63 protein-coding genes and 2 pseudogenes (2 of these 65 only partly in view) are annotated in these 52,772 nt (G+C 70.9%); 33 read left to right on the top strand and 32 right to left on the bottom strand.

The window, feature by feature from the left end; genetic code table 11:
- On the top strand, positions 1-252 hold the 3' portion of the coding sequence (locus AC2W7E_RS05120) for an avidin-fold protein (protein ID WP_231729533.1). The gene continues 108 nt to the left of window position 1, outside the view; 252 of the gene's 360 nt are visible here — the last part of the coding sequence; its start codon lies off the left edge, out of view; it ends in the stop codon at positions 250-252.
- Position 253: 1 nt separating this feature from the next.
- On the opposite strand, the gene AC2W7E_RS05115 is transcribed toward AC2W7E_RS05120, so the two are convergent.
- Entirely contained in the window at positions 254-841 is a 588-nt protein-coding gene (locus AC2W7E_RS05115; RefSeq protein ID WP_234024180.1) for an Lrp/AsnC family transcriptional regulator, read from the bottom strand.
- A 124-nt stretch (positions 842-965) separates the two neighbouring features.
- Here AC2W7E_RS05115 and AC2W7E_RS05110 point away from each other — a divergent pair.
- The 6 genes and pseudogenes from AC2W7E_RS05110 to AC2W7E_RS05085 form a co-directional block, all read left to right on the top strand.
- Positions 966-1,463: pseudogene (locus AC2W7E_RS05110) on the top strand (ABC transporter substrate-binding protein); the annotation flags it as partial.
- A gap of 152 nt (positions 1,464-1,615) precedes the next feature.
- Positions 1,616-2,575, top strand: coding sequence for an ABC transporter substrate-binding protein (locus AC2W7E_RS05105; RefSeq protein ID WP_485988673.1), 960 nt, complete (start codon positions 1,616-1,618; stop codon positions 2,573-2,575).
- 10 nt (positions 2,576-2,585) lie between these two features.
- Positions 2,586-3,647, top strand: a complete 1,062-nt coding sequence (locus AC2W7E_RS05100) for an ABC transporter permease (protein ID WP_025102820.1) — start codon at positions 2,586-2,588, stop codon at positions 3,645-3,647.
- Positions 3,644-4,555, top strand: a complete 912-nt coding sequence (locus AC2W7E_RS05095; RefSeq protein ID WP_062765822.1) for an ABC transporter permease — start codon at positions 3,644-3,646, stop codon at positions 4,553-4,555. The genes AC2W7E_RS05100 and AC2W7E_RS05095 overlap by 4 nt, the downstream gene beginning before the upstream one ends.
- Positions 4,552-5,367, top strand: coding sequence for an ABC transporter ATP-binding protein (locus AC2W7E_RS05090; RefSeq protein ID WP_062765819.1), 816 nt, complete (start codon positions 4,552-4,554; stop codon positions 5,365-5,367). The genes AC2W7E_RS05095 and AC2W7E_RS05090 overlap by 4 nt, the downstream gene beginning before the upstream one ends.
- Positions 5,360-6,199, top strand: coding sequence for an ABC transporter ATP-binding protein (locus AC2W7E_RS05085; protein WP_025102817.1), 840 nt, complete (start codon positions 5,360-5,362; stop codon positions 6,197-6,199). Before AC2W7E_RS05090 ends, AC2W7E_RS05085 begins: the two co-directional genes overlap by 8 nt.
- Positions 6,200-6,258: 59 nt before the next feature.
- Here AC2W7E_RS05085 and AC2W7E_RS05080 read toward each other — a convergent pair whose 3' ends face one another.
- Entirely contained in the window at positions 6,259-6,963 is a 705-nt protein-coding gene (locus tag AC2W7E_RS05080; protein ID WP_085605367.1) for a hypothetical protein, read from the bottom strand.
- A gap of 224 nt (positions 6,964-7,187) precedes the next feature.
- Between AC2W7E_RS05080 and rpsF the strand changes: the two genes are divergently transcribed.
- From rpsF to AC2W7E_RS05050, 6 genes are all read left to right on the top strand, one after another.
- Positions 7,188-7,556, top strand: a complete 369-nt coding sequence (rpsF, locus tag AC2W7E_RS05075; RefSeq protein ID WP_021201450.1) for a 30S ribosomal protein S6 — start codon at positions 7,188-7,190, stop codon at positions 7,554-7,556.
- Between the two features lie 5 nt (positions 7,557-7,561).
- Entirely contained in the window at positions 7,562-8,062 is a 501-nt protein-coding gene (locus AC2W7E_RS05070) for a single-stranded DNA-binding protein (protein WP_062637790.1), read from the top strand.
- Positions 8,063-8,133: 71 nt separating this feature from the next.
- Positions 8,134-8,388 (top strand): 30S ribosomal protein S18, encoded by a 255-nt coding sequence (gene rpsR / locus AC2W7E_RS05065; protein WP_017203799.1) that lies wholly within the window; start codon positions 8,134-8,136, stop codon positions 8,386-8,388.
- 11 nt (positions 8,389-8,399) lie between these two features.
- Positions 8,400-8,852, top strand: a complete 453-nt coding sequence (gene rplI / locus AC2W7E_RS05060) for a 50S ribosomal protein L9 (protein ID WP_025102814.1) — start codon at positions 8,400-8,402, stop codon at positions 8,850-8,852.
- Between the two features lie 141 nt (positions 8,853-8,993).
- The gene (locus tag AC2W7E_RS05055) at positions 8,994-11,129 is read left to right on the top strand and encodes a CapA family protein (protein ID WP_485988672.1); all 2,136 of its coding nucleotides are present in this window, start codon (positions 8,994-8,996) and stop codon (positions 11,127-11,129) included.
- A gap of 16 nt (positions 11,130-11,145) precedes the next feature.
- Positions 11,146-11,511, top strand: coding sequence for a cupin domain-containing protein (locus tag AC2W7E_RS05050; protein WP_485988671.1), 366 nt, complete (start codon positions 11,146-11,148; stop codon positions 11,509-11,511).
- A 206-nt stretch (positions 11,512-11,717) separates the two neighbouring features.
- Here AC2W7E_RS05050 and AC2W7E_RS05045 read toward each other — a convergent pair whose 3' ends face one another.
- Positions 11,718-13,421: a hypothetical protein gene (locus tag AC2W7E_RS05045; RefSeq protein ID WP_485988670.1), complete on the bottom strand. Its 1,704-nt coding sequence runs from the start codon at positions 13,419-13,421 to the stop codon at positions 11,718-11,720.
- Between the two features lie 102 nt (positions 13,422-13,523).
- Positions 13,524-14,588: a hypothetical protein gene (locus AC2W7E_RS05040; RefSeq protein ID WP_485988669.1), complete on the bottom strand. Its 1,065-nt coding sequence runs from the start codon at positions 14,586-14,588 to the stop codon at positions 13,524-13,526.
- A gap of 516 nt (positions 14,589-15,104) precedes the next feature.
- Here AC2W7E_RS05040 and dnaB point away from each other — a divergent pair.
- Positions 15,105-16,478: a replicative DNA helicase gene (gene dnaB / locus AC2W7E_RS05035; protein WP_025102810.1), complete on the top strand. Its 1,374-nt coding sequence runs from the start codon at positions 15,105-15,107 to the stop codon at positions 16,476-16,478.
- A 9-nt stretch (positions 16,479-16,487) separates the two neighbouring features.
- On the opposite strand, the gene AC2W7E_RS05030 is transcribed toward dnaB, so the two are convergent.
- Complete coding sequence (locus AC2W7E_RS05030) at positions 16,488-17,120, bottom strand: winged helix-turn-helix transcriptional regulator (RefSeq protein ID WP_062765801.1); 633 nt, start codon at positions 17,118-17,120, stop codon at positions 16,488-16,490.
- Positions 17,121-17,211: 91 nt separating this feature from the next.
- Between AC2W7E_RS05030 and AC2W7E_RS05025 the strand changes: the two genes are divergently transcribed.
- Positions 17,212-17,688, top strand: coding sequence for a hypothetical protein (locus tag AC2W7E_RS05025; RefSeq protein ID WP_485988668.1), 477 nt, complete (start codon positions 17,212-17,214; stop codon positions 17,686-17,688).
- On the opposite strand, the gene AC2W7E_RS05020 is transcribed toward AC2W7E_RS05025, so the two are convergent.
- Positions 17,685-18,290: a TetR/AcrR family transcriptional regulator gene (locus AC2W7E_RS05020; protein ID WP_378868694.1), complete on the bottom strand. Its 606-nt coding sequence runs from the start codon at positions 18,288-18,290 to the stop codon at positions 17,685-17,687. The genes AC2W7E_RS05025 and AC2W7E_RS05020 overlap by 4 nt on opposite strands.
- A gap of 32 nt (positions 18,291-18,322) precedes the next feature.
- Here AC2W7E_RS05020 and AC2W7E_RS05015 point away from each other — a divergent pair, with 32 nt between their 5' ends.
- Complete coding sequence (locus AC2W7E_RS05015; protein ID WP_485988667.1) at positions 18,323-19,315, top strand: DMT family transporter; 993 nt, start codon at positions 18,323-18,325, stop codon at positions 19,313-19,315.
- Here AC2W7E_RS05015 and AC2W7E_RS05010 read toward each other — a convergent pair.
- The 7 genes from AC2W7E_RS05010 to AC2W7E_RS04980 all read right to left on the bottom strand — a co-directional run bounded on the left by AC2W7E_RS05010 (position 19,255) and on the right by AC2W7E_RS04980 (position 23,675).
- Entirely contained in the window at positions 19,255-19,482 is a 228-nt protein-coding gene (locus AC2W7E_RS05010) for an RNA-binding S4 domain-containing protein (protein ID WP_025102805.1), read from the bottom strand. The two genes, AC2W7E_RS05015 and AC2W7E_RS05010, sit on opposite strands and share 61 nt — an antisense overlap.
- A gap of 28 nt (positions 19,483-19,510) precedes the next feature.
- Entirely contained in the window at positions 19,511-20,086 is a 576-nt protein-coding gene (locus AC2W7E_RS05005) for a hypothetical protein (RefSeq protein WP_485988666.1), read from the bottom strand.
- Between the two features lie 50 nt (positions 20,087-20,136).
- Positions 20,137-20,400 carry a hypothetical protein gene (locus tag AC2W7E_RS05000; RefSeq protein WP_485988665.1) on the bottom strand — a complete coding sequence of 88 codons (264 nt, stop codon included), beginning with the start codon at positions 20,398-20,400 and terminating at the stop codon, positions 20,137-20,139.
- A gap of 169 nt (positions 20,401-20,569) precedes the next feature.
- Positions 20,570-21,895 (bottom strand): sensor histidine kinase, encoded by a 1,326-nt coding sequence (locus tag AC2W7E_RS04995; RefSeq protein WP_485988664.1) that lies wholly within the window; start codon positions 21,893-21,895, stop codon positions 20,570-20,572.
- On the bottom strand, positions 21,888-22,565 hold the full coding sequence (locus AC2W7E_RS04990) for a response regulator transcription factor (RefSeq protein WP_025102802.1): 678 nt from the start codon (positions 22,563-22,565) through the stop codon (positions 21,888-21,890). Before AC2W7E_RS04990 ends, AC2W7E_RS04995 begins: the two co-directional genes overlap by 8 nt.
- Positions 22,566-22,683: 118 nt before the next feature.
- Positions 22,684-23,217, bottom strand: a complete 534-nt coding sequence (locus tag AC2W7E_RS04985) for a putative immunity protein (protein ID WP_485988663.1) — start codon at positions 23,215-23,217, stop codon at positions 22,684-22,686.
- A 5-nt stretch (positions 23,218-23,222) separates the two neighbouring features.
- A complete protein-coding gene (locus tag AC2W7E_RS04980; RefSeq protein ID WP_485988662.1) occupies positions 23,223-23,675 on the bottom strand; it encodes a DUF6194 family protein in 453 nt (150 codons plus the stop codon).
- 67 nt (positions 23,676-23,742) lie between these two features.
- On the opposite strand from AC2W7E_RS04980, the gene AC2W7E_RS04975 reads away from it, so the two are divergent.
- Positions 23,743-24,543 (top strand): MerR family transcriptional regulator, encoded by an 801-nt coding sequence (locus tag AC2W7E_RS04975; RefSeq protein WP_485988661.1) that lies wholly within the window; start codon positions 23,743-23,745, stop codon positions 24,541-24,543.
- Here AC2W7E_RS04975 and AC2W7E_RS04970 read toward each other — a convergent pair.
- Positions 24,476-25,225 (bottom strand): DeoR/GlpR family DNA-binding transcription regulator, encoded by a 750-nt coding sequence (locus AC2W7E_RS04970; RefSeq protein WP_085605240.1) that lies wholly within the window; start codon positions 25,223-25,225, stop codon positions 24,476-24,478. The two genes, AC2W7E_RS04975 and AC2W7E_RS04970, sit on opposite strands and share 68 nt — an antisense overlap.
- Before the next feature lie 54 nt (positions 25,226-25,279).
- Here AC2W7E_RS04970 and AC2W7E_RS04965 point away from each other — a divergent pair, with 54 nt between their 5' ends.
- On the top strand, positions 25,280-25,645 hold the full coding sequence (locus AC2W7E_RS04965) for a DUF4406 domain-containing protein (RefSeq protein ID WP_485988660.1): 366 nt from the start codon (positions 25,280-25,282) through the stop codon (positions 25,643-25,645).
- Positions 25,646-25,654: 9 nt separating this feature from the next.
- On the top strand, positions 25,655-25,831 hold the full coding sequence (locus tag AC2W7E_RS04960; RefSeq protein ID WP_025102796.1) for a hypothetical protein: 177 nt from the start codon (positions 25,655-25,657) through the stop codon (positions 25,829-25,831).
- Between the two features lie 70 nt (positions 25,832-25,901).
- On the opposite strand, the gene AC2W7E_RS04955 is transcribed toward AC2W7E_RS04960, so the two are convergent.
- From AC2W7E_RS04955 to AC2W7E_RS04935, 5 genes are all read right to left on the bottom strand, one after another.
- Positions 25,902-27,266, bottom strand: coding sequence for an LLM class flavin-dependent oxidoreductase (locus AC2W7E_RS04955; protein WP_485988659.1), 1,365 nt, complete (start codon positions 27,264-27,266; stop codon positions 25,902-25,904).
- A gap of 74 nt (positions 27,267-27,340) precedes the next feature.
- Complete coding sequence (gene pnuC / locus AC2W7E_RS04950) at positions 27,341-28,048, bottom strand: nicotinamide riboside transporter PnuC (protein WP_485988658.1); 708 nt, start codon at positions 28,046-28,048, stop codon at positions 27,341-27,343.
- A 2-nt stretch (positions 28,049-28,050) separates the two neighbouring features.
- Positions 28,051-28,578, bottom strand: coding sequence for a GNAT family N-acetyltransferase (locus AC2W7E_RS04945; RefSeq protein WP_366215761.1), 528 nt, complete (start codon positions 28,576-28,578; stop codon positions 28,051-28,053).
- 2 nt (positions 28,579-28,580) lie between these two features.
- Positions 28,581-29,498 carry a DUF808 domain-containing protein gene (locus tag AC2W7E_RS04940; RefSeq protein ID WP_062765786.1) on the bottom strand — a complete coding sequence of 306 codons (918 nt, stop codon included), beginning with the start codon at positions 29,496-29,498 and terminating at the stop codon, positions 28,581-28,583.
- Between the two features lie 48 nt (positions 29,499-29,546).
- Entirely contained in the window at positions 29,547-30,209 is a 663-nt protein-coding gene (locus tag AC2W7E_RS04935; protein WP_485988657.1) for a FadR/GntR family transcriptional regulator, read from the bottom strand.
- Here AC2W7E_RS04935 and AC2W7E_RS04930 point away from each other — a divergent pair.
- The 4 genes and pseudogenes from AC2W7E_RS04930 to msrA all read left to right on the top strand — a co-directional run bounded on the left by AC2W7E_RS04930 (position 30,189) and on the right by msrA (position 31,807).
- Complete coding sequence (locus AC2W7E_RS04930) at positions 30,189-30,458, top strand: ABC transporter ATP-binding protein (RefSeq protein ID WP_485988656.1); 270 nt, start codon at positions 30,189-30,191, stop codon at positions 30,456-30,458. The two genes, AC2W7E_RS04935 and AC2W7E_RS04930, sit on opposite strands and share 21 nt — an antisense overlap.
- Positions 30,455-30,685, top strand: a pseudogene (locus AC2W7E_RS04925) (ATP-binding cassette domain-containing protein); the annotation flags it as partial. The gene AC2W7E_RS04930 and the pseudogene AC2W7E_RS04925, both read left to right, overlap by 4 nt.
- A gap of 115 nt (positions 30,686-30,800) precedes the next feature.
- On the top strand, positions 30,801-31,268 hold the full coding sequence (gene msrB, locus AC2W7E_RS04920; protein WP_062637836.1) for a peptide-methionine (R)-S-oxide reductase MsrB: 468 nt from the start codon (positions 30,801-30,803) through the stop codon (positions 31,266-31,268).
- Positions 31,265-31,807: a peptide-methionine (S)-S-oxide reductase MsrA gene (gene msrA / locus AC2W7E_RS04915; protein WP_025102782.1), complete on the top strand. Its 543-nt coding sequence runs from the start codon at positions 31,265-31,267 to the stop codon at positions 31,805-31,807. Before msrB ends, msrA begins: the two co-directional genes overlap by 4 nt.
- 87 nt (positions 31,808-31,894) lie before the next feature.
- Here msrA and AC2W7E_RS04910 read toward each other — a convergent pair whose 3' ends face one another.
- From AC2W7E_RS04910 to AC2W7E_RS04890, 5 genes are all read right to left on the bottom strand, one after another.
- A complete protein-coding gene (locus AC2W7E_RS04910; protein WP_485988655.1) occupies positions 31,895-32,695 on the bottom strand; it encodes an alpha/beta fold hydrolase in 801 nt (266 codons plus the stop codon).
- Between the two features lie 117 nt (positions 32,696-32,812).
- Positions 32,813-34,282, bottom strand: a complete 1,470-nt coding sequence (locus AC2W7E_RS04905; protein WP_025102780.1) for a catalase — start codon at positions 34,280-34,282, stop codon at positions 32,813-32,815.
- A 64-nt stretch (positions 34,283-34,346) separates the two neighbouring features.
- A complete protein-coding gene (locus AC2W7E_RS04900; RefSeq protein ID WP_025102779.1) occupies positions 34,347-34,766 on the bottom strand; it encodes a Fur family transcriptional regulator in 420 nt (139 codons plus the stop codon).
- Between the two features lie 69 nt (positions 34,767-34,835).
- On the bottom strand, positions 34,836-35,753 hold the full coding sequence (locus tag AC2W7E_RS04895) for a J domain-containing protein (protein WP_025102778.1): 918 nt from the start codon (positions 35,751-35,753) through the stop codon (positions 34,836-34,838).
- Positions 35,754-35,818: 65 nt separating this feature from the next.
- Entirely contained in the window at positions 35,819-36,472 is a 654-nt protein-coding gene (locus tag AC2W7E_RS04890; RefSeq protein WP_249521182.1) for an IMPACT family protein, read from the bottom strand.
- Between the two features lie 133 nt (positions 36,473-36,605).
- Between AC2W7E_RS04890 and AC2W7E_RS04885 the strand changes: the two genes are divergently transcribed.
- From AC2W7E_RS04885 to AC2W7E_RS04875, 3 genes are all read left to right on the top strand, one after another.
- Positions 36,606-37,847 (top strand): sensor histidine kinase, encoded by a 1,242-nt coding sequence (locus AC2W7E_RS04885; protein ID WP_485988654.1) that lies wholly within the window; start codon positions 36,606-36,608, stop codon positions 37,845-37,847.
- A complete protein-coding gene (locus AC2W7E_RS04880) occupies positions 37,844-38,467 on the top strand; it encodes a response regulator (RefSeq protein ID WP_025102775.1) in 624 nt (207 codons plus the stop codon). The genes AC2W7E_RS04885 and AC2W7E_RS04880 overlap by 4 nt, the downstream gene beginning before the upstream one ends.
- Positions 38,468-38,545: 78 nt before the next feature.
- Positions 38,546-38,998, top strand: coding sequence for a DUF2871 domain-containing protein (locus AC2W7E_RS04875; RefSeq protein WP_025102774.1), 453 nt, complete (start codon positions 38,546-38,548; stop codon positions 38,996-38,998).
- A 3-nt stretch (positions 38,999-39,001) separates the two neighbouring features.
- On the opposite strand, the gene cycA is transcribed toward AC2W7E_RS04875, so the two are convergent.
- Positions 39,002-40,471: a D-serine/D-alanine/glycine transporter gene (gene cycA / locus AC2W7E_RS04870; RefSeq protein WP_051582169.1), complete on the bottom strand. Its 1,470-nt coding sequence runs from the start codon at positions 40,469-40,471 to the stop codon at positions 39,002-39,004.
- A 170-nt stretch (positions 40,472-40,641) separates the two neighbouring features.
- On the opposite strand from cycA, the gene AC2W7E_RS04865 reads away from it, so the two are divergent.
- Together AC2W7E_RS04865 and AC2W7E_RS04860 are read left to right on the top strand one after the other, a co-directional pair.
- Complete coding sequence (locus tag AC2W7E_RS04865) at positions 40,642-42,114, top strand: MATE family efflux transporter (RefSeq protein ID WP_025102772.1); 1,473 nt, start codon at positions 40,642-40,644, stop codon at positions 42,112-42,114.
- Positions 42,115-42,227: 113 nt separating this feature from the next.
- Positions 42,228-42,629, top strand: a complete 402-nt coding sequence (locus tag AC2W7E_RS04860) for a hypothetical protein (protein WP_485988653.1) — start codon at positions 42,228-42,230, stop codon at positions 42,627-42,629.
- Positions 42,630-42,632: 3 nt separating this feature from the next.
- Here the strand turns inward: AC2W7E_RS04860 and AC2W7E_RS04855 are convergent, their stop codons facing one another.
- Together AC2W7E_RS04855 and AC2W7E_RS04850 are read right to left on the bottom strand one after the other, a co-directional pair.
- Positions 42,633-44,342: an AMP-binding protein gene (locus AC2W7E_RS04855; RefSeq protein WP_485988652.1), complete on the bottom strand. Its 1,710-nt coding sequence runs from the start codon at positions 44,340-44,342 to the stop codon at positions 42,633-42,635.
- A gap of 42 nt (positions 44,343-44,384) precedes the next feature.
- Entirely contained in the window at positions 44,385-44,852 is a 468-nt protein-coding gene (locus AC2W7E_RS04850) for an Lrp/AsnC family transcriptional regulator (protein ID WP_025102769.1), read from the bottom strand.
- Between the two features lie 112 nt (positions 44,853-44,964).
- Here AC2W7E_RS04850 and AC2W7E_RS04845 point away from each other — a divergent pair, with 112 nt between their 5' ends.
- Entirely contained in the window at positions 44,965-46,203 is a 1,239-nt protein-coding gene (locus tag AC2W7E_RS04845) for a trans-sulfuration enzyme family protein (RefSeq protein ID WP_338566961.1), read from the top strand.
- A gap of 150 nt (positions 46,204-46,353) precedes the next feature.
- Entirely contained in the window at positions 46,354-47,760 is a 1,407-nt protein-coding gene (locus AC2W7E_RS04840; RefSeq protein ID WP_062765747.1) for a hypothetical protein, read from the top strand.
- A 94-nt stretch (positions 47,761-47,854) separates the two neighbouring features.
- Here the strand turns inward: AC2W7E_RS04840 and AC2W7E_RS04835 are convergent, their stop codons facing one another.
- Complete coding sequence (locus AC2W7E_RS04835) at positions 47,855-48,325, bottom strand: acyl-CoA thioesterase (RefSeq protein WP_081811533.1); 471 nt, start codon at positions 48,323-48,325, stop codon at positions 47,855-47,857.
- A 136-nt stretch (positions 48,326-48,461) separates the two neighbouring features.
- Here AC2W7E_RS04835 and AC2W7E_RS04830 point away from each other — a divergent pair, with 136 nt between their 5' ends.
- Together AC2W7E_RS04830 and AC2W7E_RS04825 are read left to right on the top strand one after the other, a co-directional pair.
- Positions 48,462-49,076: a ClpP family protease gene (locus tag AC2W7E_RS04830; RefSeq protein WP_485988651.1), complete on the top strand. Its 615-nt coding sequence runs from the start codon at positions 48,462-48,464 to the stop codon at positions 49,074-49,076.
- Positions 49,073-49,675, top strand: coding sequence for a ClpP family protease (locus AC2W7E_RS04825; protein WP_485988650.1), 603 nt, complete (start codon positions 49,073-49,075; stop codon positions 49,673-49,675). The genes AC2W7E_RS04830 and AC2W7E_RS04825 overlap by 4 nt, the downstream gene beginning before the upstream one ends.
- Before the next feature lie 70 nt (positions 49,676-49,745).
- Here the strand turns inward: AC2W7E_RS04825 and AC2W7E_RS04820 are convergent, their stop codons facing one another.
- From AC2W7E_RS04820 to AC2W7E_RS04810, 3 genes are all read right to left on the bottom strand, one after another.
- Complete coding sequence (locus AC2W7E_RS04820) at positions 49,746-50,096, bottom strand: helix-turn-helix domain-containing protein (protein WP_062637860.1); 351 nt, start codon at positions 50,094-50,096, stop codon at positions 49,746-49,748.
- A 62-nt stretch (positions 50,097-50,158) separates the two neighbouring features.
- Positions 50,159-50,629, bottom strand: coding sequence for a MarR family winged helix-turn-helix transcriptional regulator (locus AC2W7E_RS04815; RefSeq protein WP_062767021.1), 471 nt, complete (start codon positions 50,627-50,629; stop codon positions 50,159-50,161).
- Between the two features lie 17 nt (positions 50,630-50,646).
- The gene (locus AC2W7E_RS04810) at positions 50,647-51,297 is read right to left on the bottom strand and encodes a GTP cyclohydrolase II (RefSeq protein WP_025102761.1); all 651 of its coding nucleotides are present in this window, start codon (positions 51,295-51,297) and stop codon (positions 50,647-50,649) included.
- A 106-nt stretch (positions 51,298-51,403) separates the two neighbouring features.
- On the opposite strand from AC2W7E_RS04810, the gene AC2W7E_RS04805 reads away from it, so the two are divergent.
- Positions 51,404-52,243, top strand: coding sequence for a sulfurtransferase (locus AC2W7E_RS04805; RefSeq protein WP_315107919.1), 840 nt, complete (start codon positions 51,404-51,406; stop codon positions 52,241-52,243).
- Here the strand turns inward: AC2W7E_RS04805 and AC2W7E_RS04800 are convergent.
- Positions 52,231-52,772, bottom strand: partial view of a hypothetical protein gene (locus tag AC2W7E_RS04800; RefSeq protein ID WP_025102759.1) — the 3' portion only. Its footprint extends 385 nt past the window's final position; 542 of the gene's 927 nt are visible here — the last part of the coding sequence; its start codon lies off the right edge, out of view — the gene reads right to left on this strand; the stop codon is at positions 52,231-52,233. The two genes, AC2W7E_RS04805 and AC2W7E_RS04800, sit on opposite strands and share 13 nt — an antisense overlap.

Raw genomic sequence — 52,772 nt, 5'->3', positions numbered from 1 at the left:
GAACGCGACGGCGCGATCTGGGGCGGCTACGAGGGCGACACGGTCACCTTCGGGAAGTTCGTCGGCACGCGCACCGGCGACACGATCTGGGTCTCGTTCGTCCATGTGCTCAAGGCCGACGGCACCGTGGTCACCGGCGATGGCGAGAGCGAGCTGGAGCTCACCGACGACGGCCGCATCCGTCTGGTGGAGCACTACGAGATGCACGGCCTCCCGCAGCTCAGTGTCGTCGAGGAGATCCCCGCCGCCTGACTCAGCGCGGCGGGAGCGCATCCCGCCCGGGCGAGGCGGGCGTCCATCGCGTCATCCCGAGCGGAACCTCCGTCTGCCGCTCCGGCAGGTCTCCGGGAAGCAGGTAGGGCCGCCGGATGACCTCGTCGAGCACGACGACACTGACCACCGTCCGCACCTCGGGAAGCTGCGCGATGACTCCCGTCGAGAACTCGTGCACACCGCTCACGTCGACCGCGCGGATGAGCAGCATCGCGTCGTGCTCCCCGGTCGTGATCGCGCACCACTCCACGTCCGGCATCTCGATGATCCGCTCCCGGAACGAGGCCCAGGCCTGCGGCATCACGGTCACGAAGACGAGGGCTCCGATCGACAGCCCGGCCTTTGCCTGATCCACGCGGGCGCTGAATCCGGTGATGACGCCGTCGTGCACGAGCGACTCGACCCGCGTGTACGCGCTGGCCCGCGAGATGCCCACCTTCTCGGCCAGCGCGGCGATCGAGACGCGACCGTTATCGCGCAGCACATCGAGGATTCTGTACGCCGTCTCATCCAAAGGGGCGGCACTTCGTCCAGATTGCTTCGACGGATCCGCGTCCTTGCTGGACATATTGCTCCTCACATCCGAGGTTCTCGACAATGCGTGCCTGTGTGACGCGCACTTGCTGGACACATCGTCGCATATGATGCGAATCTGATCCCCGGTCGTCCACATCGGTGGCGACCGGACCCGAATGTACTCCTCGCCCTTGGAGGCCCTGATGTCGTCACGCCGTATCACGCCGGTCATCGCGCTCGGAGCCGTCGCGCTCCTGGCGCTCGCAGGTTGCTCGGGAGGGAACTCGGCGAACACCTCCGAGTCGTCCCAGGGCTCCGACTCCCTCGTCATCGACACCGCGTTCTCGATCGAGACGGCCGACCCGGGTCACACGTACGACCCGACCGGCAACATGATCGCGAAGGCGCTGTACGAGACCCTCGTCGACTTCGAGGGCTCCGACGTCTCCACTCCGGTCCCGGGCCTCGCGTCGTGGGAGCAGAACGACGAGGCGACCGAGTTCACGTTCACGCTCGAGGGCGACCGCGTGTTCTCCGACGGCTCGCCCATCGAGGCGAAGGACGTCGTGTTCTCGCTGCAGCGCATCCAGGGCATGGAAGACGCCAAGCCGAACTTCCTGCTCGGCGGCCTCACGATCGAGGAGGTCGACGACAAGACCATCCGGTTCACCTCGGAGACCCCGCTGCTGCAGCTCCCCGCGATCCTCGCGAACCCGGCGCTCGGCATCGTCAACGCCGACGTCGTGATGGAGAACGGCGGAAGCACCGACGGCTCCGACAGCGCCCAGGGCTTCCTCGACGGCGAGTCCGCGGATCCGGCCCGTTCGTGCTGGACACGCTCGACCTCAGCTCGCAGGTCGTGCTCACGCGCAACGACGAGTACAACGGCGACGAGGAGTCGGCCTACAGCCGCGTCGTCGTGCGCAACGTCTCGGAGAGCGCGACGCAGCTCGCCAACCTCAAGGGCGGCGACTCGATGGTCGCGATGGATCTCAACGGCGACCAGGTCGCCGGTCTCGGCGACGACATCAGCGTCGACTCGGTCCCGTCCGGCCAGACCATCTTCCTGCTGCTCAACCAGGGCGAAGCCGGCGGTGACCTCGCGAACGTGAAGATCGCGGAGGCCATCCGCTACGCGCTCGACTACGACGCGCTGCTCGAGCTCGCCGGCGCCGGTGCCGTCCAGGCGACCGGCGTCATCCCGCCCGGGTTCGAGGGTGCCCTCGACAGCGGCGTGAAGCAGGACCTCGACAAGGCGAAGGCCGCGCTGGAGGAGGCCGGGTACACCGGTCAGACCCTCAAGCTCCAGTTCCCGAACGACTACCCGGTCGGCGGCGTGGAGTTCACCCCGCTCGCGGAGCGCATCCAGGCGCAGCTCGAGGACGCCGGCATCGCCGTAGACCTGGCTCCGGCACCGTTCGCGACCGAGCTCGACGCGTACGTCAACGGCACCGAGGGCTTCGGTCTGTGGTTCTGGGGTCCGGACTACGCCGACTCGGCGAACTTCCTCCCCTTCGCCCCGGGTCTGAAGGTCGGCCTCCGCGCCGGCTGGGCGGCCGAGGCCAACCCGGAGATCGCGGGCATCGCCGCCGGTGCGGCCGCCGCGACCGACGCCGAGCAGCGCACCGAGGCCTTCACCGAGTTCGCCGAGGCCATGCAGGCCGAGGGCCCGTTCGTGCCGCTGATCGTCCCCGGTCGCAACATCTCCTCCGCCTCCAGCGTGTCCGGCGCCGTGTACAACTCCGTGTGGGAGATGGACATCGCCGAGATCCAGCCGGCCGGCTGAGCGGATCGCCATGACGACAGTGGCCGTGCAGAGGCAGGCGCAGCGGCGCCGCTCGCCTCTCGTCGGATACCTGCTGCGGCGGGCCGGGACCTCTCTGCTCCTGTTGGTGGGCGTGACGATCGTCACGTTCGCGCTCACCAACCTGGTGCCGGGAGACCCGGTCTCGGCCGCGCTCGGTGAGGGCGCGTCGCAGAACCCCGCGACGCGCGAGGCGTTCATCAAGGCGAACGGACTCGACCAGCCACTGTTCGTGCAGTACTTCATCTATATGGGGAACCTGCTCCGCGGGGACCTCGGCACGTCGCTGGTGACCGGACGCCCGGTCACCAGCGACCTCGCCACCGCCGTGCCCGCGACCATCGAGATCGCGATCGGCGCGATCATCGTCAGCCTCGCGGTCAGCATCGTGCTCGGCACCCTGGCCGCCTACCGCCGCGGCCTCGTCACCGACCAGGTCATCCGCGTCGTCACGCTCGTCGGGCTCAGCGTCCCGACCTTCTGGCTCGCTCTGGTCAGCTTCTACGTGTTCTTCCTGGAGCTGCGGATCGCCCCGGGTTCCGGACGCATCTCGCCGTCGATCACCCCGCCGCCGCGCGTGACCGGGCTCTACACGGTCGACTACCTGCTCAACGGCGACGCGGTGGGCTTCTTCGACGCCCTCGCGCACCTCGCGCTTCCGGTCATGGTGCTCTCGCTCGTGACCATCGGACTGCTCACCCGCTTCATCCGCACGTCGGTGCTCGAGGTCCTCGGCAGCGACTACGTGCGCGCGGCCCGGGCCAAGGGCCTGCCGGCGATGCGCGTCATCATCGACTATGTGCTCCGGGGCGCCTCGCTGCCGATCCTCACCGTGGTGGGTGTCGCGTTCGGGGCCCTGCTCTCCGGAACCGTGCTCGTCGAGTCGGTGTTCGCCTGGCCGGGGCTGGGCACCTACGCCTACAACTCCGCCGCCAACCTCGACCTGCCCGGCATCATGGGCGTCGGTCTCGTGGTCGGCGTCATCTACCTCCTCATCAACTTCATCGTGGACCTGCTCTACGGCGTGCTCGACCCGAGAGTGAGGATCGCATGAGCCGCATCGCCGCAGCGACCCCCGCCGGACGCTTCCGCTTCCGCTGGCCGCGTGCCTGGCGCACTCCGCTCGGCATCATCGGCACCGTCATCGCCGGTGCGTGGATCATCGTCGCCTTCACCGCGCAGTGGTGGGTGCCCTACCCGCCGAACGCGCAGGTGCTGCCGCGCCTGCAGCCGCCGGGCATCGACACGATCCTCGGTACCGACGGCAACGGCCGCGACATCTTCTCCCGGTTGATGACCGGCGCGACGGTGAGTCTGCCGCTCGCGCTCATGCTCGTGATCGCCGCCCTCATCATCGGCACCCTCATCGGCGCGGTCGCCGGGTACTTCGGGCGCGCCGTCGACGAGACGCTCATGCGCATCACCGACCTCTTCATGGCCTTCCCGACCGTGATCCTCGCCATGGTGGTCGCGGCCTCGCTCGGCCCCTCGCTGTTCAACGCCGTCATCGCCGCGATCGTGGTCTCGTGGCCGCAGTACGCCCGCGTCACCCGCAGCATCGTGCTCGGTCTCCGCGGGCAGAACTATGTGATCGCCGGGCGCCTGCTCGGCCACTCGCCGCTGCGCACGCTCTTCGTCGACATCCTGCCGAACATCGCCGGCCCGGTCCTCGTGCTCGCGACGCTCGACATCGGCGCGGCGATCCTGCTCCTCTCAGGGCTCTCCTTCCTCGGTCTCGGTGCGCAGCCGCCGACGGCGGAGTGGGGGTCGATGATCTCCGGGGCGATGCAGAACTTCGACGCCTGGTGGCTCGGAGTCTTCCCGGGACTCGCGATCCTCACCGTGGTGCTCGCGTTCAACTTCCTGGGCGACGCGATGCGCGACGTGCTCGACCCGACAGCCGAGATCACACACGAGAAGCAGGCGGAGCACACCGCCTCCGCGACGGGGGTGCCCGCATGACCGCGCAGAGCACGGCGACGCTGAGCATCCGCGACCTCACGATCGACATCGGCCGTCCGCTGGTGAAGGGCGTGTCCCTGGAGCTCGAACCCGGGCGCATCCACGGCCTCGCGGGGGAGTCGGGCTCCGGTAAGACGCTCACCTCCCTGGCGGTGCTCGGCCTCCTGCCGCGACAGGCGAAGACCGGCGGCTCGATCCTGCTCGCGGGGGAGGAGCTCGTCGGTCGCAACCGCCGGGGGCTCAACCGCGTCCGCGGGAAGCGCATCGCGATGGTCTTCCAGGACCCGTCGGCCTCGCTGCATCCGCAGCTGCCGGTCGGCCGCCAGCTCACCGACCACATGCGCGTGCACCTCGGACTCAAGGGGGCCGCTGCGCGCGAGCGGGCGGTGGAGCTGCTCCAGACCGTGCAGGTGCCGAACCCGGCCGAGGCCCTGAAGCGGTATCCCCATCAGTTCTCCGGCGGACAGCGGCAGCGCATCGCGATCGCGTGCGCCCTCGCGTGCGACCCGGAGGTGCTGCTCGCGGACGAGCCGACGACCGCCCTCGACGTGACGGTGCAGGCAGGCATCCTGAAGCTCCTGCGCGACCTCGCGATCGAGCGGAATCTCGCCGTTCTGCTCGTGACCCACGACCTGGGCGTGATGAGTGCGATCGCGGACACGGTCGCCGTCATGAAGGACGGCCGCATCGTCGAGCTCGCCGATCGGGAGACGCTCTTCCGCGCCCCGCAGCACGAGTACACCCGCATGCTGCTCGCGGCCCTGCCGGGGTCGCGCATCGACGAGAGCCCCGAGGAGGCTGCGGATGAGTGAGGTCAGCGTCCTCGACGCCCGCGACGTGGTGGTGCGGTACCCGGGCACCCCGCCCGTGATCGCGGTCAACGGCGTCTCGCTGAGTGTCGCGGCGGGAGAGACGGTCGCCCTCGTGGGCGAATCCGGCAGCGGCAAGTCGAGCCTGGCCCGCGCCGTCGTCGGCATCGAGAAGACCGCCGCCGGGACGGTGTCGTTCCGCGGCGCCCCCGTCGCGCCGCTGGGGATCCGCCGTCGTGACACGGCGCTCACCGGCATCCAGATGGTCTTCCAGGACCCGGCGACCTCGCTGAACCCGCGCCGGCGGATCGGCGACCAGATCTCCGACGGCATCGCGACCGCCCGTGCGCGCGGTGCCGCCGGCTCCACCGTGGAGGAGTGGCTGGAGCGGGTGGGACTGCCCGCCGAGGTGCGCACCCGCTTCCCGCATCAGTTCTCCGGCGGACAGAAGCAGCGCATCGCGATCGCCCGGGCCCTCGCCGCGCGGCCCTCGCTGCTCGTGGCTGACGAGCCCATCTCCGCCCTCGACGCGTCCACCCAGACGAGCGTCGCGGGACTCATGCGCGATCTGGTGGCCGAGTCCGGCGCGGGGATGCTCTTCATCTCCCACGACCTCGCCGTCGTGCGCCGCATCGCCGACCGCACGTTCGTCATGTTCGGCGGGAGGGTGCTCGAATCGGGGCCGACCGATGAGCTGTGGGCGGCGCCGCGGCACCCCTACACGCAGGCGCTGCTCGCCGCGATCCCGGAGCCCGACGGCACGGGGCGCATCCCTGAGGCGCCCTCCGCCGACGACCGTGCGGTCTGGGCCGAGGTGCCTCCCGTCGCCTACTGACGCCGGATACGGCGAAGGGCCGGAGCGTGCGCTCCGGCCCTTCCGTGTTTCCCGTCCGATCAGAGCGGCGCGACGATGTCCTGCTTCACGTCCCACTCGGTGATCTCGAGGGCGACGTCGACCGACTGTCCCTGGACGGTCGCGGAGCTGGTCGAGGCGAGGTTGACGTAGTCCTCGGTGACCTCGAACACGACCTCGACCGGCGTGCCCGCCTGCTCGACGGTGCCGCTGACGAGGTAGACCTTCTGGCCGAGGCGCTCGCCCGTGCCGGTCACGGTGAAGTCGCCCGTGATGGCCTTCGCCGTCTCGGCGGGGTCCATCGCGGTGACGTCCTTCGCGGTGGTGCTGAGGCCGGCGATGATGGGGTCGCTCGACGACGGGTCGGCGGCCTGCCAGTCGCTGGACGGCGACTTCACCCAGACGTCGTCGCCGATCGCGACGATCGAGCCCATCGGGGAGAGCGACTCCAGCGCCTTCTCGGCCGGGTTGAAGCGCGTGGTGGACTCCATGCCCATCACGACGGTCTTGGCGGCGTAGCCGGCGGTGTCGGTCATGGCCTCGGCGATGCAGGCGCCGAGGGCCGAGCCGTCGACGGTGGCGCCGTCGGCCAGTTCGGGGCAGTCGCTGGACGGCGCTTCGGCCTCCTGCGACGCGGCCCCGCTCGGCTTCGACTCGGCAGGCTTCTCCGACGCTCCCGCCGAACATCCGGTGAGCATGACGGCGGCGGCCAGCACGACGCCGACCCCCCACTTGTTGACGCGCATGGCGCCCCCCTCCAGGTCCGTGCCGATGACCGTCACCAGGCACGCCCTCCAGCATGCCAAGGTCGGGCGGGAAGTGCGGGAGGCAGCTCCGAGGAAACTCCGCTAGACTGTCGAGGTTGTCTGCCTTCCGGCGTCCATTCGGTCTCCTGGGGCGGGCACGTGCACACACCCTCCTGCTCCCGGGAAAGTCCCGAGAGCCGTTCTAGTCCGAAGGAGGTGGGTAAGTGACGCACCAGTACGAACTCATGGTCATTCTGACCCCCGAGATCGACGAGCGCCAGGTCGCCCCGACGCTCGACAAGTTCCTGAAGGTCATCACCAACGATGGTGGCTCTATCGAGAACGTCGACATCTGGGGCAAGCGCCGTCTCGCCTACGAGATCCAGAAGAAGACCGAGGGCATCTACGCCGTCGTCAACTTCACCGCGACCAGCGCCGCCACGCAGGAGCTCGACCGTCAGCTCAAGCTGAACGAGCAGATCATGCGCACCAAGGTGCTCCGCGCCGAAGAGGCTCAGGCGATGATCGCTTCCGAGGCCAAGCGCTCCGAAGAGAAGGCTGCCCGCAAGGCCGCCAAGGCTGCGAAGGCCTAAGTCTCATGGCCGGCGAAACCGTCATCACCGTGGTGGGCAACCTCACCGCCGACCCCGAGCTGCGCTACACGCAGAACGGGCTGCCGGTGGCGAACTTCACCATCGCATCGACGCCTCGCAACTTCGACCGTGCCGCGAACGAGTGGAAGGACGGCGAAGCGCTGTTCCTCCGCGCCTCGGTGTGGCGTGAGTTCGCCGAGCACGTGGCGGGCTCGCTCACCAAGGGCATGCGCGTGATCGCGCAGGGTCGTCTGCGCCAGCGTTCCTACCAGGACCGTGAGGGCAACCAGCGCACCGCGATCGAGCTGGAGGTCGACGAGATCGGCCCCTCGCTGCGGTACGCGACCGCGCAGGTCACCCGTGCGGCCTCGGGCGGTGGCGGCGGGGGACAGTCCCGTCCCGCGCAGCAGCAGGTGTCGGAGGAGCCGTGGTCCACGCCCGGCTCGTCGACCAGCGCCGATGCCTGGAGCACTCCGGGCAGCTTCGGCGACGACACCCCCTTCTGAAAACACTTCTTCACGGGTGGGTCCCTGAGCTTGTCGAAGGGCCGCACCCCGCTCATCACTAAGGAAAAGCAATGGCTGGAAAGTCGAGCGGCGACCGCCGCAAGCCGCGGAAGGGCGCGAAGAACGCCGCTCCCGCGAAGTCCATCCGGGTCGGCGTCATCGATTACAAGGATGTCGCCACCCTCCGCAAGTTCGTCTCGGAGCGCGGCAAGATCCGCGCCCGTCGCATCACCGGTGTGTCGGTGCAGGAGCAGCGTCTGATCGCCACCGCGATCAAGAACGCGCGCGAGATGGCGCTCCTGCCCTACGCTGGCGCCGGCCGGTAAGGGGTACTGAGATGGCAAAGCTGATTCTCACGAACGAGGTCGCCGGGCTGGGTAGCGCCGGTGACGTGGTCGAGGTCAAGAACGGGTACGCCCGCAACTACCTCATCCCCCAGGGCTTCGCTACGGCGTGGACCCGTGGTGGCGAAAAGCAGGTCGCGTCGATCCAGGCCGCGCGTCAGGCACGCGCGATCCACGACCGCGACGAGGCTGTGGCCCTGAAGAACACCCTCGAGGGCACCAAGGTGCGTCTCGCGGTGAAGGCCGGCAAGGAAGGCCGTCTGTTCGGCTCGGTGAAGACCGCCGACGTCGCAGAGGCCGTCACGGCTGCGGGCCTCGGCTCGATCGACAAGCGCAAGGTGCACATCCCCTCGCCCATCAAGGCGACCGGTGAGCACGAGGCGACCGTGCGTCTGCACGAGGACGTCACTGCCGTCATCACGCTGCAGGTCGTCGCCGCCAAGTAAGGCACCCGACGGGCGCGCGCCTGTCGAACGGAACGCCCCCTGTCCTCCGGGACAGGGGGCGTTCGCGCATCCGGACGAGGTGAGGATCAGGCGACATTTCTCATACGCCGACGCAACATGCTGTGCTGTTGGCTCGATTCCATGGTGACACCACCCCCCTTCCCGACATCCAGAGCGCCCTGGGGCGATGCCGCGAAGGGGCTGCTGATCGTCCTCGTGGTGTTCTGGCACGTCGTGCTGAAGACCTACCTGCAGGTCGACTGGCGGCTCGGCATCCCCCTCCCCGGAGCCTGGGGTCTCGCGAGCGACCTCATCTGGCCGTTCCTCATGCCGTTGTTCCTGTTCCTGTCCGGGTACTTCGCCTCCGCGGCGCTGGCCCGACCGTGGGCCGTCGTGTTCCGTCCCCGCGTCGTCCGCTTCCTCTACCTGTATCTGCTGTGGAGCCTCATCCACGCCGCCGCGATGTGGGCATTCCCGGACTTCCCGACGTTCGTGCCGCGGAGCGTCTCCGCGTTCGTGGAGGGGGTGACGATCAGCCCGCCGAACACCTGGTACCTCTACGCGCTCGCGCTGTACTTCGTCGTCGCGAAGGGCCTGCACCGACTGCCGCGCGGCGTCCTGCTGGTGGGCTCCGGCATGCTCTCGGTGGCGGTGGCCGCCGGACTGGTCGACGTGGTGAGCAACCGCGGATCGCTCCTCTACAACCTCTTCTTCTTCCTCGGAGGTGCATACCTCGCGCCGCGCATCCGTCGCTTCACCGCTCGACCGCGACCCGCACTCGCCGGGGCCCTGATCCTCGGGTACCTCGCGGCCTACGCCGTCATGCGCGTGACGGGCACGGAGACCGTTCCCGGGGTGTGGCCGGCCGTGTCCGTCCTCGGGGTGGCGATGGGAATCGCGGTCGCCCCGATCCTCGCGGGCCTCCCTCTGGTCGGGCGGGGTCTGCAGGCGCTCGGCGTCCGCACCCTGCCGATCTACCTCCTGCACATGCCGCTGCTCGCGCTCGCCGACGCCGCGCTCGTGGGAGTGCTGTCCGACGCGGGGCAGGCGGTGCAACTGCTCGCGGCCGTCCTGCTCCCGGTCGTGCTGACGGCGGCTCTCGTCGCCGCGTGTATCGGCCTCGATCGGCTCACCGCTCGCGACGGACTCACCTGGCTGTGGGATCTGCCTCGTCGGCGGGCCGCGGTCGACGGCGCGCCTCGCAGAGTCCCCTGGCGGACCCCGGTCGCGGTGCTGGCACTGCTGGGGGTCGGCCTCGCCGTCACCGCGGCAGCGGCGATCCCCGCTCGGCCTTCCGCGATCATCGACCGCGCCGCCACCAGCGAGGGAGAAGTCAGCATCGGCGCCGTGGGCGACATCCTGCTGTACGACGCGTCGCGCGGAATCCCGGCGGATCGCGGGCGATCGACCTTCGACGAGGTACGCCCCTGGTTCACCGAGGACCTCGTCACCGGCAATCTGGAGCAGGTGATCGCGGCGGACACCGGCGTCGACAAGTGCGGCGGGAGCGACCACTGCCTCGCGTTCCGCAGCGAGCCGGATGCCGCTGCGGCGCTGCGCGGCTTCGACGTGCTCAATCAGGCGAACAACCACAGTCACGACTTCGGCCGGAAGGGCGTCGACGAGACGAGGGCCGTTCTGCGCGCGGAGGGCATGGACGCCGTCGGGGACCGGAACGAGGTCGTCGTGACGAGGGTGGGGGAGACCACCGTGGCCCTGGTCGGCTTCGCGCCCTATGGGGGATTCAACCGGGTCACCGACCTGCGTCACGTCGGTCAGGTCGTGCGTGCGGCGGCGGAGCAGGCCGACCTCGTCGTCGTCCACGCGCACATGGGCGCCGAGGGACCGGAGGCCGACGCGGTCACCGGGGGGACCGAGCTCAGCTTCGGGGAGAACCGGGGAGATCCGCAGGCGTTCGCGCACGCGGCCGTCGACGCCGGGGCCGATCTGGTGGTCGGGCACGGCCCGCACGTCGTCCGGGGTGCGGAGTTCTACCGCGGCCGCCTCATCGCGTACAGTCTGGGCAACTTCGCGGGAGGGGGCGTCTTCGGGGCCGAGGAGGAGACGCGCTTCGGCGCCTACCTGTCGGTCCGTCTCCGTGCCGACGGAACGTTTCTCGGCGGACAGGTCCGCTCGATCCGCTTGGCGGCCGACGGCGGCGCCCCGGAGCCCGATCCGACCGGTCGGGCCGGCGCCCTGATGGACGAGCGCGGCCGGCGGGACTTCCCGGGCAGTGCTGTCGTCGTCGACGCCGACGGGTCGATCGTCCTGCCGTGAGGATAGGCTGCTGGCCATGACGGACGACGTTCGCAATGTGCACGAGGCCCTGTCCACCATCCACGAGCACTGGCAGCCGCACCGGCTGACGAGCGTCAACGACTACGACGTCAAGGTCGTGAAGCTGCAGGGCGAATTCGTCTGGCACACGCATCCCGAGACCGACGAGCTGTTCTTCGTGGTGAGCGGACGCCTGACGATCCAGCTCCGCGACCGCGACGTCGTCCTGAACGCGAACGACGTGTTCGTGGTGCCCCGGGGCGTCGAGCACTGCCCGAAAGCCGAGGGAGAAGTGCACGCGATCCTCTTCGAGCCGAAGGGCACGGTCAACACCGGAGACGCAGGTGGCGACATGACGGCAGATCTCCAGGAGCTCGGCTAAGCCCCCGCATCGCGTCCCGTGCGTCCGCAGAACGGGCGCACGGATGCCCCGCGGTGGGGGGACCACGGGGCATCCGCCGATTGCGCGGCGGTCACGCTCGGCAGAGGAAGCGCAGCGAGGGCTGCACCGCACGTGCGGACGCTGCCGCGCACCGGCGGGGGCGAGTCTCCTCCCCCGAGGACATCGCCGCCGCCGGGGCTCAGCGCCTACGCCGTGCGACGGCGCAGCAGGCCCGCACCTCCCAGCAGCAGGAGAGCGGCGAGGGCCCACAGCCACGCGGCCGAGGCGCCACCGGTCATCGCGAGGCCGGTGGCCTCACCCGTCGCGGCGGCACCCGCAGCCCAGGGCATGCTGGTCATGCCGGCTCCGGTGCTCGGCGTCGTTCCCGGGTTCACTCCGGGGTCGGTGCCGGGGTTGGTGCCGGGGTCCGTGCCGGGGTCGGTGCCGGGGTCGGTGCCCGGGTCCGTTCCGGGATCAGTGCCCGGATCCGTGCCCGGGTCCGTTCCGGGGTTCGTGCCGGGATCGGTCACCGTGCTTTCGCCGACGACGGAGATCGCGTTCCCGCCGATCGTGATGGGAAGCGTCACGGGGAGCTCCAGCTGAGTCCCGCCGAGGATGCTGTCGTCGCCGCCGGTGGTGCTGCCGCCGGCCGCGGGTGCGGTCGGGGACGTGCCGCCGGTGGTGCCGGTGACGGTGGCGTCGTCGGTGACGGAGATGGCGTTGCCGGTGACGCCGATGGGGGCGGTCACGGGTGCGACCACCTGGGTGCCGCCGAGGGTGCTGTCGTCGCCCCCGGTGGTGCTGCCTCCGGCCGCGGGTGCGGTCGGGGCCGCGGTGCCGCCGGTGCCGGTGGCCTCGCTGTCGCCGAGGAGCGAGATGGCGTTGCCGTCGACGGTGACCGGGGCCGTCACCGGGGCGACGACCTGGGTGCCGCTCGCGGTGCCGTCCTCGCCCGAGGTGCTCGACCCGGTCGCGGGTGCGGTCGGGGTCGCAGTGCCGCCGGTGGTGCCGGAGGCCTCGCTGTCGCCGAGGAGCGAGATGGCGTTGCCGCCGACGGTGACAGGCGCCGTCACGGGTGCCACGGCCTGCGTGCCTCCGAGGATGCTGTCCTCACCGCCGGTGGTGCTCCCGCCGGCCGCGGGTGCGGTCGGGGCCGCGGTGCCGCCGGAGGTGCCGGAGGCCTCGCTGTCGCCGAGGACCGAGATGGCGTTGCCGCCCACCGTGACCGGGGCCGTCACCGGGGTGACGACCTGGGTGCCGCTCGCGGTGCCGTCCTCGCCCGAGGTGCTCGACCCGGTCGCCGGGGCAGGCACCGGTGCTGCGGCGCTCTCTCCCTCGGCGGCCGACTCGGAGTCGCCGAGCAGCGAGATGGCGTTGTCAGACACGGTCACCGGGGCGTTGACCGCAACGAGAGCCTGGGTGCCCGAGAGCACACCATCCAGGCCGTCCGTGTCGAGGGAAAGCACCCCGGCCGCGTCAGGGGCCTGGGGAGCCGCGCTCTGGGGAGGAGCGGCGGCCGGGGTGCTGGTCGTGGAGTCTTCGGTGAGACTGATGGCGTTGTCCGTCACCGTGACGGGAAGGTTCACGGTCAACACGGCTTGGGTGCCGGATGCCGTGCCCTCCTCGCCGCTCGTCTGCGGAGCGGGGGCGGGAGCCGGGGCAGGGGCTGGTGCCGGTGCCGGTGCCGGAGCGGGGGCCGGGGCAGGCGCCGTGGATGCCGCGTCGCCGAGCACGGAGATCGCGTTGTCGACGACCGTGATCGGGGCGGTGATGGGCGCTACGGCCTGGGTGCCGGAGAGCAAGCCGTCGTCTCCGGATGTCTCGGCCGCATTGGCGGCCGTCGCGCCGAGCAGGGTGATCCCGCCGGCGATGAGCGTGCCCCAGAGGACGCGCTTCGCGTAGGTACGCATGATGGTTCTCCTGACGTGACTGGTCTGTCTGATGGGATGCACGCGAGGAAGTGCGCGCGCAGCACGGCATCTGTCATCCGGGTGGGATGACGTGACAGTCCGTCAGTCGGGAGAGACGTCGGTGTCGGCGACGGGGGCGCCCGGCAGGGCGTCGTCCCGTGCGCCGGCGGCCCGCTCCCCAGCACGGAGCGGGGTGGCGCCGATCTCGCTGAGGCGAGCGGGGGCGCTGGCGGAACCTCCGGCCGAGGTGGCGGAGGAAGAGGCGGGGGCGGCCGGAGCGGCCGGAGGAGCACCGAGCGGCACCGGAGCGGCGTCACCGGCGCCGGCGTCCGAGGAGTCGGTCGCGGAGACCGGGCCTGCAAAGGAAGCCACGGTACGGAGCGCAGAGTGCTGGCCCGTGCTCGGGGAGGCCGACGGTGCGGGCGCAGGCTCGGGAAGCGCGGCGATCTCGTCGCGCGCCGTGGTCACACCCGCGGGGACGGAGCCCTCCGGGGTCTGCGGTGCGGCCGGCTCGAGTGGCGTGAGCACCTCGACGACCGGCGGAACGGTCTCATCGACGACGCCGCCGATCAGGCCGGTCGTGCCATCGACGACGCCGACGACGTTCTCGACCAGGTCGATGGCGCCGGAGTCGACGACGATGCCGCCGACCAGCGGAAGGCCGCCGACGAGGTCGAGCACGGGCGCCGTGATCTGTGAGACCGGTGCAGAGCCGAGCACGTCGGTCACGGGCTCGACGACCGTCTCGGTGGTCTCGGCGACCGCCTCGAGCACCGGGGCCGCGGTGTCTCCGACGACCGGGACCTGCGTCACCGTCTCGGTCACCGTCTCGACGACGGCGGGAGCGCCCTCCTGCACGGGAGCGACGGTGTGGGTCACGACCGGAGCCACGACCTCGTGCACCACGGGCGCGACGACCTCCTGGACCACCGGAGTCGCCACCTGGTTCACCACCGGAGCCACGACGTCGTTCACGACCGGCTTCGTCACGGCGGTGACGGTCTCGGATACGACCGAGGTGAGGCTGTCGAGCGGACCCTTCGGCTGCTCGTCCGCGTGCGCGGAGCCGCCGCCGGTGAGGACGGTCAGGGCTGCCCAGGCGAGCGCGCCGATTCCACCCCAGAGGACGGCGTGGGGTACGCCGCGTCGGGTGGTCCGAGCGTCCACGTCGTCCTCCCCCTCCGAAGGTCCACGGGTGTGTCGATGGGAGGCAGAATACTCGCGGACCCCCTGTCTGTCCAGGGGCGTTTACATCCGATTCTTCTCGTGTCAGATCGTGACGCGCCCGGCGGATTTCCGGCTTGACTTTCCCCAGGTTCTACACATGCCCCCTCCGGAGGGGAAACCTTCAACGCGCAATTTAAACTCGTTTTCATCCACAGGGTGGGGAAACGATGAAACCCCGGTCAGCGCGATAAAAAAAGTTCGGCGTTCACACCGTCCACCGGGTTATCCACACCTGTTCTGCACAGACACTCCGAGATTGTCCGCACGCTGTCCACATGGTTATCCACAGGCCGTGTTGCACCGTGTGGAGACCGCTCATAGCGTGGTCGAGCGACCGAATGTCGGGGGCACCTGCTTGTCTGGGGATGGCCGCCGCGCGGCCGCGGTCCCCCGCACCGGCGTCTGCGGATGCGCGCGCGGGGCCCGCCTCAGAACCGTCGCATCGAAGGGAACACAGTGTCGATCGCCGACATCTCCGAGGAGCGCCTGGGAGGGCAGCGTCCGCCCGAGCGCACGCCTCCGCACGACCTCCTCGCCGAGCAGAGCGCCCTGGGCGGCATGCTCCTGTCGAAGGACGCGGTCGCCGACGTGATCGAGACGCTCAAGGGCGCCGACTTCTACATCCCCAAGCACGAGCTCATCTTCGAGGCGATCCTCTCGCTCTACTCCCACGGCGAGCCGACCGACGTCGTCGCGGTCACCGACGAGCTGATCAAGACCGGTGAGCTGAACAAGGCCGGCGGCGCCGACTACCTGCACACGCTCACGTCGATCGTCCCGACCGCGGCCAACGCCGGCTACTACGCCGGCATCGTCTCCGAGCGCGCGATCCTCCGCCGCCTCGTCGACGCCGGGACGCGCATCGTCCAGCTCGGCTACGACGGCCAGGGCGACGCGACCGACATCGTCAACAACGCGCAGGCCGAGATCTATTCGGTGACCGGCTCGGAGACGGCGGAGGACTACGTGCCGCTCACGGTCGCGGTCGACGCCGCGGTCGAGGAGATCGAGGCAGCCAACGGCCGCGACGGTTCCATGACAGGCATCCCCACCGGCTTCCGCGAGCTCGACGAGCTCACCAACGGCCTGCACGGCGGGCAGATGATCGTCGTCGCCGCGCGACCCGCGATGGGAAAGTCCACGCTCGCCCTCGACTTCGCCCGTGCGGCCTCGATCGGGCACGACTTCCCCTCGATCTTCTTCTCCCTCGAGATGGGCAAGAGCGAGATCGCGATGCGTCTGCTCAGCGCCGAGGGGGCGATCCCGCTGCAGAACATGCGCAAGGGAACGCTCGACCCGCGGGACTGGACGACGGTCGCCGCCACCCGCGGCCGCATCAACGACGCCCCGCTCTACATCGACGACAGCCCGAACATGACGCTCGTCGAGATCCGGGCGAAGTGCCGACGGCTGAAGCAGCGGGCCGGTCTGCGCATGGTCATCATCGACTACCTCCAGCTCATGACGTCGGGTAAGCGCGTCGAGTCCCGTCAGCAGGAGGTCTCGGAGTTCTCCCGAAGCCTCAAGCTCATCGCCAAGGAGCTGCAGGTCCCGGTCATCGCACTGTCGCAGCTGAACCGTGGTCCCGAGCAGCGCCAGGACAAGAAGCCCGCCATCAGCGACCTGCGAGAGTCCGGATCGATCGAGCAGGACGCCGACATGGTCATCCTGCTGCACCGCGACTCGGTCTATGACAAGGACGTCCGTCCCGGCGAGGCCGACCTCATCGTGGCCAAGCACCGTAACGGTCCGACCGCGACCATCACCGTCGCCTTCCAGGGGCACTACTCCCGGTTCGCCGACATGGCGCCGGGCGGCGACTTCAACTGACCCCCGGCGTCAGCGTCCTGCGTCGGACGCCGACTCCTCGCGGAGGCTGAGCCGGACGTGGCAGGAGTGCGCGCTCGTGAACGGGATCACGCGTTCGATCTCCACGGGTCCGCCCGCTCTCGCCAGCACCGACTTCATGAGCTCCTCGTGCACCCGGCAGACCACGGTCTGGTCATCGGTCAGCAGCGTGTGGAAGCGGCAGGGGGAGAGGTCGACGGTCATCGCCTTCTCGTCGATGTCGGGCTGCAGGCCCACGTCGTCGAGGTGGTGGAACAGCGCGTCGAGCTGATGCGTCGCGGCCTCCGGGAGCCCGGATCGCGTCGCCGGGAGCACCGCGCGCATGAGGTCGCCGTGACGGATCGCCTCCTGGACCCGCCGTTCCTCGATCTCGTTCGGCTCGCTGGGCAGCACGGGGGAGAAGCGCAGCCGTGGTCTTCCGCGCCGACCGGTGTGCTCGACCTCGGACCGGGCGAGGCCCTCGCCCTCGAGCACGCGGAGGTGGTCGCGGAGCGTGTTCACGTGGAGGCCCATGCGGAGGGAGAGCTCGGCGAGGCCGATTCCCGGAGTGTCCATCAAGGCGGCGAGGACCCGCAGCCGACTGCTCTGCATGAGTCCGCGGTAGGCGTCGGTAGGACGTGGCATGTTACCCATTATCCCCTGAGCGTGGAGCGAGGGGCCGATTTCCACGGTCACCCGTCGCCCGGGGTGCGGACCGCCCGGTTAGCCTGAGGCCATGACGGGTGGACGCACGGTGACGGCGCTGCGCCTGCTGCTGCCCGCTTTCCTGCTCGGGGCGATCATCGCGATCTCGTTCCTGGAGGCACCGCTGAAGTTCCTGGCTCCCGGAATCACGATCCCGCTGGGTCTCGGCATCGGTCGCCTCGTGTTCACCGCCCTCAACGTCCTCGCGGGAGCGGTGCTCCTCGTGTTGACGGCGGTCAGCGTCCGTGCCCGTGCCGGGCGCTCCTCGGCTCTGCTGCTCGGCGGGCTGTGGCTGGTGTTCCTCGTCGAGGTCATCGTCATCCGCCCGATCCTCAATCGGCGCAGCGACCTCGTCATCGCAGGGCAGGAGGCTCCGGGAACGGATGGCGCGCACTACGCCTACATCGTCGCGGACGTGACGATGGTGGTGCTGCTCGTGGCGTTCCTCGTGGTCACGGTGCGTGCGGCGCTTCCGCCGCGCGCGTCCTCTTCGACGACCGACGTTTAGGACGCGTCGGACGCAGCGGATTCCAGCAGTCGGCGCGCGCTGTCCCGAGCGGTCGCGAACGGCTCCGCGAACGTCCCCATGCCGACGGTGACGATCGCGCCTTCATAGAGGAGCATGAGCGTCTCGGCGAGCCGGTCCGGGTCGTGGAACCCGGCCTCACCGCAGAGCTCAGCGAAGACCGCGAGCAGCCACTCCTTCTCGCGACGAGCCTCGGCGAGCACCAGCGGGGCGTCCCCGGGGCCGTCGATCTCGGCGCGCGCGTTGATGGCGCTGCATCCCTTGGTGCTGTGGTCCGGCACCCAGGAGATGGCGGCATCGAAGATCGCGAGCACGCGGGCGTGCCCCGGCTCCGGGACCCGTGCGAGGTGAGCGGCGACGTGATCCCGCCAGCGGGCGTCCCGGTGCTGCAGGTAGGACACGACGAGCGCTTCCTTCGATCCGAAGCGGTCGTACAGGGTCTTCTTCGTCACCCCGGCCGCAGCGGCGATGGTGTCGACCCCGACGGCGTGTATGCCGCGCTCGTAGAAGAGGTCGGAGGCGGCGTCGAGCACGCGGCGCGCCCCGGGCGTCAGCGGCGGCAGCTCCGGCACGGTTGTCGACATGCAGCGAGTATACCAACCTGTATAGTGACGGGATGAGTAAACAGATCGGTATACTCTCCCGGGTCGTGACCGCGGGTGCGGCGGTGGCCTTCGTCCTCACGTGGAGCTCGGGATTCCTCATCCCCGCGGTCGCCACCGCGGACGTCGACCCGCTGACGCTCCTGGTCTGGCGGTTCACGCCCCTCGCCGTCCTGCTCGTGACCCTTGTCGCGGTGTCCGGAGCGGCGAAGGGGATGACCGCGCGGGAGCTCGGTGTCCAAGCGGTCATCGGAGCGCTCGCCCAATTCGGGTACTGCGCTGCGGTGTACGCAGCCGTCGCCGCAGGGATCGCCACCGGCACCGTCGCGCTGATCGACGCGGTCCAGCCGCTGCTCGTCGCCGTGCTGGTCGGGCCGGTGCTGGGCCTCCGTGTGCGCGGCGCCCAGGTGGCGGGACTGGTGATCGGGGCGGTGGGGGTGCTGCTCGTGGTGCAGTCCCAGTTCGGCGCGGGCTCCGCGCCGCTGGTCGCGTATCTGCTTCCGGCGGCGGCGATGGTCTGCCTCGTGATCGGCACCCTGGTGCAGCGGCGGACGGCCGTGCGTACGGGGGTGCTGCTGACCCTGACCATCCACGTGAGCGTGACCGCCGTGCTGCTTCTCGTCATCGCCGCGCTCGCCGGGGCACTCGTGCCGCCGGCGCGACCGTCGTTCTGGATCGCCGTGGTCCTGACCGCCGTCTTCCCCACGCTCGGCGCCTATGGCCTCTACTGGTGGCTGCTGCGCCGGGTCGGCATCACCGCACTGCAGGCGCTGTTCTTCCTCGTCGCCCCGGCGACCGCGATCGGCGGGGCGCTGCTGCTCGGCGAACCCCTCACGGCGATCACGCTCGGCGGGTTCGTGCTGTGCGGCGCCGGGGTGACCGCGGTGCTCGTGAGCGAGGCGCGGAACCGGGGCGCGGAGGTGGAGGGAGGCTCCGCGATGCCGGGTCAGGGCCGGACGCGGACCGCCCGGCCCTCGAAGGTCACCACATCGCCGTCGCGGAGCTGACGCCCGCGGCGCCGGTCCACCTCGCCGTTCACGGTGACGTAGCCGTCGATGATGACCTCTTTCGCGTCGCCGCCCGAGTCCAGCAGTCCCGCGAACTTGAGGAACTGGCCGAGGCGGATGACCTCGCCGCCGATGGAGACCTCGTCGATCGGATCGGAGTTCGTCATCCTTGCATGCTAGCCGTCAGGGCCGCGGTCACTCGTCGACGTCGGTGCCGACGACCGCGAACGAGGCGTCGAAGGAGATGTCGATCGAGCGGTTGTCCGTCGTGAGGACGGAGGCGTCGTAGGGGCTCACGTCGTCGGATTCCACATCGAGGTCGGTGATCATCCCCTCGGCCTCGGCGAGGGCGGCGTCGACGAGAGTGCGGATGGTCTCCTCGTCCAGCGTGAGAGTCGGTCCCTTGTCGTCGTCGTCTGCGGCGTCGGTCGACACCACGGTCGCGGTGAGGTCGTCGTCCACGCGCACCTCGGTCTCGTCCCCGGCGGACGTGGTCAGCTGCACTTCCCACGTTCCGTCGCGCTTCGCGTCGATCGAGGTGACCTCGCCCTCGGCGGCGTCCTGGGCGGCGGCGGCGATCGCGAGGAGCTCGTCGACGTCGTCGGTGCCGATGCCGGTGACAGGGCCGCGGTCGCCCCGGTCTCCGCTCGGGCGGGCATCCTCATCGCCGCGGTGGTCACCGCGCGGGCCGTGGTCGCCCTCGTGTCGGGGGCCCTCCATGGCGGGGCGGTCGTCGTCGTCGCCGAACTCGTCGCCGATCGCGGCACCCACCGCGACGCCTCCGCCGGCGAGCAGCACCGCGGCCGCGATCCCGCCGCCGATCAGGAGCGCGCGCTTGCGTCCGGGCGTGGCGGGGGTCGCGGCGACCGGTGCCTCCGGGGCGGCGGCAGGGCCGGGGGTCGGTGCGGGGTCGGTGCGACCGGGACCGTCGGGGCGTCGGCGGTGGTGCCGGGACCGGCGGGGGAGTCCTGTCCGGCGTGCTGGTCCTGGCCCGCGCTCGGGACCGCGGGTGCCGCGTTCTGACCCGCGGTGTCGTTCTCGTCCGGCGTGGGGTTCTGGTCGGGAGCAGGAGTCTTGTCGTTCATGTTTCGATGGTCTCCCGACGCCGCTGAAGCCACCCTGAAGCCTCCTGAAGCCCCGTTCAGGAACCGATATCTCGGGCCCGACTTCGGAGCTCGGGAACGACACGCCGCCGTGCGTCGGCTATGACCGGGGTGTCGTCGGGGATCTCCGAAACTGTGCCCGGGCGGTCGGTCAGGAGAGAGGGCCGGCGAGGGGGAGGGTGACGGTGAAGCGGGCGCCGCCCCACCGGGAGGTGTCCACCGTGATCGCGCCGTGGGCGGCGGTGGCGATGCCGTGCGCGATCGCGAGACCGAGCCCGCTGCCTCCCGCGTCGCGACTGCGGGCCTCATCGAGCCGGACGAAGCGCTCGAAGATGCGGTCCCGCTCCTCCGGCGGGATGCCGGTGCCGTCGTCTTCGACCGTGAGCACGACGTGCTGCGGCTGCGGTTCCACCCCGATCGCCACCCGGCCGTTGCTGTGCCGCGCGGCGTTGTCGGCGAGGTTCCGCAGCAGCTGGCCGAGCAGCCGGGGGTCGCCGACGGTGCGGGCCGCACGGATGCCGGAGCCGTCGACGTCGAGCCCGGTGGCCCGCAGCCGACGCACCTCCGCGAGGGCCAGGTCGTCCAGGTCCACCGGTTCGGTGCTCCCGGTGACACCCTCGTCGAGGCGGGCGAGGAGCAGCAGCGACTCCACGATGCCCTGCAACCGCAGCCCCTCCTCGGACACCACCTCCGCGAGCTCGTCGATGCTGGTCACCTCCGGGTGCGCCTGGGCGAGCTCCGCGTGCTGACGGATCGTCGCCAGGGGGGAGCGGAGCTCGTGCGAAGCATCGGACACGAAGCGGCGCTGCGCGGTCGCCGCCGCGTCGAGCCGGTCGAGCATCCCGTTCATCGTCACGGCGAGGGAGTGGATCTCGTCCGCGGTGTCGGGAACGGGCACCCGGTGATCGAGGCGCTCGGCGGTGATGCCCTCGACCTCCTGACGGATGCGGGTGACAGGGCGCAGCGCGCGCCCCGTGACGAGCCAGGTCGTGACGGCCACGAGCAGCAGCAGCGCGGGGACGGCGATCACGAGCAGCGTCGCCACCGTCGACAGGGTCTCCGCATCCTCGTCCATCGGCACCGCGAGGACGAGGGTCTGGTCGCCCTCGACGTCTTCCGACACCACGACCATCGGCTCGCCGTCGATCCGGACGACTTGCGGATCGTCGTCCACGGGCAGCGGGGTGGCGCCGAGCGCATCGGCGGCCTCCTCGCTCGCCGCGCGCACCGCTCCGTCCCGCCCGAGCAGCTGCACGAGGTCGTCATCGAGCTGGTCCGGACCGCGGCGTCCCGGACCGTCGAGCCGGCTGACGAGCTCTTCCAGCCGCTGCTCCGCCGCGCGTTCGGTGCTGCCGTGGATGCTCGCGCTCAGCACCCCGTAGAAGGAGAAGGCTCCGAGGAGCAGCGCGACTGCGACGACGAGGGTGGCGCCCAGGGTCGTCCGGCCGCGGACCGACCGCCAGAGCCGCCTAGCCACCGTTCGCCGCCAGCCGATAGCCCGCGCCGCGGATGGTCTCGATCGCCTCGCGCCCGAACGGCTTGTCGACCTTGCGGCGGAGGTGGCCGATGTACACCTCGACGATGTTCGGGTCGCCGTCGAAGTCGTCGTCCCAGACGCCGGCCAGGAGGTCGCGCTTCGACAGCACCTGCCCGCGGTGGCGCATCAGATGCTCGAGCACCGCGAACTCGCGGGCCGTGAGGGAGATCGGGGTCTCGCCACGCCACACGTGGTGTCCGGCGGGGTCCAGCCGCAGGTCGCCGGCCTCCAGGATCGTCGGTCGTGCCACGGCACCGCGGCGCACGAGAGCCCGGAGCCGCGCCACGAGGATCGCAAACGAGAAGGGCTTGGTGACGTAGTCGTCGGCGCCGCTCTCCAGCGCCTCCACCTGATCCCACTCGCCGTCCTTGGCGGTGAGCATCAGCACGGGAGTCCAGTTCTCCTCGGCGCGCAGGGCCTCGCACACCTTCCACCCGCTCATGCCGGGCATCATCAGGTCGAGCACGATGGCGTCGTACCGGGTCTCGCGGGCCCGCCAGAGGCCGTCGATGCCGTTGTGGGCGACGTCGACCGCGAAGCCCTCCGCCTCGAGTCCGCGGCGCACGCCCTCGGCCAGACGCACCTCGTCGTCCACCACCAGGATCCGCATCCCCCCAGTGTGGCGCGTCGTCGCTGAATCGGGGCTGAAGCGGTCGGGCCGCTTCGAATCGCGCACCTGGTTCCATTCCGGGCTCAGATGCAGCCAGTTGCGCGATTCGAAGAGGGACTTACGACGAGAGGTGCGTCTGGATCTCGCGGATCACCACGCCGAGGGGGCCGGAGGAGAGGAGCCCGGGGCCGAGGGGGCCGGCGGGGTCGGTGCCCAGGGGCGGGAGGGGGCGCAGGGCTGCAGCGGCTTCGGGGGAGAGCTGCGCGAGTTGCCAGCGCACTTCGGCGGCACGGGAGTCGGGATCATCCGGGTGTGCCAGCTCGACAGCTCGCGCGGCGTAGGCGGCTGCCCCGAGAGCATGCGCTCCCATGTGCGCGACCCCGGCGGCCTGAGCTGCGGAGCGGGCGGCCGCGGTGCCGGCAGGGGTCACGGCGCTGCGGGCGGCCCTGCCGGCCACGAAACGACGACGGATCTCGCCTGCAGCTGTGAGCTCGCCCCGCGCGAAGGCGCGCGTCCTGGCGATGGCATCGCGCGCACGGTCGTCGTCCGGGGCCTCGCTCTCGAACAGCGGCAGCACGCGCTCGGCGCAGTCGGCCGCCCACACCGCGACGATCCGGCGGTCGGCCTCGGTCATGCCCTGAGGAGTCGACATGGGACTCACCTCGCCCGTCGTTCGGTGCGCGCACGTGCCGCCTCGTGTGCCTCCCGGAGAAGGGCGAGCACGGTACCCGCCGTCGCCTCTGCGGGATCGATCACGCACACCCAGCCGGCGTCGCCGTACAGGGGGTGGGGGCGGAAGACGTCGACCGCCGTCGGGTCGGTGTCGCCGCCCGTGAGAGACCCCGCCGCGATGATCGACTCCGCGTGCTCGCGTCCGACGTGGATGTTCACCCGGAAGCGCTCTGGAGCGTCCAGCGCCGAGGACGTGTCGTCGGGATAGTCCTTCGTGATGATCGTCCCGTACGGCTGCGTGTGCTCCGGCATCCGGCCGTCGGGCGCGTGGTAGAAGTACGCGTCTCCCCATGACAGTTCGGGGAAGTCGCTACCTGCCTCCGGGGCCACGACGAGCACGCCGTCGAACGAGCGGACCTCTTCGATGATCTCCTGCATATCCATCCTTCAATGCTGAGGCTGATGTGCTTATGTGGACGCAAGGCCCGGAAAGACGAGGAAGCACGTGCAGAACCCTCAAGAGCAGGTGATGACGACGGCGGCGCTCGGACGGCTGGTCGACTACTCGACACAGCAGGTGCGCGACCTCGAGCGCCTCGGTGTCCTCCCCGCCGCAGAGCGCGGTGCGAACGGGTACCGGCGGTATCGGAGGCCGCATGCCCTGGCGCTGCGCGCCTATCGCGCGTTGGCGACGGCGCTCGGTCCGGTACCCGCGCGTCGACTGATGCCCGCTCTCATCGGCGGATCGGTCGAGCACGCGGCGGAGGAGATCGACACTCTGCACGCGGATCTCGCCCTCGAACGCTCACGGGTGCGCGCGGCCCTGCGCGGACTCGAGGACGCGGTGGCGGAGGCCGACGACCCGTTCGTCGAGGACGATGCGATGGCCATCGGCGAACTCGCCCAGGCGCTCGGCGTCCGGTCCTCCGCGCTGCGGCACTGGGAGCGAGAAGGGCTCGTGCGCCCCCGTCGTCGTGCGGGATCGGTGCGCTCCTATGACTCCCTCGGGATCACCGAGGCGCGGATCGCCGCCGCTCTGCGCTCGGGCGGCTACGGCATCCCCGCCGTTTCGCGCATCATCGACGAGGTGCGCGCGCATGGTGACACCGAAGAAGTTCACCGCATCCTCGCGGAGCGGCTGGCCGACCTCACGCGCCGCAGCGTCGCGCTTCTCGCGGCGGCAGGTCACCTGCACGCCCTGCTGACGGAACGCCTCGCGGAGGAGGCGGGTTCGTCGCTCACGCCCGCGCCGGGATCTGCGCCAGCACATCCTGGATCAGCGGATTCTCGTCGAGCGGGTCGGTGATGACCGCGGCGACCGCCTCGAACGGCAGCACAGGGTAGCGCGAGGCGGCGCCGATCTTCTCGTCGCTGGCCAGCACGACCGTCGCGGCGCATCGAGAGGCGATCGCCCGCTTGGTGACGGCATCGTCGAGCTCGCCCGTCGTGAGACCGTGTCGGGGGTCGACGCCCGTGACGCCGACGAAGAACACGTCGGCGGCGAGGTGCTGGATCGCCTCCATCGCGAGTCCCCCTCCGGCGACGAGGGAGTGCCGGGCGAGCTCGCCGCCGATCATGATCACGCGCGCATCCGAGTGCTCGGCGACGGCCAGGGCGACGGCAGGACTCGGGGTGATGACCGTGATGTCGGTGCCGGAGGGAAGCAGTCGCGCCATTGCGAGCGTGGTGGTTCCGGCATCCAGCACGATCGTCGATCCGGGGAGGATGGTCGTGACCGCCTGGCGGGCGACCCGCTCCTTGCTCTCGGTCGCCAGATCGTGGCGCTCCCGCACCGGGCGATCGGCCGCGGCGATGGGCAGCGCGCCGCCGTACACGCGCTGGAGCCTCCCCTCCTCAGCGAGTTCGCGGAGGTCGCGGCGGATGGCGTCCTCCGAGACTCCGAGGTCATCGGCCGCAGCCTTCGCCACGACCCGTCCCTCGCGGGCGAGCACGGCGAGCAGGTGGTCCTTGCGCTGAGCAGCGAGCATACGATTCCTCACGAAGTTGCACGTTTATGCACGATTCAGATTACAGTCGTCTCCATGATGAAGCCACTCCTGATCCTGATCGCGGGTCCCTACCGTTCCGGCACCGACGGCGACCCCGCCCTGATCGCTCGGAATCTGGCGCGCCTGGAGGAGGCGTCCGGTCCGATCTTCCGCCTCGGCCACGTGCCGATGATCGGGGAGTGGGTCGCGCTGCCGGTCCTGCGCACCCTCGAGCACGCCGACTCCGGCGAGGGCGACGTCATGTACGAGACCGCCCGCCGACTGCTCCTGCACTGCGATGCGGTGCTCCGTCTGCCGGGGGAATCGGCGGGCGCGGACCAGGACGTCGCCATCGCCCACGAGCTCGGGCTGCCCGTCTACCGATCGCTCGACGAGATCCCCGCAGCGTCGACTCCGTAGGCTGGAGGCATGACCAAGAACATCTGGACCGTCCTCGGCGTCATCCTCGCCGTCGTGATCGCGTGGTGGATCGTCAGCGCGCTGTTCTCGGTGCTCTGGTTCATCGCGAAGCTCGCCATCGTCGCTGTCGTCGCCGTGGTGGTCTTCCTCGTGCTGCGGAGCCTCTTCACCCGCGACGCCGACTGACCTGCCTCCGAATCGCTCACTTTGCGGCAAAACGGCCGGTTTTGCAGCAAAGTGGGCGACTTGAAGGGGGTCAGAGGCGGTACTGGGCGGCGCGGTGCGTGGGCTGGACCCGGTCGCCGCGGCCGTGCAGCTTGTGGCGGAGTGTGCCGGGCACGTACTCCTCCGGGTAGGCGCCCCGCTCCCGCAGCACCGGGATGACGTGCTCGATGACGTCCTGCCAGGTGCCGGGAGTGACCGCGTACGCGAGGTTGAAGCCGTCGATGTCGGTCTCCTCGACCCAGGACTGCAGCTCGTCGGCGATCTCGACCCCGGAGCCGACGATCGTCGGGCCGAGCCCGCCGATCGCGTTGTGGCGCCCGAAGTCGCCCACCGTCCACTCGCGACCGAGGTCGGCCTCCTCCTTGAGGTGCTGCAGCACCGACTGGATCGCGTTCGACTCGACGTTCCCGACCGGCTCGTCCTCCGCGTACTGCGACAGGTCGACGCCCATCCACCCCGACATGAAGGTGAGCGCCCCCTCCGGGCTCGCGTAGGAGAGGTACTCGGCGTGCTTCGCGGACGCCTCCTCGCTCGTCGCCGCGGTGATCACCGTCAGCAGCGTGTAGATGCGGGCGTCATAGCGATCGCGCCCCGCGGCCTCGAGGGCGTCGCGGATGCGCTTCACGGTGCCGGCGAGCACCTCCTTCGACGGGGCAGCGACGAAGATGGCCTCGGCGTTCGCCGCCGCGAACCGCACCCCGCGCGGACTCGCGCCGGCCTGGTAGATCACCGGGGTGCGCTGCGGGGACGGCTCCGAGATGTGGATGCCGGGAACGCTGAAGTGCTTCCCCTCGTGCCGGATCGGGTGCACCTTCGACGGGTCGGTGAAGATGCCGCGCTCACGGTCCTCCACCACCGCGTCGTCCTCCCACGACCCCTCCCAGAGCTTGTAGAGCACCTCGACGTACTCGTCCGCGTGGTCGTAGCGGTCGTCGTGGGCGAGCTGGTCCTCCTGGCCCATGTTCCGCGCGGCGCTGGGCAGATAGCCGGTCACGACGTTCCAGCCGACGCGGCCCTGGGTGAGGTGATCGAGCGTGCTGAGTCGTCGAGCGAACGGGTAGGGGTGCTCGAACGCGGTGCCGGCCGTGACGCCGAAGCCGAGGTGCTCGGTCACCGCGGCCATCGCGCTGACCAGGAGGATCGGGTCGTTCACCGGCACCTGGGCGCCGTTGCGGATGGCGGCCTCGTTCGTGCCGCCGTAGACGTCGTAGGTGCCCAGGACGTCGGCGATGAAGATGCCGTCGAAGGTCGCGCTCTCCAGCAGCTTCGCCAGGTCGGTCCAGTACGACAGGGTGTTGTACTGCCGCGAGCGGTCTTCCGGATGCCGCCAGAGGCCGGACGACTGGTGGGCGACGCAGTTCATGTCGAACGCGTTGAAGCGGATCTGCCGGGTCATGCCCCCATGAAACGGGACCGGACGGGGCCGGGGCGAGCGGGATCGACACGCACGGAAACAATCCGTGGTGCGGCTCAGGCCTCGTCGTCCGGACGGCGGGGGCTCGGGTCGGGAGGGAGGATCTCGATCGGGTGTGCGGCCTGTCGCTGCGCTCGCCACCAGATCACGAACCCGACCGCCGTGAAGACGCCGTAGAACACGTACATGAGGCCGGTCGCGTAGTAGCCGGAGCTGAACAGCAGCGGCACCCCCACCACGTCCACGGCGATCCAGATGAGCCAGAACTCGGTCCAGCCCTTGGCCATGCCGTAGGTCGCGAGCAGTGACCCGACGAAGGTCCAGGCGTCGGCCCAGACCGGTTCCCACGAACCGAGGGCGCGGAACAGGGGGGTGAGCGCCACGGTCCCGACGACGAGGACCACGACCAGACCGATGCGGGCCCCGGTCGGCGCCCACCGCGGCACGATACGACCGCCGTCGGCATTCCGCCAGCGAACCCATCCATAGATCGCGACGGCGATGAACATGATCTGCCGCCCGGCCTGACCGAGCAGATGCGGGAGCGAGGGATCGGGGCTCAGCGCGGATCCGAGGAACACCGTGAGCAGCAGGAGGTTGCCGACGATACCGACCGGCCACGCCCAGACCTTGCGCCGCATGCCGCCGAGGGCGCTCGCGAGTCCGAACGCGTTCCCGACGACCTCACGCACCAGGAGCGTCTGCCCACCCGGAAGCACCCAGGACGAGGAGAAGGCGTCGACGAGCCACTGCAGGAAGCCCATCGCTAGAGCGCCGCGTCGGGGGTGGGGCGCTCGTCGAGCACGAGCTGCAGCATGCTGAGGTCGAGCCACCGGCCGAACTTCGCGCCGACCTGGGGCATGCGGCCCACCTCCCGGAACCCGAGGCGTTCGTGGAGGGCGAGGGAGGCGGTGTTGCCGCTCTCCACACCGCCGATCATCACGTGCATCCCGGCTGCCCGGGCCCGGGCGATGAGCTCGATCATGAGGAGCGTGCCGATGCCGCGTCCGCGCTGATCGCCGCGCACGTAGACGGAGTGCTCCACGGTGAGGCGGTAGCCGCTGTGCGGGCGCCACTGGGCGTAGGACGCATAGCCCACGACGCCGCTCTCGTCGGCGGCGACGATGACGGGACAGCCGCGCGCGGTCCGGCCGGCGAGCCACGCCTCCCGGTCGGCGCGATCCACGGCCTCCTCGTTCCAGATCGCGGTCGTGTGCAGGACGGCGTGGTTGTGGATCTCGGTGATCGTGTCGAGGTCGGCGCTCTCGGCGGGCCTGAGGTGCACGGCGGTCATCGTCAGACGCGGATGTCGGCGGGAGAGGCCTCGCCCTCGTGGAAGCTCGGCTTCCTGCCGAAGAGCTTCGCGATGCCGAGGACGACGCCGACGATCACGAGGCCCCAGACGAGACCGGCGATCGCGGAGATGATCGTGTCGACCACCCACACCACGAAGCCGCCGAGGGGCTCCAGCGCGTGCTCGACCGCGTGGAGAACATCGGCCGGAGCGTGCAGCCCGACCTCGCCGAGGTTGATGAGGACGAGGTGCCCGCCGACCCAGAGCATGGCGACCGTGCCGAGCACGCTGATGAAGCGGAAGACCGCGGGCATGGACCGGACGATCCGGGTGCCGGTGTGCCGCACGCGCTGTGCGGGGTTCTTCGCCATCTTCAGGCCGATGTCGTCGATCTTCACCAGGAGCGCCACGGCCCCGTACACCGCCACGGTCATGACCAGCGCGATCACGGCGAGGATCGCGAGGGTGGACCAGATGCCGAGTCCCTTGTCGAGACTGGCGAGGGAGATGAGCATGATCTCGGTCGAGAGGATGAGGTCGGTGCGGACGGCGCCGAGCACGAGCTTCCTCTCGTCGCGGGCGCCCTCGTCGGCGTGGCCGTGCTGCACGCCGAACCACTCCAGCACCTTCTCCGCGCCCTCGAAGCACAGGTACGAGCCGCCGAGGATCAGAAGGTAGGGCAGCACCCACGGCGCGAAGGCCGTGAGCAGCAGCGCGATGGGGATGATGATGACGAACTTGTTCACCAGCGACCCGAGGGCGATCTTGCCGACCACAGGGAGCTCGCGGGCCGGGGTGAGGCCCTGCACGTACTGCGGGGTCACGGCGGCGTCGTCGATGACGACTCCGGCGGCCTTCGCCGACGCCTTCATCGCGGCGCTCAGGATGTCGTCGACGACGGCGAGCAGTCCAACGGACATGCGGGTCCTCTTTCCGTGGTGGGAAGGTCAGACTACCGACTCCCGGGCTCAGGCCCGCACGTCCTCCGCGGTCGCCAGCACCCGCTGCAGCGGCTGGTAGTGCTCGATGACGGCCTGGCGGTAGCGCTCGACGTCGCCGGAGCGCGCGGCGTCCAGCATGTCGCCGTGCGCCTTGGCGGTCTTGTGGATGTCGTCGGGCTGCGCGATGCCCAGCTGCGGGAGCACGGCGGTGTGCACGTCCCAGAACGCGCCGACGAGCTGGCCGACGAGACGGTTGTCGATGGCGCCGAAGAGGCGGGTGTGGAACGCCCTGTCCTCGTCGAGCTCCGGGTCCGCCTGCGCCTGAGCGGCCTCGACCACGCGCTCGGCCATGGAGAGGTCGAGCGCGAGACGCACCTCGACGACCTCGCGCAGGGCCTGCAGCGACCCCTCGGGGGACAGCACACCCCGGAAGACGAGCGCCTCGACCATCGGGTCCAGCGACATCGGGCCCACGTAGGTGCCGTGTCCGTGCCGGACGTCGACGATGTCGAGGGTGGAGAGCGTGCGGATCGCCTCACGGACCGAGGAGCGCGACACGTCGAGCTCCTCGCAGAGCTCGGCCTCGGTCGGCAGCGGGTCGCCGGGGGTGAGTCCGCGCGTGAGGATGAGCCCGCGGGCCAGGTCGTGGAGCAGGGCACCACGCGGGAGGTGCTCACGCAGCCCGTCCACGAGTACACCCAGGGCCTGCTCGGGGCGGTGCTCTCGATCGAGGCCGGCTCCGACCGCCTGCACCAGGTGTCCGGTGTCGTCCCCGCCCCGCGGGACCTCCCGCAGGGCGACCGCTTCGCGCCGCGCTCCGCGGACCCCGCCCGGTACGCGGGAGTGGAACCCGTGCGGCGGCACATCGACGGGACCGAGCACTACTACTCCGCGCATCCTGCCGATGCGCCCGTCGAACCGATCGGAGCGGGACGATGAGCGAACCCGTCATCCAGCTGCAGGACGTGCGCGTCCGCTACCGGGCCCGCAGCTCGTCGATGTTCCGCCCGCACGACGTCGACGCGCTCGCCGGGGTCTCGCTCACGGTCCGCCGCGGACAGACGCTGGGCATCGTGGGCGAGTCCGGCTCGGGCAAGTCCACCTCGATCAGGCCGCCGCGGAGATCGTCCGCACCGCGGACCGGAACCTCGCCGTCGTCCGGGACGCGGGCTGAGCGCGAGAAACTCTCAGCCCGCTCCCAGCCCCGCGGGACCAAAACGGGCTCGTCCCTGGTTCTCCTCAGTGACGCCGCAGCCAGCGGCGTCGGACAAGGAGCCACTCATGTCGAACGACTACGGCAGGACCCCCGAGGCTGTCAGCGGTCTCACGAACCTGCAGTACGAGGTCACGCAGCAGGACGCCACCGAGCCGCCCTTCCGCAACGCCTACTGGAACAATCACGACGACGGCATCTACGTCGACGTCGTCTCCGGGCAGCCGCTGTTCTCCTCCCGGGACAAGTACGACAGCGGCACCGGCTGGCCGAGCTTCACGCGCCCGATCGACGCCGACGCCGTGACCACGAAGACCGACCGCACGCTGTGGATGACCCGCACCGAGGCGCGGTCGTCCGGCGCCGACAGCCACCTGGGACACGTCTTCGACGACGGACCCCGCGCCGAGGGCGGCCTGCGCTACTGCATGAACTCGGCGGCCCTCCGCTTCATCCCGGCGGAGGATCTCGAGAAGGAGGGGTACGGTCGCTACAGCCCCCTCTTCACCACCCACACCTCTGAGGAGCAGTCATGACCGACACCGGAACCATCACCCGCACCCCCGGGACCGAGACGGCCGTCCTCGCGGGCGGCTGCTTCTGGGGCATGGAAGACCTCATCCGCCGTCAGCCCGGGGTGATCGACACCCGTGTGGGCTACACCGGCGGGGAGAACGACCACGCGACCTACCGCAACCACCCCGGTCACGCGGAGGCCGTGGAGATCGTCTTCGACCCGAGCGCGACGACCTATCGCGACATCCTGGCGTTCTTCTTCCAGATCCACGACCCGTCGACGCTGAACCGCCAGGGCAACGACATCGGGTCGAGCTACCGGTCGGCGATCTTCCCGCTCACCCCCGAGCAGGAGCAGGTCGCCCGCGACACGATCGCCGACGTCGACGCCTCCGGGCTGTGGCCGGGGAAGGCCGTCACGACGATCGAGCCCGCCGGTCCGTTCTGGGAGGCCGAGCCCGAGCACCAGGATTACCTGATCAAGTACCCGAACGGCTACACGTGCCACTTCCCCCGCGCCGGCTGGGTCCTCCCGAAGCGCGAGGACGCCACCGCCTGATCCCCGAGACCCCGCTTTCCCGCCGAGACCCCCTCCTGCACGCGAGTGTAGGAGGGGGTCTCGGCGCGTAGACGGGGTCTCGCGGGTTCAGGACTCGGCAAAGAAACCGAGCGCGGCCTGCTTGAAGTCGCGGGAGCCGGGGGCGTTGAAGTGGTGGCGGTTGGGGATCTCGACGAATCGGGCATCGGGAGCCGCGGCCGCCAGTGCCCGGGAGCCCTCGATGATCGCGTCCTTCGATCCCGTCGCGAACAGCAGCGGCACGACCGGGGCGTCCGCGGGATCGGGATCGATCGTGCCGGAGCCCCGAAGTCCCTCGGCCAGGGCGATGAGCGCGCGCAGATCGTTCCCGGGCACCCGCTCGGTCAGCGCGATGTAGTTCTGCGTCGTGCGGTCCTCCACCGGGGTGCCGTCCGTGATGTACGCGCGCACCTGGTCGAGGTCCAGACGCGCGAGGGGGATGCCGTCGGGGACCCCGCCCAGGACCGCCCGGCCGATCCGATGCGGGAGCTCGCGGGCCACCTCCCACCCCACCCGGGCGCCGAGCGAGTAGCCGAGGTAGAACGCGTCGTCGACGAGGTACGTGTCCATGACGGTCTCGACGTCGGTCACGAGGTTTCGGATGGCGTAGGCGTCGGACTCGTGCGGCTTGTCGCTCTGCCCGTGGCCCCGCTGGTCGAGTGCGAGCACGCGGTACCCGGCCCTGGTCAGCTCGCGCACCCAGCCGGTGAGCACCCAGTTGTCGCGCGCGCCCGAGGCGAAGCCGTGCACGGTCACCACGACGGGGGCGTCGAGCTCCCCCCACGTGTACGTCGCCAGTCGTGTGCCGTCCGCCGCGTAGACGTGCTGCGGGTCGGGCATCTCGGTGAGGTCGGAGAGGGGAACAGCCACCCCACCATCCTCCCCCCACTCCTCCCTTCCCTGGCGCCGAGACCCCGGTTACACGCCGAAACCCCCTCCCCGCGGTGTCGCGGAGAGGGGGTTTCGAGGAGAACCCGGGGTCTCGGGTCAGACGCGGTCGCGCAGAGCGGCGCCGAGCTCCGCGTCCACGTTCGTCCAGTACTGGAAGAAGCGCTCGCGGATGGCGTCGACCGTGATCGAGCGGCCCTGACCGGTCAGGACCTCCAGGAAGCGGGCGCGCTGCGGGCCGTCGAAGACCTCGCGGTACAGCGTGCCGGCCTGACCGAAGTCGTCGTCCTCGGCGTGCAGCGTCGCGGCGGAGCGGGTGAGCTCGCCGTCCGCCGACCAGTTCACCTCGATGCCCTTCGCCGGGTCGGCCGCGGGGCCACCGGGGGTCCCGAAGGAGTTCGGCTGGTAGGTGCGGTGCGCGGCGTCGTTGTACTGGTACCGCATCGAGCCCTCGTGCTGGTAGTTGCGGGTCTCGGCGGCGTGCGGCTGGTTGACCGGCAGCTGGTTGTAGTTCGCGCCGATGCGGTGACGCTGGGCGTCCGGGTAGGCGAACATGCGGCCCATGAGCATCTTGTCGGGGGAGATGCCGGTACCGGGCACCTGATTCCCCGGCGCGAAGCCGGCCTGCTCGATCTGCGCGAAGAAGTTCTCCGGGTTGCGGTTCAGGGTCAGCGTGCCGACCTTGATGCGCGGGTAGTCCTTCTTCGAGATCGTCTTGGTGAGGTCGAAGGGGTTGAAGCGGTAGTCCTTGGCCTCGTCGTACGGCATGATCTGCACGTACAGGTCCCACTTCGGGAAGTCGCCCTCGGCGATCGACTGGAACAGGTCGCGACGGTAGTGGTCCGCGTCGGAACCGGCCAGCTGCTCGGCCTCCTCCGGGCTCATCGCCTCGACGCCCTGGTGCGAGATGAAGTGGTACTTCACCCAGAACACCTCGCCCTCGGCGTTGATCCACGAGTAGGTGTGCGAGCCGTAGCCGTTCATGTGACGCCAGCTGCGGGGCAGGCCGCGCTCGCCCATGAGGTAGGTGACCTGGTGGGCGCTCTCGGGCGAGAGGGTCCAGAAGTCCCACTGCATGTCCGCGTCGCGCAGGCCGGAGTCGCCGAGGCGCTTCTGCGAGTGGATGAAGTCGGGGAACTTGATGGCGTCGCGGAGGAAGAACGTCGGGGTGTTGTTGCCGACGATGTCGAGGTTGCCCTCGGTCGTGTAGAAGCGCAGCGAGAACCCGCGGACGTCGCGCCAGGTGTCGGGCGAGCCCTGCTCACCGGCGACGGAGGAGAAGCGGAGGAGGGTCTCCGAGGTGGCGCCCGGCTGGAACACGGCCGCACGCGTGTACTTCGAGACGTCCTCGGTGACGACGAACTCGCCGAACGCGCCGCCGCCCTTGGCGTGCGGGTTGCGCTCCGGCACCCGCTCGCGGTTGAAGGAGGCGAGCTTCTCGACCAGGTAGTGGTCGTGCAGCGCGGTGGGGCCGTCGGGGCCCACGGTCAGCGAGTGCGTGTCGCTCGCGATCGGCGCTCCGGCCTGCGTCGTCGTGGCCGGACGGCCCGCGTCGGTGGGGTTGGTCATGGTCTTCTCCTTCTCCGCGCGGACATGCCGAACGGACCCTCGGGGAGGGGATCGGTGGATGCGCCTACGCGGCGTTCTGGCAGCTGGGGCAGAGGCCCCAGAAGGTGACTTCAGCTGTCTGCACGGTGAAGCCCCCCGTCGAGGACGGGGTGAGACACGGCGCCTCGCCGACGACGCAGTCCACATCGCCGACCGCACCGCAGGAGGTGCAGACGACATGGTGGTGGTTGTCGTCGATGCGCCGCTCGTACAGCGCCGCGGAGCCTGCCGGTTCGATCCGGCGGATGAGGCCCGCCGTCGTCAGGTCCGCGAGGATGTTGTGCACCGACTGGATCGACGTGGTCGGAAGCACGTCGGACACGGCGCGGTACACCCGCTCCGCATCCGTGTGGGCCATGGAGCCGAGAGCCTCGAGAACGGCGACGCGGCCCGCAGTCGCACGCAGCCCGGCGTCGCGCAACGCCGAGTCGAGTTCCGTCTCCATGCCCTCGACTCTACACGTGTTTTGAGTGATTCAAAAGAGCATGCCGGGATGCCGGGCGCGTCGCCGCCGTCAGACGAAGCGGACCGTCTGCTGCAGACGGGTGCGGACATCGAACAGCTCGTTGCCGCCGATGGCCCGCGCCCCGGGGACGCCCTGCCGCAGGACCATCGCCAGCGCGCTGCGCCGCACCACCACGACCGGGACCCCGCGGTTGCTGCCGAGCGGGGTGACCGCCTGGGCGAGGTCGTCGTCGGGGAGCACCACGATCGCCCCGCCGAACTTCACCTTCGCGGCCTTCGCCACCGCGCGCATCCGGGCGAGAGCCGCCGTGACCGGGGCCCGGGTGCCGAGGCTCGGGCCGGTGATCTCCCCGCGGCGGAACCCCACGACCCCGCCGAAGTCCTCGGACATGACGCCGTAGAGGCCGGACGGGCTGAGCACCACGTGGTCGAGCTTGTCCTCGGGGGTCTGTCCTGCGGCGACGTCGTGCCAGACCGTGAAGCCCATGCCGAGGTCGGAGACCGTGCGGGCCGTGGCCTCCTCCGCCAGCGCGTCGGCGAGCAGCCGCCGGAGCTCCCGTGGGGCGGCGCGCACGAGGGCCGGGGCGTACGGGTCGGGGACCTCGACCCCGTGACCCGCCCACTCGCGGATCAGGGAGAGGTAGCGTTCGCGGCGCCAGCCCCCGGGGTGTCCGTAGGAGCGGGCGCGCGGCCGGGTGTCGGTGCGTACCGTCGGGGGACGCCAGCCGCTCCATTCGCCGCCGTCGTCGGTCAGGCCTGCGCGGCGGTCGTACGCGGCGCGGTCCTCCGCGGTGCCGATGAGCTCCCACGCGCGCTGGACCTGGATGAACACGGCCGCGTCGCCGCCGGTGTCGGGGTGGGTCTGCCGCAGTCGCAGCCGATACGCCCGCCGGAGCTCGGCGTCGTCGACGGCCGGATCCACGCCGAGGATCTCGTACGGCGAGGCCGAGAGCGGACTGTCGAACATCGCTCTCCTTCCGCGACCGCGGCGTCCAGGATATCCGTCGGACGGTGTGCGGCCGCCGGGAGGCCTCAGTCCGCGACGTCGACGATCCGTTCGATCCCGGCCACCGGGGCCACGGCGCCCCCGGACGCGGCGGCGAGGTCGGCGGTCAGGCGCGGAAGCGCGGCGGCGGGCACCCACAGCTCGAGCTGGGCGGAGGCCCCGTAGGTCGGCGTGCCGAGCGTGGCCCCGTGGGACGCCGCCCAGTCGCGGAGCAGGTTGTCGTAGCGGCCGGCCTCGGCGTGCGGGACCTCGACGGTCGCCTGGGTGAGCGCCGCGCGACGGACGAGTGCGGCGCGGTCGAGCGTCTCGGACACCGCGGTGGAGTAGGCGCGGATGAGGCCGCCCGCCCCGAGCTTCACCCCGCCGAAGTAGCGGGTGACCACCGCGACGACGTCCGTGAGGCCGCGGCGCCGGAGGACCTCGAGCATCGGGACGCCGGCTGTTCCGGAGGGCTCGCCGTCGTCCGAGGAGCGCGCCTGATCCCCGTGCAGACCGGTCACCATCGCGGTGCAGTTGTGGTTCGCGTCCCAGGCGCGCTTCCGGATCGTCGCGATGACGGCTTCAGCCTCGGCCACCGTCGACACCGGCGCGACGTGCGTGAGGAAGCGCGACTTGCGGATGACGAGCTCGTGGTCGACGGCCGCCGCGATCGTCGCCGGGAACGGGTGCGGTGTCGACATCGGCCCCACGATACCTCCGTTCGAATCGCCTGATTGGTCCCAAATCCGGGCCGGATGCCGCCAATCGGGCGATTCGAACCGGGTCGACCGAACGATGGAGGCGCACACCGCCCCGGCGGACGAGAATGTCAGCATGCCGACCGGAGACACCGCCGAGACCGACCACCCGGGAGGGCGGACGGGACGCACGCGCTCCTGGGGGCGCCTGGTCACGTCGCTCCGTATCGGCCAGGCGGTCATCACCGTCGTGCTCACCGTCGTCGGCGTCGTCCGCTCCCTCGCCGACGGGGTCCCGGTGCCGTGGCTGCTCGCGACCGCCCTCGCCTTCCTCGGCTGGTACGGCGGCGGACTCCTGCTCTCCTCCCGCACGGACGACCGGGCACTCGCCGCCGGCTGGCTGCTGGGGCTCACGGCCATCTGGCTGGGGGCGGTCGCATTGTCGCCGGAGTTCGTGTGGCTCGCGTTCTCGCTGTGGCTGCTCGCCGGCTTCCTGCTGCGACTGCGATGGGCTGTGCTGCTCAGCGTCCTCATCCTCGCCGTCGTGATCGTCGCGCCGCTGCTGCACACCGGGACGACCACCTACGCGAACGTGATCGGGCCGCTGGTGGGCGGCATCTTCGCCCTCGGGATCTCCCGCGGCTACCTGGAGCTCGTCCGCGACGGGCGGGAGCGGCGGCGACTCATCGCGTCCCTCGTCGCGACGCAGCAGGAGATGGCGGCCCTCCAGGACGAGCTCGCCCGGACCCAGCGGGAGTCCGGCGCCGCCGCCGAGCGCACCAGGGTGTCGCGCGACATCCACGACACGGTCGCCCAGAGCCTGTCCTCCATCGTCCTGCTGGCGCGGTCGGCGGCCGAGCACGAGGACGGCCGGGAGCGGGCGCTCGGGCAGATCGGGGCGCTCGCCGCGGAAGGGCTCGCCGACGCCCGACGCATCGTCGACGACCTCATGCCCGCCGAGCTGGACGGCTCCGCGCTGAGCGACGCCCTTGCCCGGATGCTCGAGCGCCTGACCGCCGAGACCGGGATCGCGGCCACCTTCCATGCCGACGAGGATCTGCCCGCACTCGGCCTCGACGCGGAGGTCGCCCTGCTGCGGACGGCGCAGTCCGCGCTCGCCAACGTGCGCAGCCATGCCGGCGCCACTCGGGTGGTGGTGACGCTCGCGGACGCCGGCGACGCGGTGCGGCTGGACGTGGTCGACGACGGTCGCGGCTTCGACCCGTCGCGGCTGGACTCGGCGGGGCCCGGCGGCGGCTACGGCCTGCGGGCGATGCGCGCCCGACTGCGCGAGCTCGGCGGCGGTCTCGACGTGGAGAGCGCCCCCGGCGACGGCACCGCGCTGTCGGCCCACCTCCCCCTCGGAGGTCGGTCGTGACCCCCGTGCGGATCCTGCTCGTCGACGACCACCCCATCGTGCGCGCCGGCGTGCGCTCGCTGTTCGACCGCCGCGACGACGCCGAGGTCGTGGGCGAGGCCGCGTCGGGGGAGGAGGCGGTCGTGCTCGCCCGGCACCTGCGTCCCGACGTCGTCCTCTGCGACCTGCGGCTGGGGGCCGGCATGGACGGCGTGCAGACGACGGCGGCGCTCCGGGCGCTCGACCCGGCACCGGCGGTGCTCATCCTCACGACGTTCGACCGCGACGCCCAGATCCTCGGCGCGATCGAGGCGGGGGCGGCGGGATATCTGCTCAAGGACATCGACCCGGAGGACATCGTCCGGGCCGTGCGACAGGCCGCGTCGGGCGGGCAGGCGCTGACGCCGGAGCTCACGGCGCGCGTCGGCCGCGCCCTCCGCGCCCCGCGGGTGCAGCTCACGGGGCGCGAGCTCGACGTGCTGCGGCTGCTCGACACCGGGGCCTCGAACCGGGAGATCGCGAAGGCGCTGTTCGTCACGGAGGCGACGGTGAAGACCCACCTCGTGCACGTCTTCGAGAAGCTCGGGGCCGACAGCCGCGCGAAGGCGGTCGCGATCGCCAGGGAGTCCGGTCTGCTCTGACGCCCGCGGTCTCAACCGTTCGATGGATCCGCGGCGACGGCCCCACGGCGAGGCTGGAGGCAGACAGAAAGGACTCCCATGCGCAGGCTCTTCACCGCCGCGTTCGCCTCCATGCTGGTGGGCGTCGCCTCCGGACTCTTCTACCGTGAGTTCACCAAGATCAACGGCTTCCCGGAGGGGGCGCCGACGCAGCTCGGACTCGTGCACACGCATCTGCTCGTGCTGGGCTTCGTCGTCTTCCTCGTGGTGATGCTCCTGGAGAAGGCTTTCGCGCTCTCCGAGAGCCGGCTGTTCGGCTGGTTCTTCTGGACCTACACCGCCGGGCTCGTGCTGACCTCGGCGATGCTCGTCTGGCACGGCTGCCTCACGGTGCTCGGCCAGGAGTCGACGAAGATGATCGCCGGCATCGCGGGCGTGGGGCACATGCTGCTCGCCGCCGGCATGGTGCTGCTGTTCCTCGCGCTCCGCCCCCGCGTCTTCGCCCCGAAGGTCGCGGCCGCACGGCCCGCGACCCTCGAGTCGGTCGCCTGACGCTCAGTCGGCCGGGATCGTGTCGTCGCGCAGGTACGCGATGTGCGCGGCGTGGCGCTCCAGGTGGTGCGGCGACTTCCGCACGAACAGCCAGGCGACGATGAGGATCGCGAACCAGATCGGTGTCACGAGCAGGGCGATCAGGGTGTCCGGCTGAGTGGTCAGCGCCCAGAGGATGAACAGGAAGAACGCGAGCACCACGAACACCATGAACACGCCGCCCGGCATCTTGAACGCCGAGGTCGCCGCCTTCTCCGGACGCCGGCGCCGGTACACGAGGTAGCTGCAGAGGAAGATCGTCCACACGAACATGAAGCACACGGCCGACACCGTGGTGACCATCTCGAACGCCGTGCCGATGTCCTTGCCCGCGTAGAGCAGCACGACGCCGGACAGCAGCAGGATGCAGGACAGGAACAGGGCGTTCTGCGGCACGCGGCGCTTCGAGAGCCGGCCGAAGAACCGGGGGGCGTCGCCGTCCTGCGCCAGCCCGAAGACCATGCGCGAGGTGGAGTAGATGCCGGAGTTCGCGCTGGACATCGCGGAGGTCAGCACCACGAGGTTGACGACGGTGGCGGCGATGCCCAGTCCGGCGAGGGCGAACATCGCGATGAAGGGGCTCTCGCCGGCGACGTACTCGGTCCACGGCGTGACGGACATGAGGATGATGAGCGCGCCCACGTAGAACAGCAGGACCCGGATCGGGATGGCGTTGATGGCCTTAGGAAGGTTGCGCTTCGGATCCTTCGTCTCCGCGGCGGCCGTGCCGACGAGCTCGATCCCGACGAACGCGAACACCGCGATCTGGAAGCCGGCGACGAAGCCGAGGAAGCCGTGCGGGAACATGCCGCCGTGCTCCCACAGGTTGGCGAAGCTCGCGGTGCCGGCGTCGTGCGAGAAGCCGGTGAGGATCATGACGAGACCGGTCACGATGAGGGCGACGATCGCGACGATCTTGATGAGCGCGAACCAGAACTCCATCTCGCCGAACGCCGCGACGGTGGGCAGGTTGAGCGCCAGGAGGATCACGACCACGAGGAGGCCGGGGATCCACAGCGGGATGCCGGGGATGAGCGCATCGGTGTACCCCGCGATCGCGATCACGTCGGCCACGCCCGTGACCACCCAGCAGAACCAGTACGTCCAGCCGGTGAAGAAGCCCGCCCACGGGCCGAGCAGGTCGCTCGCGAAGTCGCTGAACGACTTGTACTTGAGGTTCGACAGCAGCAGCTCGCCCATCGCCCGCATGACGAAGAACAGCATGAACCCGATGATCATGTAGACGAAGATCACCGAGGGGCCGGCGACGGAGATCGTCTTGCCGCTGCCCATGAACAGGCCGGTGCCGATCGCCCCGCCGATCGCGAGGAGCTGGATGTGCCGGTTGCTGAGCGCGCGCCGCAGGTGCTCCTCGCCTCCGGCTGCGGTCTGCCCCTGGCGGATGGCCCCCGTGTCTTCCTTCGTCACGCTCATCTCCTCCGGTCGTCCTCGACTGATGCAGAGTAACCACCGGGGCCCGCTCGTCCGAAATCGACCCCCCGGCGACGGCAATCCGGCCCGGGGTGTTCCGTTCGCCCGAAACGATTCGATAAACTGGGCGCACCCCCGATCCATCCCCTCTTTCCCTGCGAGCCCCTTCCTTCATGGCCACCACCCTCACCACGGGCCGTCCGTGGCGCGTCATCCTCGCCTTCTCGATCCCGCTGCTGCTCGGCAACGTCGTGCAGCAGCTCTACCAGTTCGCCGACGCGATCGTCGTCGGACGCCATCTCGGCGTCCAGTCCCTCGCCGCCGTCGGCGCGACGGGCAGCCTGCTCTTCCTCCTCCTCGGCTTCGCCTGGGGTCTCACGAGCGGCTTCGCGATCCCCATCGCCCAGGCCTTCGGTGCGCGCGACGACGCCGCCGTGCGCCGCTCGGTCGCCACGGGCGTGCTCCTCAGCGGCATCACGAGCGTGGTCCTCACGGTGGTCGCGCCGCTCATCGCCGGGCCGATCCTCGCGCTGCTGCAGACGCCGCCCGAGCTCATGGCCGAGGCGACGGTGTTCACGCAGATCAGCTTCCTCGGCGCGGGCGCGACGATGTTCTTCAACTACCTCTCCGCCATCATCCGCGCCATCGGCGACTCGAAGACCCCGCTGGTGTTCCTCACGGTCTCCTGTGCACTCAACGTCGGCCTCGTCGTGCTCATGGTCGGTCCGCTGGAGTGGGGCGTCGCGGGTGCCGCGCTCGCCACCGTGGTCGCACAGGCCGTCTCGGTGATCCTCTGCCTGGAGTTCGTGCGCCGGCGGCTGCCCATGCTGCACCTGCGTCGTTCGGACTGGCGCATCTCCCGCACGGACATCGCCGACCACCTGCGCCTCGGCCTGCCCATGGGCTTCCAGGCCTCGATCATCGCGATCGGGACCCTCACGGTGCAGGTCGCCCTCAACACGCTCGGCGCCGACGCGGTCGCGGCCTACACGACGGCGTCCCGCGTGGACAGCCTGGCGGTCGCCCTGCTCTCCTCGCTCGGGCTCGCCGTGTCGATGTACGCGGCGCAGAACCACGGCGGCCGCCGCCCCGACCGCATCCGGCGCGGTGTGGTCGAGGCCACCTGGATGGCGGTCGCCGCGGCGATCGTCCTCGGCGGGCTGCTCATCGCGTTCGGCGCGCCGATGGTCCGGCTGTTCGTCGGCGACGGCTCGGACGACGTCGTCGACATGGCGCACCGCATGCTCATCATCAACGGCTGCGGCTACTGGGCGCTCGGCATGCTCTTCGTGCTCCGCGGCGCGCTGCAGGGGCTCGGCCACACGCTGGTGCCGACGGTCACCGGCGTGATCGAGCTCGTGATGCGCGTCGTCGCCGCGGTCGTCCTCGGGGCGATGATCGGGTTCGACGGCGTGGCCCTCAGCAACCCGCTCGCCTGGGTGGGCGCGATCGTGCTCCTCGTGCCGGCCTACGTCAAGGCGCATCGCGCGCTCGCGACGCAACCCGTGGCCCCGGCCGAGGCCACGGAGACCTCCGCGATCGCGATCGTCGGCCCCACCGACGGCTCGATGGTGGTCGACGCGGTCGTCACCCGCCCGGTCCGCGTCGTGCGCCCGCGCCGGCTGCGGTGGCCGGTCCGGCGCTGATCCGCGATATCCACCGGAAGGATGACCCGGATCGGACTTGAGACGGATGGCCTTCCGGAGAGACACTTCTAATGTCGAAGGTGCGGAGGGGTTCCGCCGGACGGGGGGTCGTCATGACGACATTGGGAGTGGCCAGAGACCTGGCCGCCATTCTGGTACCGATCGGATTCGTGGGTGCGGCGCTCGCCGCGGTCTGCGCGATCGTCGCCGCGATCGCGATCATCCGCGGAGCCGGGGGGCTCGCGGGCGGCGCGGTCGGACTGTGGATCGTGTGCGCGCTGATGAGCTTCACCGCGAGCTTCGCGAATCAGTGGCTTCCGCTGATCGCGGCGGGCGCGTCGCTCGTGGGCATGCTCGTGATCGGCGGGATCGTGCGCGCGATGCTCACGGCCGGCGGCTTCGAGTCGCGACGCCGGGCCGCGCGCGTGAAGCCGGCGCCGTCGACCACGACGACGGCCACGCTCAAGACCGGCTCGACCGCGACGCCCACGGCGCCGGTCGCCGTCGTCTCCTAGCGCTCAGCGGTAGTCGCGGTCGCGGTGCTGCCGCGCCTCGTCGCCCGCGGCCACGCGGGCGCTCTCGCGTGCCCGCAGCTCGACGCGGCGGATCTTCCCGGAGATCGTCTTCGGCAGCTCGGGCACGAACTCGATGATCCGCACCCACAGGTGCGAGGACAGCCGTTCGTGCGCGTAGCCGAACACGGCGCGCGCGGCGGCGGCCTCGTCCGCGCCCGCGTCCGGCGTCAGGCACACGTACGCCTTCGGGACCGCCAGGCGCGTGGGGTCGGGGCTGGGGATGACGGCCGCTTCGACGACGAGGTCGTGCTCCAGCAGCACGGACTCGAGCTCGAACGGCGAGATCTTGTAGTCGGAGGCCTTGAACACGTCGTCGGAGCGTCCGATGTAGGTCAGGTAGCCGTCGGCGTCGCGCACGGCGATGTCTCCGGTGTGATGGAAGCCCCCGGCCCGCGACTCCGCGGTCTTCTCCGGATCGTCGTAGTACCCCGCCATGAGGCCGAGCGGCGGCTTCGCGAGGTCGAGCGCGATCTCGCCCTCGTCCTCCACGACCTCGCCCGTCGACGGATCGAGCAGCACGACCGGGTACCCGGGCAGCGGACGGCCCATCGATCCCACCTTGACCGTCTGCCCCGGGGAGTTGCCGATGCAGGCGGTCATCTCCGTCTGCCCGAAGCCGTCGCGGATCGTGCCGCCCCACGCCTCGCGCACCCGGTCGATGACCTCGGGGTTCAGCGGTTCGCCGGCGCCGACGAGCTCGCGCGGAGGGTGCGCGAGCCGCGAGAGGTCGGCTTGGAGGAGCATGCGCCAGACCGTGGGCGGGGCGCAGAACGTCGAGACGTGGTGGGTGTCCATGACCTCCATGAGCGTGTTCGCGTCGAAGCGGTCGTAGTTGTAGACGAACACCGTCGCCTCGGCCAGGAACGGCGAGTAGAAGCTCGACCAGGCGTGCTTGGCCCACCCGGGGGAGGAGATGTTGAGGTGCACGTCGTCCGGGCGCACGCCGAGCCACCACATCGTGGAGAGGTGGCCGACCGGGTAGGAGACGTGGGTGTGCTGCACGAGCTTCGGGCGGTTCGTCGTGCCGGACGTGAAGTACAGCAGGGCCGTGTCGCCGGCGGGCGTCGGGCCGTCCGGAACGAACTCCTCCGTGGTGGCGGCGGCGTCCGCGAACCGCTTCCAGTCGGCAGGCAGCGACGCGCCCACGCCGATGCGCAGTACCGCGGGGTCGATTCCCTCGAGGCGGTCGGCCAGGGTGCCGAGGGTGACGACGGCGCCGGCGCGGCCGTGCTCGATGCGGTACGCGAGGTCGGAGGCCGACAGCAGCGTCGAGGTCGGGATCGACACCGCGCCCAGCTTCGTGATCGCGAGCATCACCTCCCACAGCTCGATCGTGTTGTTGAGCATGACGATCACGTGGTCGCCGCGGCCGATGCCGAGGCCGCGCAACCAGGCGGCGACCTGGTCGGAGCGGGCGGAGAGCTCGCCGTACGTCCAGGAGCGGAGGCTGAGGTCGGCCTCGACGATCTGCACGGCCGGACGGTCGGGGTTCTCGCCGGCGATGACGTCGAACCACTCGAGCGCGAAGTTGAATTCGGCGAGGTTCGGCCAGGCGAACTCGCGCCGCGCGGCGTCGTAGTCCGTGGCGTGCGTGAAGAGGAGGTCCCTCATCCCGCGGATCGCTTCGGTGGCGGGGGTGGCACGACGGCTCATGGTGCTCCTTTGCAACGGCGTCCCTCCATCCTGCCCCCTCGTTCAGCGGGGGAGGAAACCCGTGCCGTCGCGGAGCTCGAACACGAGCTGGGTCTCGGTGCCGCGGACGACGGGGTGGACGGTGATGTGCTCGAGCACGATGTCGCGCAGGGCTGTCGCATCCTGGACGGCGACGTGCACGAGGAAGTCGTCCACCCCGGCGACGTGGAACACCTGGAGCACGCGGGGGATCGCGACGAGCGCGTCGAAGAGCGCCGTGACCTTGGGCCCGGTGTGATGCGCGAGGCGGACCTTGATGATCGCCTGCAGGGGGTAGCCGAGGGCGGAGCCGTCGAGGCGGACGCGCGTGTCGCGGATGACTCCGCGCTCGCGCAGGCCGCGGATCCGGTGGGCGCAGGTGGATTCCGCGAGTCCGAGGCGGTGGGCCAGAGCCTTGTTGGTGACGGCCGCGTCGCGGCTCAGGGCGGCGAGCAGCTCCAGGTCGATCTCGTCGAGTTGCGCTTTCGCCAACGTGCCCTCCTCGGTGCGGCCGGATGTTGCACAGAATAGCGAGGATCCGGGATTCGATGAGTTGTTCTGTCGAAGACCAGCGAGAACCCCGCGATTCGGCCAGCGTGGAGGGATGACCGCACCGCTGCATCCCGACACCGTGGCCGTCCACAGCGGCCGTGCCGACCTCGAGGCGCTCGGGGTCCACGCCCTGCCGATCGACCTCTCCACGACCAATCCGCTGCCCGACGTCGAGCGCGGCGGTGATTCGTACGAGGCGATGGCCACCGGGGGCCGCCCGCCGCAGGACGGCAGCATGGTCTACGCCCGCCTCTGGAATCCGACGGTCGCGCGCTTCGAGGATGCGCTCGCCGAGCTGGAGCACGCCGAGGCCGCCGTCGCCTTCGGCTCCGGGATGGCGGCCATGACCGCCGTGATCCTCGCGCACACGGGTGCCACGGGAGCGCGGCACGTCGTCGCGGTGCGTCCGCTCTACGGAGGGACCGACCACCTGCTCGGGTCCGGTCTGCTCGGCGTGGAGACGACGTACTGCCGTCCCGACGAGGTCGCCGCCGCACGGCGCGCCGACACCGGACTCGTCGTCGTGGAGACGCCGGCGAACCCGACCCTCGAGGTCGCGGACATCGCCGAGGTCGTGCGGCAGGCGGGGAGCGTGCCGGTGGTGGTCGACAACACGTTCGCGACCCCCGTGCTGCAGAACCCGATCGACCACGGCGCGGCGATGTCGCTGCACAGCGCCACCAAATACCTCGGCGGCCACGGTGATGTCATCGCCGGCGTCGTCGCCTGTGACGAGAGGACCGCGGAGGCGCTGCGTCGCGTGCGTGCGGTGACCGGGGGGCTCCTGCACCCGCTCGGCGCGTACCTGCTGCACCGCGGTCTCACGACCCTGCCGGTCCGCGTGCGGCACCAGCAGGAGAGCGCTCGTCGCATCGTGCAGTGGCTGGTCGATCGGCCCGAGGTCGCCGAGGTCTTCTATCCCGGGCTCGACGGGGATCCGCGCGGCATCCTGGAACGGCAGCTCCGCGGGCCGGGAGCGATGATCGCGTTGCGGCTGCGCGGCGGCTATGCAGCGGCCGCAGCGGTGGCCGGGGCGACCCGCCTCTTCACGCACGCCGTGTCGCTCGGGGGCGTGGACTCCCTCATCCAGCACCCCGCCGCGCTCACGCACCGCCCGGTCCCCGCGGAGGCGCGTCCCGCCGCCGACGTCCTGCGCCTGTCCATCGGCCTCGAGAACGTCGACGATCTCCTCGCCGACCTCGCGAACGCCTTCGCCACTCTCGCCGACCCACCCCTTTCCGTGCCTCCCACCCCGGAAAGTGCGTCACATATGGGGGTGGCTCGCACATAAGGGGCCGGATCGGCGATTGTGTGAGGGCGACAAGAAACTGAGTGTCGCCTGAGGTGGGACTTGGTACCTGGCGGCAAAACCGGGGGGTGGTGGAGAGTGCGGCCCTACAGTCGCGGGTGGCAACGACGCCACTGACCTCGGGAGTCCTCAATGACGAGTGAAAAGACCCACGCGCACGGCCTCGGCATGCGCATCGCCGTGATCGTCCTCAGCCTTCTGCTGGCGGCGATGGTGCTGTTGTTCTTCGCCACGATGAGCAAGGTGTCCGCGGGCGCCTCGGAACTCGCGGACGGCACCACCACCGCGCAGGGGGGATCCGCGGACCTCGCCGCCGGAGCTGCCGACCTCGCCGCGGGGGCCGACGAGCTGGCCGCGGGCACGCAGGATCTCGCGGCAGGCACCGCGACGGCGCAGCAGGGATCGGCGAAGCTCAGTGACGGCGCGACGACCGCCGCCGCGGGCGCCACCACGCTCGCGGAGGGTGCGGGCACCCTCGCCGCGGGAGCCGCCACGGCCCTCGACGGTGCGGGACGTGTGAGCGGCGGAGCCCAGACGGCGCTCGCCGGATCGCAGGAGCTCGCGGCGAAGATGGCGGCGGCGGACGCCGGGGCCCGGCAGCTCGTCGACGGCGCGACCACTCTCGCCGCCGGTGTCGACGGCGCGCACCGGTACGCAAACGGTGTGCTCGAGGGGGCGACGACCCTCAGCACCACCCTGCGCGCCGGAGTGAGTGCCGATGTGCAGAAACTCGCCCATCCGGAGACGAAGGCCCTGCTGACGGGCGTCGCCACGAGCGCTCCCGGCAATGCGCGGACGCTCGCCGCGGGTCTGCAGGGTCTCCTCGCTGCACACCCTGATGACGTGCAGCTCCAGCAGCTCGCGGCGCTCGCCGCCGGCGTCGAGAAGCAGGTCGGCGCGCTGGCCGCCCCCGCCGCGGCTGCTCCGGGCCTCGCACAGGGACTCATCGGCGCCGCCGACGGCTCCGCTCGTGTCACGGCCGGCGTCGGTGCGCTCATCAACGGCGACACCTCGAAGGGCTGGCCGGGAACCGTGGCGCTGGTCTCCCCGAAGGGCGCTCCCGCCCTCGTCGCGGGAGCGCAGACGCTGCAGGACGGCACCTCCCGGCTCGCGGCGGGCGCGGCGGATCTCTCGTCCGGGCTCCAGACCCTCTCGACCGGAGCATCGTCGCTGTACTCCGGCACCGCGGAGCTCAGCGCCGGCGCGGCGCGGCTCGACGCGGGTGCCGGGACTCTGGCCACGGGCGTCGGCGCGCTGCAGTCGGGTGCCGGTGACCTCCGGTCCGGGATGACCGAACTCCGTACCGGCGCCGACGCGGTCGCCGAGGGGTCCGGCACCCTCGCGGCAGGAAGCGCGAAGCTCGACGCGGGTGCCGCCGACCTCGCGGCGGGCAACGGACGCATCGCCGACGGCTCCGGCACCCTCGCGACGGCCACGGCCGGCGCCGCACCCTCTCTGCTCCCGTGGATCCTCGGTATCGGTCTGGTCGGCCTGATCGCGATCGGCTTCTGGATCGGCCACCGCGTCACCCACCGCTGACCGTCGACCCACCCCCTTCCGTACGACCCACCCCCATAAATGACGCACTTTCGGGGGTGGGTCGACCTCAAGGGGGTGGGTCGACGAGAGCGGGTCAGCGCTTCGGGAGGGGGATCGTGCCGGTGGCGATGCGCTCGGTGGGCATGCGGTCGCGATCGTAGGTGATCTCGTCGTAGCCGTGCGGGGTGGGCAGGCCGTCCTCGCCGATGCTGACGAACACGATCTCGTCGATGGTGAGGATGCGCTTGCGCGTGATCATGTTGCGCGCGACGGCGCGCATCGTGAGCGAGGTCGTGCCGAAACGGGTGGCCTGCAGCCCGATCTCGATGAGGTCGCCCTGCACCGCCGACGCCTCGAACGTGATGGCGGAGATGTGCCGGGTGACGACGCGGTAGTTGCCGAGCTGCACGATCGCGTAGATCGCGGCCTCCTCGTCGATCCACTTCAGCAGGCTTCCGCCGAACAGCGTGCCGTTCGCGTTGAGGTCTTCCGGGCGCACCCACTTGCGGGTGCGGAAGTTCAGGCCGTCCTCGGACTGCCATGCGGGTGCTTTCTGTTTCGCCATGCCCCGAGGCTAGGCGGGTCGTGCGTCGGCGGTGTTACGTCGCGTTTTCCGGCGGGTGCACCCGCCGCCGCTCACAGCGGATCTGCTCCGGGCGGATTCGCTCCCGCCAGCGCCGGGGGAGCCGGAGGCTGGGGACATGAGCGAAGACAAACCTCTCCCGCAGTTCGGCCCCGAGGCCCGGCGCGCCCTGTTCCACGAGCGGGTGCTCGTCCTCGACGGCGCCCTCGACGACGACAACGGCACCCTCCTGATGACGCAGATCCTCGGCCTCTCCGCCGAGGATCCGGTGGCCGACATCGCCCTCTGGATCCACTCGCCCGGCGGGTCCGTGCCATCGATGCTGGCGATCCGCGACCTCATGCACCTCATCCCGAACGACGTCTCCACCCTCGCCCTCGGTCTCGCCTGCAGCGCCGGGCAGTTCCTGCTCTCCGCGGGGACGAAGGGCAAGCGGCGCGCTCTCCCGCACGCGCGGATCCTCATGCACCAGGGCTCGGCGGGGATCGGCGGATCGGCGGTGGAGATCGAGGCACAGGCCGACGACCTCCGGCACATGCGCGACACCGTCCTCGGCCTCATCGCCGACGACACCGGTCAGCCCCTCGCGCGGATCTTCGAGGACTCCCTCCACGACCGCTGGTACACCGCCGACGAGGCGCAGGACTACGGGTTCATCGACGAGATCGTGCAGTCGACGGCGGAGATCCTGCCGCGTCGTCGTGCGCGGGTGGGACTGGGGGCGGACGCATGAGCAGCTACACGATCCCGAACGTCATCGCCCAGCATCCGCGGGGTGAGCGGGTCATGGACGTGTACTCGCATCTGCTCGCCGAGCGCGTCATCTACCTCGGCACCGGCATCGACGCGGGGGTGGCCAACGCCCTCATCGCGCAGCTCCTGCACCTCGACGCGGACAGCGCGGAGACCGGCGTCCAGTTCTACATCAACAGTGAGGGCGGGGATCCCGGTGCCGCGCTGGCGATCTACGACACCATGCAGCACATCCGTCCGCGGATCGCGACGACGTGCGTCGGGCAGGCCATCGGTCCTGCGGCCCTGCTCGTCGCGGCGGGAGCGCCGGGGGAGCGGGCGGCCCTCGCCCACGCGCGCATCGTGCTGCATCAGCCGGCCGGTCAGTCGCGCGGAGCCATCCCGGACCTCATCCTCGCAGCCGACGAGGTCGTGCGGGTGCGCGCGGACATGGAGACGATCCTGGGTCGGCACACCGGCCGCTCTCTCGCGGAGCTCCGCGCCGACACCGACCGGGACCGGGTCTTCACCGCCGCCGCCGCCCTCGACTACGGCCTCATCGACACCGTGCTCGGTCCCCGTGATCCGGAGGCACGATGAGGTGACGGGTGCACGACGGATCTCCAGGATCCGTCGTGCACCCGGACCCCGGTCGTGCAGGGGAGACGGGTCAGGCGGCGAGGGCGAAGGCGCCGCGGGAGGCCGACACCACCGCCGCGGCGGGGGTGGCCTGACGAAGCTCCTCGGCGACCGCGCTCGTGAGCTCCACGAGGGTGGCGTCCAGGGCCCCGGCGATCGCGGCGATCATCTCGCTGGACGGTTCCTTCCGGCCGCGCTCGACCTCGGAGAGGTACTGCGGCGAGACCCCGGCCTTCTCCGCGGTCTCGCTGAGCGTCTCGCCGCGGTCATGGCGCCGCCGCCGGAGCTGATCCCCGAGCAGGTCGCGCCACAGCGGTTCGGGGCCGTTCGACGGCGGACGGACGGGATGCGGGGCGCGGGGGAACGGGACGATGTCGGCCATGCCTCACGATAAGCCGCCGTCTGTGCGGCGATCGAGACGTTCTGCTCAGAGCAGAACGCAGCTCACAGCGCCGCCGTGACGCCGGGAAGCAGCGCGCCCAGGATGTCCTGCAGCCGCTGCCGATCCTCCGCGGACAGCGGGTCGAGGATGAGCTCGCGGATCTGGGCCACGTGGACGGGCGCGGCCGCCCGGAGCATCTCCCGCCCCGCCGGGGTCAGCGTCGCGGAGAGCGTGCGCTTATCCGTGGAGCACGACGTCCGCTCCACCCACCCGCGCTCCTCCAGGGAGTCCAGGGCGTGGCTCAGACGCGACCGGCTGAGTCCGGCGATGCGCGCGAGCTCGGTCATGGTGACGGCCTCCTCGCCCTGCCCGGCGAGGGTCACCAGGATCGCGTAGCGGGCGTGGTTCAGGCCCACCTCGTCCTTCAGCGCCCGGTCGAGGACCTGGGGCAGCAGCTGGACGAACCGGATGATCGGGAGCCACGTCGCGAGCTCGTCGTCGTCGAGCCGCCGCGGGTGCCGCGTCTCGCTCATGTCGTGCTCCTCGGAGGTCACGCCGCGGTCAGGTCGATCGTGTGCGCCGTGTGGTCGCGCTTCGCCTGGAGGTAGCGCGAGTTCGCCTCCGACAGGTGCACCTCGGTGCGCACCCGTTCGGTGACATGGATGCCGAGGCCGTCGAGCTGTGCGGCCTTGTCGGGGTTGTTGCTCAGCAGGCGGATGCGGTCCACGCCCAGCGCGCGCAGCATCTGCGCCGCGACGGTGTAGTCCCGCTCATCCTCGCCGCGTCCGAGGGCCACGTTCGCCTCATAGGTATCGAGGCCGGCGTCCTGCAGCGCGTACGCGTCGAGCTTGGCGTAGAGCCCGATGCCGCGGCCTTCCTGCCGGAGGTAGAGGAGGAAGCCGCCCTCGGCGGCGATCCGCTCGACGGCCTCCCGCAGCTGCGGCCCGCAGTCGCAGCGCTCGGAGCCGAACACGTCTCCCGTGAGGCACTCGCTGTGCGGGCGGACGAGGGGAGCTTCGCCGCCGGCGGCAGAGCGGGCGAGCGCCGCCTGCCAGTCACCGAGTCCGAGCAGCAGGTGCTCGCGCCCGTCCACGAGTCCATCGAAGGTCACGACGTCGGCCGTCGTCGCGAAGCCGTCCGCGAAGCGCAGGGGCACCCGCACGCGGGTGCGCTCCGCGGCGACCGTTGAAGTTTCAATCATGTGAGGGGAAACGCCGTGGGCGCGTGGCTATTCCCGGGCCGCGAGGACCGTGTCGGTCCGTGACGGCGATCGACGCGTGGCGCCGCGGACTCGGTAGCCTCGCACCATGAGTCACTTCGTCTCCGCGGCAGAACTCCACGACCTCCTCGAGAACGGCGCCCCGATCCGGGTCGTCGACGTGCGCTGGCGCCTGGACCGTCCCGAGGCGGGCCCGGGCGACTACCGCTCTGGCCACATCCCCGGCGCCGTGTTCGCGTCGTTGGATCAGGAGCTCTCCACGCCCGGAGCGCCCACCGAGGGCCGGCATCCGCTCCCCTCGACGGAGACCCTGCAGGCGGCGGCACGGCGCTGGGGCGTGCGGCAGGGCGACACGGTCGTGGCCTACGACGACACCAAGGGACTCGCGGCGGCTCGGGCGTGGTGGCTGCTGCGGCAGGCCGGCGTCGAGGTCCGGGTGCTCGACGGCGGGCTGCGGGCCTGGACCGCGGCCGGATACGACCTGGCGACCGACGACGTCGTGCCGGAGACCGGTGACGTCGTCCTCGCGGATCCCGGCCAGGACGCCCTCTCGATCGACGAGGCGGCGGCGTTCCCGGAGACCGGGGTCCTGCTCGACGTGCGCGCCCCGGAGCGCTACCGCGGCGAGACCGAGCCGCTCGACCCGATCGCCGGACACATCCCCGGTGCCCGGAACCTCCCCACCACGCGGCACCTCGACGAGAGCGGGCGCATCCGTGACCGCGACACGGTCCTGGCGACGCTCGCGGAGGTCGGCATCACGGCCGAGACACCGGTCGCGGCGTACTGCGGCTCCGGTATCACGGCGGCGCATACGGCTCTCGTGCTGCAGGAGGTCGGCATCCCGGCGAAGGTCTTCCCCGGCTCCTGGAGCCAGTGGTCGAACACGCCGGGACGACCGGTCGCGACGGGTGATCAGCCGGGCTGATCGCCGCCGCGAGGGCCGTACCCCCAGCGCAGACCGAGGGCGCCGGGACCGAACGCCCGGCGGACCTGGTGCACCGACGTGCCGCGAGGTCGCGGGAGCGCGGTGACGACGGTGCCTCCGGCGGTCTCGACGAGCTCGTCGCACCAGTCCGGCACGGCATCGGGGTGGAAGCGCGTCCACACCAGGAGCTCGCGAGCCTGGCGGGACAGAGCATGCCCGGTCTCCCGATCCGAGGGGCGACCGGGCTCGTACTGCACCGACCACTCGACGACCGCGGTGTCCGGAGCCTCGAGCGGGACATCGAGCTCGATCAGCGCGCCGTGCGCCTCGCCGTTCGGGTGGGAGTAGCGCGCGGCGATCCGTCCGCCGGCCACGGCCGTGAGGAGCGGTGGAGGCCCGGGGACGCCGGGGGTGAGGTCGAGGACGGGGATGGCGGTGATCACGCCGCTCGTCGACTGCACGATGCTGCGGGTGAGGCAGGAGGACACCTCGCCGTCGGCGTCCACCTCCGTGACGGAGTGGACGGTGA

The organism is Microbacterium sp. CFSPD4_SD4 (assembly GCF_057364585.1).
Note: the sequence above shows the minus strand (reverse complement) of the source record. Positions and strands in the feature narration are given on the sequence as shown.

Bases quoted from the DNA above. Each gene is read 5' to 3' on its own strand.
- AC2W7E_RS05025 (WP_485988668.1), top strand. From the start codon at position 17,212: ATGACGGGTGGACGCACGGTGACGGCGCTGCGCCTGCTGCTGCCCGCT.
- AC2W7E_RS04845 (WP_338566961.1), top strand. From the start codon at position 44,965: ATGACCGCACCGCTGCATCCCGACACCGTGGCCGTCCACAGCGGCCGT.
- pnuC (WP_485988658.1), bottom strand. From the start codon at position 28,048: ATGGGCTTCCTGCAGTGGCTCGTCGACGCCTTCTCCTCGTCCTGGGTG.
- AC2W7E_RS04990 (WP_025102802.1), bottom strand. From the start codon at position 22,565: ATGCGGATCCTGGTGGTGGACGACGAGGTGCGTCTGGCCGAGGGCGTG.
- AC2W7E_RS05010 (WP_025102805.1), bottom strand. From the start codon at position 19,482: ATGACGAACTCCGATCCGATCGACGAGGTCTCCATCGGCGGCGAGGTC.
- AC2W7E_RS04985 (WP_485988663.1), bottom strand. From the start codon at position 23,217: ATGTCGACTCCTCAGGGCATGACCGAGGCCGACCGCCGGATCGTCGCG.
- AC2W7E_RS04900 (WP_025102779.1), bottom strand. From the start codon at position 34,766: ATGGAGACGGAACTCGACTCGGCGTTGCGCGACGCCGGGCTGCGTGCG.
- AC2W7E_RS05095 (WP_062765822.1), top strand. From the start codon at position 3,644: ATGAGCCGCATCGCCGCAGCGACCCCCGCCGGACGCTTCCGCTTCCGC.
- AC2W7E_RS04825 (WP_485988650.1), top strand. From the start codon at position 49,073: ATGAGCAGCTACACGATCCCGAACGTCATCGCCCAGCATCCGCGGGGT.
- AC2W7E_RS05085 (WP_025102817.1), top strand. From the start codon at position 5,360: ATGAGTGAGGTCAGCGTCCTCGACGCCCGCGACGTGGTGGTGCGGTAC.
- AC2W7E_RS05000 (WP_485988665.1), bottom strand. From the start codon at position 20,400: ATGAACGACAAGACTCCTGCTCCCGACCAGAACCCCACGCCGGACGAG.
- AC2W7E_RS04840 (WP_062765747.1), top strand. From the start codon at position 46,354: ATGACGAGTGAAAAGACCCACGCGCACGGCCTCGGCATGCGCATCGCC.
- AC2W7E_RS05050 (WP_485988671.1), top strand. From the start codon at position 11,146: ATGACGGACGACGTTCGCAATGTGCACGAGGCCCTGTCCACCATCCAC.
- AC2W7E_RS04980 (WP_485988662.1), bottom strand. From the start codon at position 23,675: ATGCAGGAGATCATCGAAGAGGTCCGCTCGTTCGACGGCGTGCTCGTC.
- msrA (WP_025102782.1), top strand. From the start codon at position 31,265: ATGACCGACACCGGAACCATCACCCGCACCCCCGGGACCGAGACGGCC.
- AC2W7E_RS04885 (WP_485988654.1), top strand. From the start codon at position 36,606: ATGCCGACCGGAGACACCGCCGAGACCGACCACCCGGGAGGGCGGACG.
- AC2W7E_RS04830 (WP_485988651.1), top strand. From the start codon at position 48,462: ATGAGCGAAGACAAACCTCTCCCGCAGTTCGGCCCCGAGGCCCGGCGC.
- AC2W7E_RS04945 (WP_366215761.1), bottom strand. From the start codon at position 28,578: ATGACCGCCGTGCACCTCAGGCCCGCCGAGAGCGCCGACCTCGACACG.
- AC2W7E_RS04895 (WP_025102778.1), bottom strand. From the start codon at position 35,753: ATGTTCGACAGTCCGCTCTCGGCCTCGCCGTACGAGATCCTCGGCGTG.
- AC2W7E_RS04820 (WP_062637860.1), bottom strand. From the start codon at position 50,096: ATGGCCGACATCGTCCCGTTCCCCCGCGCCCCGCATCCCGTCCGTCCG.
- AC2W7E_RS04940 (WP_062765786.1), bottom strand. From the start codon at position 29,498: ATGTCCGTTGGACTGCTCGCCGTCGTCGACGACATCCTGAGCGCCGCG.
- AC2W7E_RS04970 (WP_085605240.1), bottom strand. From the start codon at position 25,225: ATGCTCGCTGCTCAGCGCAAGGACCACCTGCTCGCCGTGCTCGCCCGC.
- AC2W7E_RS05015 (WP_485988667.1), top strand. From the start codon at position 18,323: ATGAGTAAACAGATCGGTATACTCTCCCGGGTCGTGACCGCGGGTGCG.
- AC2W7E_RS04890 (WP_249521182.1), bottom strand. From the start codon at position 36,472: ATGTCGACACCGCACCCGTTCCCGGCGACGATCGCGGCGGCCGTCGAC.
- cycA (WP_051582169.1), bottom strand. From the start codon at position 40,471: ATGAGCGTGACGAAGGAAGACACGGGGGCCATCCGCCAGGGGCAGACC.
- msrB (WP_062637836.1), top strand. From the start codon at position 30,801: ATGTCGAACGACTACGGCAGGACCCCCGAGGCTGTCAGCGGTCTCACG.
- AC2W7E_RS05030 (WP_062765801.1), bottom strand. From the start codon at position 17,120: ATGCCACGTCCTACCGACGCCTACCGCGGACTCATGCAGAGCAGTCGG.
- AC2W7E_RS04815 (WP_062767021.1), bottom strand. From the start codon at position 50,629: ATGAGCGAGACGCGGCACCCGCGGCGGCTCGACGACGACGAGCTCGCG.
- AC2W7E_RS04955 (WP_485988659.1), bottom strand. From the start codon at position 27,266: ATGACCCGGCAGATCCGCTTCAACGCGTTCGACATGAACTGCGTCGCC.
- AC2W7E_RS04805 (WP_315107919.1), top strand. From the start codon at position 51,404: ATGAGTCACTTCGTCTCCGCGGCAGAACTCCACGACCTCCTCGAGAAC.
- AC2W7E_RS05070 (WP_062637790.1), top strand. From the start codon at position 7,562: ATGGCCGGCGAAACCGTCATCACCGTGGTGGGCAACCTCACCGCCGAC.
- rpsR (WP_017203799.1), top strand. From the start codon at position 8,134: ATGGCTGGAAAGTCGAGCGGCGACCGCCGCAAGCCGCGGAAGGGCGCG.
- rplI (WP_025102814.1), top strand. From the start codon at position 8,400: ATGGCAAAGCTGATTCTCACGAACGAGGTCGCCGGGCTGGGTAGCGCC.
- AC2W7E_RS05115 (WP_234024180.1), bottom strand. From the start codon at position 841: ATGTCCAGCAAGGACGCGGATCCGTCGAAGCAATCTGGACGAAGTGCC.
- AC2W7E_RS04905 (WP_025102780.1), bottom strand. From the start codon at position 34,282: ATGACCAACCCCACCGACGCGGGCCGTCCGGCCACGACGACGCAGGCC.
- AC2W7E_RS04965 (WP_485988660.1), top strand. From the start codon at position 25,280: ATGATGAAGCCACTCCTGATCCTGATCGCGGGTCCCTACCGTTCCGGC.
- AC2W7E_RS04855 (WP_485988652.1), bottom strand. From the start codon at position 44,342: ATGAGCCGTCGTGCCACCCCCGCCACCGAAGCGATCCGCGGGATGAGG.
- AC2W7E_RS05045 (WP_485988670.1), bottom strand. From the start codon at position 13,421: ATGCGTACCTACGCGAAGCGCGTCCTCTGGGGCACGCTCATCGCCGGC.
- AC2W7E_RS05090 (WP_062765819.1), top strand. From the start codon at position 4,552: ATGACCGCGCAGAGCACGGCGACGCTGAGCATCCGCGACCTCACGATC.
- AC2W7E_RS04875 (WP_025102774.1), top strand. From the start codon at position 38,546: ATGCGCAGGCTCTTCACCGCCGCGTTCGCCTCCATGCTGGTGGGCGTC.
- AC2W7E_RS04810 (WP_025102761.1), bottom strand. From the start codon at position 51,297: ATGATTGAAACTTCAACGGTCGCCGCGGAGCGCACCCGCGTGCGGGTG.
- AC2W7E_RS04860 (WP_485988653.1), top strand. From the start codon at position 42,228: ATGACGACATTGGGAGTGGCCAGAGACCTGGCCGCCATTCTGGTACCG.
- AC2W7E_RS05080 (WP_085605367.1), bottom strand. From the start codon at position 6,963: ATGCGCGTCAACAAGTGGGGGGTCGGCGTCGTGCTGGCCGCCGCCGTC.
- AC2W7E_RS04960 (WP_025102796.1), top strand. From the start codon at position 25,655: ATGACCAAGAACATCTGGACCGTCCTCGGCGTCATCCTCGCCGTCGTG.
- AC2W7E_RS04865 (WP_025102772.1), top strand. From the start codon at position 40,642: ATGGCCACCACCCTCACCACGGGCCGTCCGTGGCGCGTCATCCTCGCC.
- AC2W7E_RS05055 (WP_485988672.1), top strand. From the start codon at position 8,994: ATGGTGACACCACCCCCCTTCCCGACATCCAGAGCGCCCTGGGGCGAT.
- AC2W7E_RS04835 (WP_081811533.1), bottom strand. From the start codon at position 48,325: ATGGCGAAACAGAAAGCACCCGCATGGCAGTCCGAGGACGGCCTGAAC.
- AC2W7E_RS05020 (WP_378868694.1), bottom strand. From the start codon at position 18,290: ATGTCGACAACCGTGCCGGAGCTGCCGCCGCTGACGCCCGGGGCGCGC.
- AC2W7E_RS05100 (WP_025102820.1), top strand. From the start codon at position 2,586: ATGACGACAGTGGCCGTGCAGAGGCAGGCGCAGCGGCGCCGCTCGCCT.